We start from the raw sequence: 57,671 nt of genomic DNA on the forward strand, positions 1-57,671 counted from the left end.
GTTCATGTACTGAAGCAGTTGCGTTGTGTCCGACCATGCACCAACCATGTTACCAATTAGGCCGAATGCTGGATCTTTACCAGAGAAGTAACCTGTTGCTGTGATGTGGCCATCTAAGATACCCATTTTGATCGCGCCTAGCGTTTCTGTGTGCTTAACCACAGCGCCTACAGGCAGTAGATCGATATCGATACGTCCGTTAGACATCGTTTCTACGCGCTCGGCCCACTTCTGCTGAACTTTGAAGTTCAAGTCACCAGATGGGTCTGAAGATTGAATTTTAAGTTTAAAGTCTGCAGCCATTGCTGAAGTAGCAAATAGACCAGTGAGGGAGGCAGCAATCAGCGTTTTAGTCAGAGCTTTCATTTGGGTATCCTTATGAGTTTCACAGAGTCCGGCTTGTTATTATATGTTACCGGTAACGTTGGAGTGAATGTTACCGGTAACTTTACAGCCTTGTCTATGAGAAGGATCACATCTTTAACATTAGTAAAACGTTTGCTATCAATAAGAAAAATGTGACTAAAAAGTCACATTATAGGTTGGAGGTAGGATTTAATTTCTTTTTAAGTCAGTGAGATAACTAAACCTGCAATGATAAAAACGACGCCTACACCGCGAGTGGCGTGCCACTTTTCCTTTAAAAAGTAGATCCCCATCACTACGCCGAAGATGATGCTTACTTGCCTTAGAGCGACAACCAAGCTGACATTTTCAGTCATGGTCATCGCAAACAGCACCAAGCCATAAGTCGAAGCCATCATGATGCCAGCAAGTGTTGCTCTTTTACGCAATAACCAAGCATTATGAAATTCGATTTTTTGATTCGACACGAGCAGCCACAGGCTCAGTGGAATCACAATCGCCCAAAACTGAATGCCTAGATAGAAAATCGCGGTGTGCTTGTTAGTTATAACTGGTGTGCTCAAAGGATCGAGTAACAAAAGCGCTTCTTTATCAATGATGGAATAGCCCGTGGTACCAATGGCCGCGATCAACGCCCACAGTACGCCAAGGTTGAGATACGCTTTTAACCTAAGATCTGAAAACTGCTTAAGTGGTACAAACAAGCAGCCTAATGTTATTAAAGTGAACCCAATCCATTGATTCGCCGACAATTCATAGCCTATCAACACCGTGCCTAAACCCACCATCAACACAGGCAGTGCCCGTGCCATTGGGTAAATCACACAGATATCAGCTTGTTTATAGGCCGCGCCTAACCCAATCAAATAGATGATTTGACAGATCCCACTCAAGAAAACCAGTTGCCAGAATGGAAGTAAGATATTTGATAGCCCTACACTGTGAACATACCAAATCAAATATGGCGTCAGTATCGCTGCGGCAGCAACCCCAGAGGCTAAGAAGAAAGACGAGCCCGAGCCTTGATTAGATTTACCTAGAACGTTCCAACCCGCGTGAAGCAAAGCCGAAATGATCACGATTACAATCGCAGAGAATTCCATTTCATTCCTAAATTATTGATGAATTAGCACAACGGCTGACAACAGGTGATAAAAAAGGCCTCCGAATAAGAGACCTTTGAGCGTTTCAATTGGGCAATCCTGCATAATTGCAGGTATGCCAACGTTATAACGTATGACTAGCGCTCTAACTGCGCGATCGACTCAATACTGATCGCGTCGTGACGCCAATATTCAATATCGCAGTCAATCAAATCACCGTTTTGATTGTAGTTAACACGCTCAACAACCATCGCCGGAGAACCCGAAGTCGCACGCAGGGCTTGCGCCGTTTCGCCCAGTAAAGACGTTGTGCTTACTCGGTAACGGATCTTCTGATAAACCACGCCAAAGTGCTCGCGGTAAATGTCCGTCAACGACTTAGACAAGTCGTAGTCAAGCAAGTTAGGAAACAGCTCAGGTCGAATGTAGTTCGTCACATACACAACCGGCCTGTCTTCAAGGTAGCGAACTCTGTCCACTCGATAAACATCTGAGAACGGTTGAAGATTAAGAAGCTTTGTCGCTTCCTTGGTTGCTAACATCCCTTTCGCCGACACCAACTCTGTTTTCGGCTTACGGTTCTGAGACAAAGCCATGTTAGTGAAGTTCAACGTTTGCGTAGGATCGTAACGAAGCGGATCAGGAGAGATAAACCAACCACGGCGGTCTTCTCGATAAATACGCCCTTCCGCTTCAAGTGAAGACAGCGCTTCACGCAACGTTACTCGAGTTGTATCAAACGATTCAGCCAGTTTGCGCTCCGCTGGCAGCTTCTGTCGTGGCGTTAACATGCCCGACTCTATCTGCTCTACGATGACGTCTTTGATTTTTACGTACTGCACTTCATTTCCTTTTATTTTTGTTCTTGTCGTCAGCCACTCCTTGGCCAACTGCAATATAAAATGGTTCGCTAGCGTTTGCGCCAAGCTTGAGTGCGCTTCTCAAATAACTTGTTGATTAGCATATGAATCAACTTCGCACTTGCCGCCGATATCATGATCATAACGGCCATGGCTGCTGCTGCACCGGTTTGTCCCGCATCGTCCATATTCAGTACTGAAACTGACGCAGGTATCGTATCGGTAGAATACAAGAATACTACCGCAGATGTCGTGGTAAGTGCATTAATAAACAGGTATGTCGCAATATCTAAAATCGCAGGCAGACAAACAGGCACCGTCACCTTAAAGAACAGCTTGTATTGCGGTAAGTTCACCGAGGCCGCCGTCGCTTCTATCTCCTCAGGCAGCTGTTTTAATGCGGTTAATGCCGTCATGTGCCCTACCGTGTAGTAGTGAACCACGGTGTTGATTACCAAGAACGCCATCGTGCCATACAAAAAGTTAAGTGGGTTGCTCAAGTCATTAAAGTAGAAAATGTACCCCAAACCCAACACCATGCCCGGAACCGCCATCGGCACAACACTGAGCATTTGCATTGCTTGACGAACAGGACCAAATGCTCTGCCTTTCTCAATGCAATAAGCACCCAAGAAAATCAGCACTGTACCGATAATAGCAGTCCAAGCGCCGAGCGTTAGAGAGTTGAAGAACGGCGTCCAACCATAAGTACTCATTTCTGCGAAGTTGTAGTTATTCAAGGTGAGTGCTTTGTTCCAAGGCCAGAACGTGACCATAGAACCGTATATCGCCATGCCTAGCACGATAACAACTGCAGCAGAGATGATGGTGCAATAGAGCAAACACACGCCATCACGTAGAGTGTTTGGTTCAGGTTGGTACGCGACAGATCGAGTATCAAACAAGCTCTTCTGTTTCTTCTGAACCCAGCGGTCAACGGTAAACGCAAGCAGTGCAGGCAATAGCAACAAAATACTGGTCACTGCACCCATAGAGAAATTCTGTTGCCCTACTACTTGTTTAAAGATGTCAGTCGATAGAACGTTATAACTGCCACCAATCACCTTTGGTACACCAAAGTCACAAACCACCAGCGTAAATACAACGATCAGAGTGCTGATCAAACCATACTTTGCCGCAGGTAGCGTCACCATGAAAAAGGTTTTCAAAGGTGAAGTATTTAAGGCTCGTGCCGCTTCATAAAGACGAGCGTCAGAGGTTCTCAATGAAGTAGTTAAAATCATTAAGGCATGTGGAAACGTCCAGAATATCAAGCCCAATGATATGCCAATCAAACCATAGACCGAATTTCCCCCTAATACTTCTTTGGCAATACCTTGGTTACCAAATAAGAAGATCAAACTGATCGCAGGAAGCAACGACGGAGCTAGAATCGGCGCTGAACCCAACACCTGAAAAAGCCCCTTGAAAGGCATACATGAACGAGTCAACGCATAGGCATAACCAAACGCTAATACACCCACGACAACGGTCACTAACAACCCAAGCGTGAACGTATTGCCTACCGACTGCCACAGGCTTTGAGAAGCAAAATACGTTGCGAAATTCTGTAATCCTACAAATTCTCCGTCTGCATTCTGAACGCTTTTTTTCAACATTGCCCACAGTGGCATCAGGATAAACAACGTCATGACCACAGATAAAAAGGCCAACAGCCCAAATAGAATTACGTTGTCTTTGCTTAACCGAGCCAGAAAAGGCTGTACTCGTCGTTGAACTAGCAGCTTAGATTGCATCATTTGAGTCGATTCCATGATTATTTACGCCGCCTCTTCTTTCATCACTTGTAGGCTTTTCGATGAGTAAGCTCTAAGGCCTTCTTGATCAAATGCTACGTAACGAATATCGCTGCGACGCAGTTTCAATCGATTGAACTCTTTAACTAATACATCAACGATGATCTCTTTCGCCGTTGAGTCATGTTGCAATTGACACTCAACACGATAAAACGCCCCCAAGAATTCGCTTGATACGATTCTCACGGGTAAGGATTCACTAAAACGATCAACAAATTGGATTTGCTCTGGACGAACGGCAATATCAAAAACCTCACCTAGATTTGGCGTGAGATTATCTAAGCGAGGTAACGGTAGCATTGACTCAGCAATACGCATCTTACCTTGCGCTGCGACAGAAGCTTGAATGAAGTTCATGCTGCCAACAAACTCAGCGACAAAACGGCTGACTGGTTTTTGGTAGATCTCTTGTGGGGCACCTACTTGCTCAATGACACCATGGTTCATCACCACAATTCGGTCGGCCATGGTTAAAGCTTCATCTTGGTCGTGCGTCACCATAATTGTGGTAATACCCAGCTTGCGTTGCAGTTGGCAGATCTCGTCACGCAAGTGTGTTCTTACCTTCGCATCTAACGCAGACAGCGGTTCATCAAGTAGCAACAAACCTGGAGACAAGGCCAATGCGCGAGCCAAAGCAACACGCTGCTGTTGTCCGCCAGACAGTTGATTCGGATACTTTTGACCAGAAGTTGGTAAACCGATGGTCTCTAACCAAGACTCAACAGTCTCAAGGGCTTCTTTAGTCGACATGCCTTGGTTTTTTAGACCAATCGCAATGTTTTCTTCCACAGTGAGATTTGGAAACAAAGCGTAAGATTGGAACACGATGCCAAAGTCGCGCTTTTCTGGTGGCAAGAAGGTCGTATCATTACCGTTCTGCTCAATAGAACCTGAAGTTGGCAAGTCTAGACCTGCAATCGCACGTAATAAGGTGGTTTTTCCACAGCCAGATGGGCCAAGGAAGCAGACGAACTCGCCTTTATCTATCGATAGGGAGATGTCTTTTAACGCTGTAAATTGGCCAAATTGCTTTACAACGTTTTCAATATTCAAATAAGTTTGGTTGCTCATACTACAGCACTCTCTATATGGTATATACCAAATTTAAACTGAGAATATTGCAGTTGAGTGACAAATTTATAGAAGCTAAATGACAGTTATATTGCAGATATAATAAGCATTAAAGATTGCTATTTGTTCAGCTTTAAAAGTTAGTTCAACGTTGAAAGCCCTCAATGACGAACCAAAAAGTCACTGAGAGCCTAAATGTAAACTTCTAATTTAAACGCTAGATTAATCTATGATTCAACCTTGTCGGCTTTGCCCGCCGCACCTGCGAGTTTGGATAACTGTTTATCTAGCCACAATGGCGTGCTACCCGAATCTTCCGCGTTCTCTTTTCTTCGTACCGCATCACGCACTATCATCGCACCTACCCAACGGAATGGCTCTGGCGGGAAGTGTCCTAGCGGGCCTTTGGTTAAACCGCTTCGTGTCCAAGCATTGTCGATATCGAGTACCATGGCTGACAAAATCTTCCCGCCCATACGGGTTTGAGCCACACCATTACCTGAGTAACCAAGCCCATAATAGATATTGCTTTGGCCTTTTAGATTACCGAAAAATGGCAGACCGGTGACCGAACGATCTGAGCCTCCTGACCAGTTGTAATCGAATTCACTTTGTTCCAATTTAGGAAACAGTTTTTGAAACGATTGATTGAGAATCGGCAGGTAGTTGGTCGTTTGGTTAAACATGCTTTCAACTTGATTGGCAAACGAGAATTTATTGCCGCCTTTGCCCAACATGAGTCGTCCATCTTGGGTGTCACGGTAGTAGTGGACAAAAATACGCGAATCCACCACCGCCGCCCCTTTCTCTGGGCCAAACAGCTTGAGCTTTTCTGGAATAGGCTTGGTCACCACCATATCAGACGAGACAACCACTATGCTGCGCTTGAACTCTTTAAAGTGATCGAGCATCCATGCATTGAGCGCTAAGATCACTTTGTCTGCAAACACAGCCCCGCCCTTAGTTTGGATACGAGCTGGGGAGCCGTAATCAAGAGAAGCCATCTCTGTATTTTCGTAAATTTCGACACCAAAATCGAGAGCCACTCGACGTAAACCTCTAGCTAGTAACGCTGGCTGCACACTACCAGCAGCTTCTGAGTAATAACCCTCAATGTGGCGATCAGATCCCGCTTTACCAGCCAAAGAATTGTCGCATTTCTTCCAGCTATTAATGCCCTGCTTAACCAGTTCGTTAACGACAGGCTCCATTCCACCCTTTTGAGCTTCATTGGTCGCCGTGTAGTAAGTTCCGCTTCGATATAGATGCGCGTCAATCTTGTATTCGTTACAGAAGGCTTCAATCTCGTATATAACCTTTTCCGATTCCTTAACCAACCATTTTGCTTGTTGTTTGCCGTAGAGCTTCTTCAGCGTTGGATACTTCGTTGACCACGTCAACATACATCCGCCGTTCGCACCAGAAGCACCGCTACCACACAAGCCTTTTTCAATCACCACAACGTGCTTTTGAGGCTGTTGTTGTTTGATTAAAATCGCCGTCCATAAACCGGTGTAACCACCGCCTACAATAGCGATATCACAGTTAACGTCTTTTTGAAGCGGTTTAGCGGATTCTAGCCCCGCGTTGATGCTGCCAAATTCCTGTTCCAATGCTTGCTTGAACCAATATGAGTAGTGCTTTTTCATTTGTTGTACCTTACTAAAAACCTAAAGGCGTAAAACTAAAAAAGGAAGACCGAAGCCTTCCTTTACTGATTCTTAACTTCTAATGAGCTGCATATCTAATGGACTATGTGCTTAATAAACTATGTGTCTAATAAGCTCAGTAGTTAATGAACCAAGTAGCTAATAGACTAAAGATCTCAGTCGATTAAGATTTTGGCTCTGATTTAGCGTCAAACTTCTCAGACCATGTTTTCAGAACATCTGCACGTTCACTGCCCATGCGAGCGAAGTCCATTTTTGCCATGTTCTTTTCTACATTAGGGAAGTTCTCTGCTTTGCCTGTCATATCTTGGTGACCAACAACTGGGTACATTTCGATGTAAAGCTCGTTTGCCGCTTTAGAAATAGACCAATCGATAACACGTTGTGCTGCATCAGAAGGCTTAACAAGGCCTACCGCTTCAGATTCCCAACCGATACCTTCAGGTGTAATCACAGAAAGTGGCGCACCTTGAGTTTTTAGCTTCGCACCGCGGCTCGCCATAGAAATACCGATAGCCACTTCACCCATACCGGCTTGAACACATGGCTTCGAACCTGAGTGTGTATAGTGAGCAATGTTTTGGTCTAGCTTCTGCATGTAGTTCCAACCTTGGTCTTCACCCATGTTTTGTAACCAAGCTGAAACCTGCATGTAGCCCGTACCAGAAGACGCTGGGTTTGGCATCGCAATGTGGCCTTTGTAGATAGGCTTGGTTAGGTCATCCCAAGATTTAGGTGCCGGTAAGTTAAGTTGCTTAGCAACTATTTCGTTAAAGCAAACGGCATTAAAGAATGCATCATTGCCGTACCAAGCTTGAGTAGATTGTGGATCGTTAAGGTTAGCGCGTAACGCTTCTACACCTTGAGGCGTATAAGGTTTCAGAATGTCCTCTTCTTTAAGCAGAGCCATAGAAGAACCCGCAAGTCCCCAAACTACTTCTGCACGAGGATTGTTTTTCTCAGCCAATAATTTTGCCGTCATGATCCCAGTTGAATCACGAACCCATTTGATGTTGATGTCTGGGTTTTCACTTTCAAATGCGTTTTTGTATTTCGCTAAAATGTCAGTTTCAAAAGCGGTGTAAACCGTCACTTCCTGTGCTGCATAAGCATTACCAGCTAATAGAGTAACTAATGCTGCAAGTGATCCTTTCATAAAACGGTTTTTCATCATTTTCTCCAGTCAGGCTCAACTCTAAAGTGAGAAGTTGCCAAAATTAAAAATTGCCAAGGTGAAGGTTGTCAAAGCTAGAAGCCTCATTAGGAGGCACCTATATCCATAAATTCATTTAGGTTGTTAGCACACACCCTTTAATTTGGTATGTACCAGATTTAGAGTATTAAGCTAACTGGCTTTTATGACGATTAAATGAACAAAAAATGGCAGTTTAAAGATCGGAGGATATCTCAAGACAATTGGCCAATTTTAAATATGAAGCTTTTGTGAAAATGACGTTTGGGCTATTTACGACCGTTTAAATTGGTTGTTAAAGTAACTGCAAATATTGGTATAGTCCAAAATAAAAATCACGAGAATTAAACATGAGAAACGAATACTTACTGCTGACACCAGGTCCTCTATCTACTTCTGAAACCGTTCGCCAAGCGATGCTAAAAGACTGGTGTACTTGGGATGATGAATACAACAAAGACGTTGTTGAAGTGATTCGTAGCAAGCTAGTGACTTTAGCCACTAAGCAGCCGGGTTACACGAGCGTATTAATGCAAGGCAGCGGTACCGCTTCAGTTGAAGCAACGATTGGTAGTGTTATCTCTAACAACGGTAAGCTTCTTGTTGTTGATAACGGTGCGTATGGTGCTCGTATTGCTCAAATCGCAGAATATTTAAACATTCCATGCCACGTCGTTTCCCCAGGTGAAACATCACAGCCTGACCTGAACGAAATGGAAGAGGCATTGGCCATGGATTCGGACATTACTCACGTGGCGATTGTCCACTGTGAAACCACCACTGGCATGCTGAATCCAATTGAAGAGATTGCCAAATTGGCAAAACAGCACAACAAAACCGTCATTCTTGATGCTATGTCGAGCTTTGGCGGTATCCCTATGGATATTGCTGACTTAGGCATCGACTACATGATCAGCTCACCAAACAAGTGCATTCAAGGTGTACCTGGATTCGGCTTTGTTATTGCTAAGCAATCAGATCTCGAGAAGTGTAAAGACCAAGCTCGCTCATTAAGCCTTGATTTGTTTGACCAATGGCACTGCATGGAAAGCAACCATGGTAAATGGCGCTTCACCTCCCCGACTCACACGGTGCGTGCGTTCTACCAAGCCCTGCTTGAATTGGAACAAGAAGGCGGCATTGAAGCTCGTCACAATCGCTACCAAACCAACCAAACCACATTGGTTGCTGGCATGCGCTCTCTTGGTTTTGAACCACTGCTTAACGATGACCTTCACTCACCTATCATCACCTCTTTCTACTCTCCAACTCATAGCGATTACCAGTTCAAGGAATTCTATGACCGTTTGAAAGAGCAAGGGTTTGTGATCTACCCGGGCAAGGTTTCAAACGCAGACTGCTTCCGCATCGGTAACATCGGTGAAGTTTACCCGTCAGACATTGAAGCCCTCATTGGCGCAGTGAAAAACGCTATGTACTGGGACATCAAATAATGACGACGACCAATCAAGAGCCAGTTCTGAAGGCGACGCACTTTCGAAGCGAAGGCGATGTGAACACCACGCCAGCGCGTGAGAAATGGAACGAATCGCTAAACGATGATGCGACACAAGTGATGTTGAAACGTGACTCTGACGTATTTCTTCATCAAGCGATGTCAACGCCTTGCCTAGACACACTTGAAGCAGCCGAAGGCATCTACATTCAAGATGCGACTGGCAAGAAGTATATGGACTTTCACGGGAATAATGTTCACCAGCTAGGTTATGGCCACCCACACATCATTAATAAAGTGACTCAACAAATGGCATCATTGCCGTTTTCACCGCGTCGCTTTACCAATGAGACGGCCATTCAGTGTGCTGAGAAACTCACACAGATCTGCGGTGGTGATTTGAATCGCGTGTTGTTTGCTCCCGGTGGCACATCAGTGATCGGCATGGCGCTAAAACTTGCTCGACATGTCACTAATAATTTCAAAGTAGTGTCATTGTGGGACTCATTTCATGGCGCGTCACTGGATGCAATTTCAGTCGGTGGCGAAGCTTGTTTCCGCGAGGGTATGGGGCCGTTAATGGCTGGTGTAGAACGTATTCCACCAGCGGTTTCTTATCGTGGTGCTTTCCCGCTCAATGACTCTTTATCGCTTCGCGGGCAAAACTCCGGCGATGCGAACGAGACCGCACGTGATGTGCACTATGCAGATTACCTTGAGTACGTGATTGAAAAAGAAGGTGGCATTGGCGCTTTCATTGCCGAAGCTGTTCGTAATACCGATGTTCAAGTGCCAAGTAAGGCTTACTGGAAGCGCATCCGTGAGATCTGCGACAAGCACAACGTCATGTTGATCATCGACGACATTCCAAACGGCATGGGTCGTAGCGGGGAATGGTTCACTCACCAAGCGTTTGATATCGAACCTGACATCCTTTGTATCGGTAAAGGTTTTGGCGGCGGTTTAGTACCAATTGCGGCCATGGTCACCAAAGACAAATACAACACGGCAGCGCAGGTATCTCTTGGTCACTATACCCATGAGAAAAGCCCTATTGGCTGCGCAGCAGCACTCGCGACTATGGAAGTGATTGAGCAAGAAAACCTACTTGAAAAAGTGCAAGCAGACAGCGTATTTGTGCGTGAACAACTGCTTCAAATGAAAGAGAAGTACCCTGTCATTGGTGACGTTCGCGGCATCGGCCTGCTCTGGGGGGTGGAATTGGTCACCGACCATATCACCAAAACCCGAGCTTTCGATGAAGCAGAAGCAATGCTCTACCAATGCCTGAACGATGGCCTGAGCTTTAAGGTGTCACAAGGTAACGTGATCCAGTTGAGCCCACCATTGCTCATCAGCCGCAGCGAACTAGAAGTCGCTCTGTCTGTATTCGAAAAAGCGATAGCAAAAGTCTGTAAAGACTTTGAGTACCTTTAAACCACCTTTTAAATCATACATTTAAGAAATAATCTCAATAAATCAATAACTTAAAACAATCATTCATCTCCCAGAACAACCTGATCTGGGAGAGAACAGAAATAGGACACGACTATGAACACAACATCACCTATCCAAGCGGTTATCTTTGACTGGGCTGGCACTATCGTTGATTTTGGATCGTTTGCTCCAACCAGTATTTTTGTAGAAGCATTCAAGCAAGGTTTCGACTTTGACATCGACTTAGCAGAAGCGCGTGAACCTATGGGGATCGGCAAATGGGACCACATCCAAGCAGTAGGTCGAATTCCGGCTGTTGACGCTCGTTGGAAGGCTCAGTTTGGACGTTCGATGACAAGTGAAGACGTTGACGCGATCTACGCGGCATTCATGCCTCTTCAAAAAGCAAAAGTAGCCGATCACGCAGCACCTATTTTGAATGCGATAGAAGTGGTCAATAACCTAAAAGAGAAGAACGTGAAGATCGGATCTTGTTCAGGTTACCCACGTGAAGTGATGGATGTTTTAATTCCTGCTGCTGCAGATTACGGTTACCGACCAAATAACGTGGTAGCGACCGATGACTTACCTCAAGGTGGTCGCCCTGCTCCATTTATGGCACTGAAAAACGTAATCGACCTAGGTGTAACTAGCGTTGCTGCGTGTGTAAAAGTAGACGACGCAGCACCGGGGATCGATGAAGGCCACAACGCAGGCATGTGGACAGTTGGACTTGTATTATCGGGGAACGAAGCAGGCTTAACGTATCAAGAATATTTAGATGCAGACGAGGCAACACTTGCAGCTGCACGTGAAAAAGCAAGCGTTAAGCTAAACAAATCAAACCCACACTATTTGATCGATACTATTGCAGATCTGCCAGGTGTCATTGCCGATATTGAAAAACGTTTAATTGCAGGTGAGCGCCCATAAACCTATAAGCCAGCTCAACAAATCCGCACTCTGTATAAAAAAACAACACCAAAACCTTGTAAAACTACGTCGGTGATACGAGGTTCATCCGATTCCAACATTTAAGACAACATATTATTGACAAATAAAACAGTAAATAGCACCTTAAATATATAATTTTTAACAATTTCATTGACTGCGATACGCAATCAGATTAACAATATAAGTACTAAGTAAAAAATAGATCCAGCTGATCCAACGCCTTGATTTACTTATTGTAAGCAGTGTCATACCCCAATAAGTAATCGTTTTTCTGGCAGGTTCAGATAACAATAAGAGTTAATCCAAGGATAAGATTATGAAAAGACTGTCAAAAATCATGTGTGCTATTGTTGCGGCTTCAGGCCTAGCAGCAGCTCCTTCTATTGCTGCAACCACTTACGTTGGTGCAAAAGTAGGCATGGGCTGGCTAGACAGTGCATGTGTAAGCGGTGCTAAATGTGATGATGATGCAATTGGTGCTGGTATATACTCTGGCTATAACTTCACCGACAGACTTGGCATTGAGTTAAGTTCTGACTTCTTAGGTGACTACAAAACTAGCTTCACTAAGAACGGTGTTACAAGTCAGTTTAGCGACCCTATCATCGCTATCTCACTAACGCCAATGTACCGCCTACCAGTAAAACAAGAGTTTGACGTATTCTTCAAAGCAGGTCCTGCTTACATTTCACACGGTGGTGAAGATGACGTTGTTCTTTCTGCTGGCATCGGTGTTGAGAAGCAACTGTCTTCTAATTGGGCAGTGCGTGCTGAATATCAATACTTTGATGATTTCGACGACAACTTCGTTCAAGATCTAAACTCAAATCTACTGTCTGTTGGTGTTAGCTACAACTTCGGTACAGGTAACACAACAGCATCAGCGGCTGCTGCTACAGCTTCTGCGGTAGCAGTAACACAAGCGCCATCTGAGCCAATCACAGAGCCAGCAGTTGTTGTTGAAGAGAAGACAACCGTTGTTGTGACTAAAGCGCAAACAGAGAGCTACTCTCAAGAAATGTTCGCGACTAACAGCACTGAACTGTCTACAGATGGTAAAATTGCGCTAATGCCATTAGTTGAAGTACTTAAAGCTCACCCTCAATCGTCAGTTGATGTTGTTGGTCACACAGACTCGACAGGCGCAGCTGAATACAACATGATGATCTCTAAGAAGCGTGCAGCAGCTGTAGCAGCATACATCGAAGAGCAAGGCATTGAAGCAGACCGCATTTCAGCGTCTGGTGAAGGTGAAGAGAACCCTATTGCAACAAACGATACTGCAGAAGGCCGTGCTCAAAACCGTCGTGTTGACGCAACTATTCCTGGTTTTGAATACCAGCAAGAAGTACAAGTTGAAGAAGTTATCGTAGAAACTGCTCAATAAAAGCTATCTACAGTAACTAAGATCTCTCGACAATAACTGAAATAATAAGGGCGGAGCACTTTCAAGTACTCCGCCCTTTTCTGGATCTATCTTTGTCCATAAGCCGTAAGCCGTAAGCCGCAAAAATCAGCCTACCGCCAAGCTGTACTATCAGAAGACTAGACGATTTCCCAACTGTGGGTCATCTCTACGCCAGCACCCAGCATTAGACATACAGAACAGTATTTTTCTAATGAATCCGCACACACCTTAGCAATCAGCTCAGGATCAAGGTTGTCACCAGACACTTCAAAGTGAATATTAATCACAGTAAAGATTTTCGGCGCTGTTTCACGACGTGTCGTTTCTAGCTTTGCATTACAACCAGTGATGCTTTGACCCGCAGATTTCAAACCGTCCACTACATCAACAGAGCTACAACCACCAGCGGCCATGAGCACCATCTCCATAGGGCTTGGCGCTGTAGCTCCGCCGCTTCCATCCATAACAATAGAATGGCCTGATTGAGAGTGACCTAGGAATTTAAAGCCTTCGACCCATTTAACTTCTGCTTGCATGTTGTTCCTTAGATGTACGAAAACGTCATCATTATTTGGTATACCAATCGTAGTAAATAACTGGTCATCCTAGCTTGTTAAAAATCTCGATAACTTCGTTAGAATTTTTGATTGTAGAATAACTACTTATCGGAAAATTCCGCATTGTTCTCGAGTTTTTTTCCTGCGCTATTTATGATCACTTACTTACTGTGATTGGTATTATTTTATATCAATGCTTACACCCTACTACTGGCAGCATTTATGAGCAAGATTTTCTCAATGACATATTTTTTTGTAAATAATGCAATTTTTTCCATCTAAAACCTGTCTCTATTCGTACATTCAAAATCGAATGAGAAAAACGTCAAGATGAGGTATCTATGAATAAATTATCTAAAATATTGGTATCACTCGTGGTTGCGCTACCACTGATTTCGCTATTTGTAAGCCAAACTGGCACTGCCAATACAATGGATAAAACGGCTAGTTCAGGTAAAAGTGAAATCGCGACACTGGCTGGTGGTTGTTTTTGGTGTACAGAATCCGATTTAGAGAAGCTGACCGGTGTCACCGACGTTATCTCTGGCTATTCTGGTGGTGAGCTAGAAAATCCAACCTACAAACAAGTTTCATCGGGTAAATCTGGCCACATCGAAGTGATCAACGTGACTTATAACCCTGATGTGGTTAGCTATGAACAGGTGCTTGACCAATTCTTCAGACATATCGACCCAACTGATGACAAGGGTTCATTCGTTGATAGAGGTCCACAATATCGACCTGCTATTTTCTATCATAACCAAGAGCAAAAAGACGTCGCTCAAAACTTCATGATGGAGATCGACAAAGCTCAGATCTTTGGTGAACCACTAAAAACAGAACTGATTGAATTTGAAAAATTCTGGCCAGCGGAAGATTACCATCAAGATTATTACAAGAAGAGCAAGGTTCGTTATAACTACTACCGCTACGCTTCTGGTCGTGATCAGTACCTAGATAAAATCTTCGGTGATGATAGAAAAGAAAACCCGCAAACCATCCGTCAGATCATCGATGGTAAGAATGCAACAGCCAATACTAAGACATACAACAAGCCGTCTGATGCAGAGATCAAAGCGTCTCTAACTTCACTGCAATACGATGTGACACAAGACGACGCAACAGAGCGCCCGTTTGACAACAAATACTGGGATAACAAGCAAGAAGGTATTTACGTTGATATCGTAACGGGTGAGCCTTTATTCTCTTCAAAAGACAAATACAAATCAGGTACCGGTTGGCCGAGCTTTACACAGCCAATCAGCGAGGCTTATGTCGTAACGACTACTGACTACAAACTGCTTTACCCAAGAACAGAGGTTCGCAGTAAATTTGGTGACTCTCACCTAGGTCATGTATTTAAAGATGGTCCAAAACCAACAGGTTTACGCTACTGCATGAACTCAGCTGCTATGCGTTTTGTCCCTGCCGATAAATTAGCAGAACAAGGTTATGAGGAATACGTGGAAATGTTTGAGGGTTAAATAGCTCTGCATAAAAGCCAAGCATAAACAACAAAGCCGGCAGATCGCTGGCTTTTTTATTACTAACAAAACTTTGTTTATTAGCCTGTTAACATTATTAACCCGTTAACACAGTATCTTCTGGGTATTTCAATAAGGACGGTTCTGGACGAGCTAACATATAAGCTAAAGTCAAAGGACCAATCCGCCCTATTACCATCACGACAATCATGATGTATTTCCCAGGCTCAGAAAGATTAGCTGTTAGCCCCGCCGTTAACCCAACCGTTGCAAAAGCAGAAATCACTTCAAACATAACTCGATCAAACGCCGCTTTTTCAGTAAGCATTAACAAAAACATCGCAGTGGTTAATAGCGCCCCACTTACCACAATAATGGCCAATGACTTTGTTACCGCTTGCCACGTTACCGTACGTTTAAACATCACCACATGTTTTTTCTGACGTAGAAAAGTCCAGGTCGCAACAAATGCCACGGCAAAGGTCGATACCTTAATTCCGCCCCCTGTAGAAGTTGAGCCTGCGCCAATCAGCATCAGTACTATCATCACCAACAATGCAGGTTGTGTGTACTGCGATAAATCCACGCTATTGAAACCAGCAGTACGTGCGCTAGCAGACTGGAAAAAAGCCGCAAGCCACTGACCTTGGATAGACAAACCTTCCATCGTTGTTGAGTTATTCCTCTCCAATAACCAAAACATCACTGTGCCTACTAACAATAAAGTCGGTGTCGCCGTTAACATTATCTTAGTGTGTAGATGAAGGTGTTTGAATCCTCTACGCCAATTACTCGAGAGATCGCCAACCACCGTAAAACCTAGTCCACCAAAAATGAATAGGCCCGCTAAGGTAAAGATCACCAATGGATCATCGACAAAACTCATCATACTGTCTGAAAATAGGGCAAAGCCTGCGTTATTGAACGCTGAAATCGCATGAAAAAGCGCATAAAAGCTTCCCGTTGCCCAACCCATTTCAGGAACCCAACGGAAACAGAGCAACACGAAACCAAGACACTCTGCAACCAATGCAAAGATGATAATCTTCTTGACTAATTTTCGGAGGTTAACCTTACGATCTTGTCCAAGCGCTTCCTTCGCCAACGCTTGTTGTTTCAAGCTTAGCCGAACTCCAAACATGTAGAGCAGCACCGCAGACAACGTCATCTGCCCTAAGCCACCAACTTGCATCAAAAACATCAGCAAGATCTTTCCAGACAAAGTGAAATGCTCACCAGTATCGACCACGCCTAATCCTGTCACACTGATCGCTGATGTAGCCGTAAACAATGCATCCGTAAAACTTAATCCTGTAACCGAGAAAACAGGCAGAGTCAGCAATATCGCAGAAGGAATAAGCACCGCAAGAAAGCTCGTCAGGTTCAGAGCCTTTTTTGCGCTTGTTATCTTGCTCTAAAGCGTAAAAAAGCCCTCTTCGATTTAACGAATTCATATACTCACCTTACGATAAGTTTTTGAGTTTATGAGCCAAGAGAGTTTTCGGTCCTGCAATAATAACGACATCACCTATCTCCAAACTGATATCCAACGACGGCGCCTTGGTTAGGTTAGGACCGCGCTTAAAGCCTAAGACTTGTATATCCGCTTCTTTACACAGGTTTAAATCGCAGAGTCGTTTTCCTAAGAATTTATGTCCTATTACGATTTCTGTCATCGCTAGGTCGCTACCGAGATCTATGAATTCCAGGACGCGTTTATCTAGCATTTTTCGAGCGACACGTATTCCCATATCTCGTTCCGGCATGATGATATGATCAGCACCTATTTTCGAAAGGATTTTACCGTGAAATTTATCATTGGCCTTTACCCAAACCGTTTTAGCCCCGGCCTCTTTGACGACCAATGTAGCCAGGATGCTGGCATTAACGTCAGCCCCAATTGACACCATGACCATGTCATAATCGTCTAACCTAAGCTCAACTACCGTTTCTTCACTGGTACAATTGGCAACAATCGCTTGCGACACAAAAGCAGCAGCCTCTTTCACTTTATCTTCGTCGATATCAACAGCAAGAACTTGAGCTCCTGAATCTTGAAGCTCTTTACACACAGAAAGGCCAAATCGCCCTAACCCAATAACGGCAAACTGTTTGTCACTCATTCATTGCTCCACTTGCAAAGCTACGTAACGTCGAAAACAAATAACTAAATTGTCTTCATACAAAAAAACGACTATATATCCATAGATAGATACGATTGTCAGCTAATCGCTTGATTTATAAAGGTAGAGAACAAAAGTGATTTCTGCTAATTTCGAACCCATAATTTCTGCGGCAGTACACACTATGAATGAATTCATAAACCAAGTTCAAACTTACATCACCCAGAGCCACAATAGCTGGGGAAATAGCGTCTTGTTTATCACCATTGCAAGTTTCTTTGCTTGGGTGATTTGGCGAATTGTCCATAATCGCTTAGAAATACTGGTTCAGAAGACCCCGTTCCACTGGGATGACCTAATTCTAGATGCCCTAAAAACACCAGTGAGTACCCTGATCTGGTGCTGGCCTGCTACCGTGTCTGTTGGCTTGATTCTTCAAGACCAGTTTGGTAATGAAATCAACTGGCTAAGAACACTTAAACACATACTGATCATATCTACGTTTGTTTGGTTTACGCTGCGAATGATCAGTAACTCTGAAGAGTATGTCTTAGAGCAAAAAACCAGAGACGAAACCACAGTACAGGCTATCGCAAAGGTGGCTCGACTGTTCTTTATGGTGATGGGTGGCTTAACCATCATGCAGGCGTTTGGGCTGAGCCTATCGGGTTTGCTTACCTTTGGTGGTGTCGGTGGTTTAATCGTCGGTTTAGCCGCTAAAGATCTACTGTCGAACTTCTTCGGTGGCATGATGATTTACTTCGACCGCCCTTTTAAAGTCGGTGATTGGATACGCTCTCCCGATCGTCAAATCGAAGGTACTGTCGAACGCATTGGCTGGCGCATGACGATTATCCGCACTTTTGATAAGCGTCCTTTGTACGTTCCAAATTCGGTGTTCAGTAGTATTGTGGTAGAGAACCCATCGAGAATGTTGAATCGTAGAATCAATGAAACCTTTGGTCTTCGTTATCAAGATGCAGACAAATTGGCGCTCATTGTTGATGATGTAAGAACCATGCTCGAGACCCACCCAGATATTGATGCCAAACAGACGTTGATCGTTAACTTTGACAAATTTGGGCCATCAACACTGAACTTCTTTATCTACACCTTCACAAAAACGGTCAACTGGATCAGGTACCACAAAGTGAAGCAAGACGTTCTGTTACAGGTTCTGGCGATTATTCATAAACACAATGCAGACATCGCGTTCCCAACACAGACACTCAAGATTGACCCTCAAAACTTTTCTAATGTTCAAGGTCATAACAGCGTTCAAAGCCTAGGTGATAATCAGAATGTTAGCGATCCCAAAGACATGTTGAACTCCCCTACGGAAGGTCATCGATAGTCAACATCCTTCTTGGTTATCGATAAGTAATAAGCGTGAGGCGTGGTAATATGGTGGTAGTAACCCTATACAACCGATTACCACCTTATGATTTTACCTGTCATCTTAGCTGGCGGCTCTGGTAGCCGCCTCTGGCCACTGTCTCGAGAGCTCTATCCTAAGCAATTCCTGAATATTGCTGGCGAACAGTCGATGCTTCAGCAAACACTTCAACGCCTGCAAGGTATCGACGCACACCTAACGGATAGCAGCTGCGATGCGCCATTCATCATCTGTAATGAAGAGCATCGTTTTATCGCTGCTGAACAAATTCGCTCAGCTAACGTCCTGCACAGCGGCATTCTGTTAGAACCTGTCGGTAGAAATACTGCGCCAGCCATCGCACTTGCAGCCTTGCAAGCTTTGACCAAGTCTCATGACACTAAAGGAGAAGCGGCTGACCCAATCTTATTAGTGCTTGCTGCCGACCATCACATCGCTAAAACCTCTGAATTCCAACAATCCATTAACCGTGGTGTTGATTACGCAAAACAAGGCAAACTGGTGACATTCGGTATAACCCCGAATGCTCCAGAGACTGGCTATGGCTACATCAAACAAGGGCAACCTCTTATCTCTAGCCTACAACTAGAAACCAACATTACAGACCAACCAAACCATTATGCTTACGACATTGAGTGCTTTGTAGAAAAGCCCGATAAAGCAACCGCAGAAGCATACATCCGCTCAGAACAGTACTTATGGAACAGTGGCATGTTCATGTTTAAGGCATCACGCTATCTTGAAGAACTCGCCGATCACCACCCCGAGATATTAGCGGCTTGTAAACTCGCTCTTGCAAAGCAAAATACCGACCTCGACTTTATCCGTATCGACGCTGAAGCATTCAAAAGCAGCCCAAGCGATTCCATCGATTATGCCGTGATGGAGAAGACCTCGCACGCAGCTGTGATCCCGATGGATGTCGGTTGGAATGATATTGGCTCATGGTCTGCTATCTGGGATGTAAGCGACAAAGATGAGCATAACAACGTCATTGAAGGTGACGTGTTAACCGTCGACTCTCAACACAACTATATTCATGCTGAAAACAAGCTAGTTGCTACTGTAGGTGTCGATAACCTGATTATTGTCGAGACCAAAGACGCCATATTAGTCGCAGATAAAGACAAGGTTCAGGGGGTTAAATCGATTGTTAGTCAACTAAGTCAAGCAGGTCGAACGGAGCATATTCATCATCGTGAGGTATTTAGACCTTGGGGTAAATACGATGTGATTGATTTAGGAAAGCGAGACAAAGTTAAGCGTATCACCGTAAAAGCGGGTCATCAGCTTTCACTACAGATGCATAATCATAGAGCGGAACATTGGGTAGTAGTAGCTGGCACTGCGAAAGTGACCAACGATGAGAAAACCTATCTCGTCGAAGAAGATCAATCGACTTACATCCCTTTAGGTCACATCCACTGCCTAGAGAACCCTGGCGAGACACCTCTTGAAATGATTGAAGTTCAAACCGGCAGCCATTTAAGTGAAGACGATATCATTCGATATCAAGACAGCTATGGGCGAGACGTTCGAAGCGAACAAGCTTCTTCGTCTCGGAACAAAAAATCGAAATAGAAGCGGCGACAATCAAATGAAACCAACATTAGATCTTAGCTGCTTTAAGAACAACGATATTCGCGGCATTATTGGCTCTCAAATTAACGAGCTGTTCGCCTATCTGCTCGGTAAGGCATTTGGCGAGTACGCCCTATCCATGACACCTGAAACTTCATTAGATGGCTTGGCTCAAGTGGTGATTGGTCGAGATAACCGAGAAACGTCCCTTTCATTACAAGAAGCCATGACCAAAGGCTTAATCGAGTCTGGGATAGCCGTAATAGACCTTGGGATGACTGGCACTGAAGAAGTCTACTTTGCGACTCGTCACTTAAAAGCGATTGGCGGAATACAAATCACAGCCAGCCATAACCCAATCAATTACAACGGAATGAAACTGGTCGGTGCTGACGCTAGCCCCATCAGTAAAAACAGTGGTTTAAATAAAATAAAACGACGCATTAAAGTACTGAATCAAAAGCTGAACGCCGATTTGCCGATCGTTCATGTTCAATCAAATAACTCAGGCAGATCGACCAGTATTCTCGCCCCTTATGTAGACCAGCTACTCTCCTACATAACACCTTCTAAACTTTCACCCATGAAGATTGTGGTTAACTCAGGAAACGGCGTTGCAGGACATGTCATTGATGCTTTAGAGAAGAAATTTAACGAACTCAGTGCCCCTATCACCTTCATCAAGGTTCACCATACTCCTGACGGGAAATTCCTTAATGGCATCCCCAACCCATTGATTAAAGAAAACCAAATAGTGACTCGAGATGCAGTCTTAGAGCATTCTGCCGACCTTGGCATTGCGTGGGATGGTGATTTTGACCGTTGTTTTTTCTTTGACGAAAATGGCAATTACATTGAGGGTTACTATATTGTCGGGTTGCTCGCTGAAGCATTTTTGTTAAAAGAGCCTAACGCCACAGTGTTGCACGATATGCGTATGACATGGAACACGATTGAAGTCGCCAATAAGCTTGATGGGAAGGCTGTTGCAGTCAAAGCTGGGCATGCGCTCATCAAAGAGAAGATGCGAGAATTAAACGCTGTGTACGGTGGTGAAATGAGTGCGCACCATTATTTTCGTGATTTTGGATACTGCGATTCAGGAATGATTCCTTGGCTACTGGTTATTGAATTGATGTCGAAAACCCAACAATCTCTTCACCAATTGACCAGCGCAAGTATGGATAGATTCCCTTCTTCCGGAGAGATAAATCGCAGAGTTTCAGACTCAGAACAAGTCATGGCTTATGTGTTGTCGCACTATCAAGTTGATGCCGTTGAGATCGATCACACAGACGGGCTCAGCATGAATATGGGGACATGGCGCTTCAACTTAAGAAAGTCCAATACAGAGCCGTTGATACGCCTCAACGTGGAAACCAAGCAAGATAGAACTTTACTGTCACTTAAAGTCGACGAGCTACTGTCTTTTTTCATTTAAGAATACAAAGCACTTCCAGTTTTTAACTAATTTTCAACTAAGAGCCACAAAAAAGCCCTTACTAGCGATTGCTAATAAGGGCTTTGAATTTTCAGTCGCTTAGTCGCTGACTGTAATTAGTTTACTTGTTGCGACGAGCTTCAACAGCATCTGCCAGTTGGCGAAGTACTGTTTCAGTATCTTCCCAACCAATACAAGCATCGGTAATAGACTGACCGTATGTCGCTGCTTTGCCGTCAACCAAGTCTTGGCGACCTTCAACAAGGTGAGATTCAATCATCACACCAAAAATAGCTTTATCACCACCTGAAATCTGTGCACTTACGTCATCAGATACGTTAATTTGGCGTTTAAACTGCTTAGAGCTATTCGCATGGCTGAAATCAATCATCACCTTCTCTGGAAGACCTGAAGCTTTTAGTTCTTCCTTAATCTTGCTTACATGCTCTGCACTGTAGTTTGGCTCTTTACCACCACGTAGGATGATATGGCAATCAGGGTTACCTGCAGTTTCAATGATAGCGGAGTGACCGTACTTAGTTACAGACAAAAAGTGGTGAGAAGCACTCGCTGAACGAATCGCGTCGGTTGCGATCTTAATGTTGCCATCAGTACCATTCTTAAAGCCTACAGGGCAAGAAATACCTGAAGCAAGTTCACGGTGAACCTGAGATTCAGTCGTACGTGCGCCAATTGCACCCCAGCTAATTAGGTCAGCAACGTATTGAGGCGTGATCATATCTAGGAATTCACTTGCCGTCGGCATTCCCATATCAGTTAGGTCAAGCAGTAGCTTACGTCCTAGACGAAGACCATCGTTTAGCTTGAACGTATCATCCATGTATGGGTCGTTAATCAGACCTTTCCAACCAACAGTTGTACGTGGTTTTTCAAAATAAACACGCATTACGATTTCAAGTTTGTCGCCTAGTTCATCACGTAACACTTTCAAGCGTTTGCCATATTCAAGTGCAGCTTCTGTGTCATGAATAGAACATGGGCCTACGATAACAAGTAAGCGGTCGTCGCTATCTTCTAAAATATTATGAATCGCTTTACGGCTTTCAAAGGTTGTAGAAGAAGCAATTTCTGTCGCTGGAAACTTTTCTAAAACAGCAACAGGTGGTAATAACTCTTTTACTTTGTTAATTCTTACATCATCAGTCTGAAACATCGCTTACTTCTTCCTATTTTCTATCCTTGAGCTGAATGTAGGTTATCTCACGTAACTTTCCATCAGCACTTATCTTCTTGTTCCCTGTAACTTAACTAGTAAAAACTCTAGTTTCAATCACTAATTCAAAAAAAACGCAATTTTTTTTGTGTTTTATATTTAAAACACCCCGTATAATATTGTTTACACGCTATCGATTGCGCAATTTATCTCGGGATAAGGTCCATTGTTTTTCAAATCCCACTATACACGTAATATCTAATGATAATCTAAAATAAAAAAGCTCACGTTATTAGCGTGAGCTTCAATTAAATTACATTCTTTTCAAAGGTTTGACGACACTATCAAGCCCTTCGATTTTCAACGCAAGGCACAGTTTTAATAAGTCGCCTAGCTCACCGCTAGGGAATCCCTTTTTATCAAACCACAGCAAATATTCTTCAGGCAAGTCGATCAATGTGCGACCAGCGTATTTGCCAAATGGCATCTGCATTCTAGCAAGTTTAATCAGGTTCTCTTTCTCTAGCATTACGTGCTCTTTCTATGCATCGCCGATGTTCTGTAGAGTATCACCTAAACGTTCAACCCAATAGTTGATCGCGTCTTTGGCGTCGTCCAACGAATCAATCATCGTCGAAAAATCTTTATTACCCGCTTCACGGTCGATGGCAGCAAATAATGGCGTACCCTCTTGAGCATCGCTTACCAATAGTTCGACACTAGCGCTACCCACATTGGTGTGCTCACCAGTTGCCACCTTAGATATGGTCGATATAGCAAGACCGAATGGTAGAACACTACTGGTTACGGCTAGGATAGGATTTGGTGTTTCAACGTTGCTCAAGGCAATGCTTAAACGTAACGTTTTACCCGTAGGCCCATCAACAATCGTTTTGTGAGGCGATATTTTCTCTTCCAAACGGGTAATCATATGGTCAGTGAGCTCTTGAATCTCTTCTTGATTCAACGTCCCTTCTTCTGCAAGAACAAAGATTTGGTCGATCACCACAGAGTCATAGTCATCCAACTTGGATTTCAAACGTTGTTCGTCACGTAGCCCAACTCTTGCCCACACTAAATCGACACCGCCACCAGGTCCAGGTCGAAAATCTTCATAAGTAGTAAATTTGGTTGCGGTTTTAATCGGGCCGCCGGCACAACCAAACATGAAAATGCAGGTTGCGACAAACAAGAGAAATTTTAAAGGTTTCATAGCGCACTTAGATTAAATTCAATATTTCAACCAAGTATGCCATACCCTAAGTGAAAGGATTGTAGAAAAGGAGTTAAGAATCAAAGCTGGATCTAAAATTAATCATGCTGAACGGTGTGTGCATACTCTACGATTACTTGATTTCCTTCGATGTAAGCATTTTGAATTTCACCATCAACACTCATTCTACTTTTCAAATAAACGACTTTAGGCCCTGACTTGTTACCTTCTTTAAGCGAAGGAAACACATTCCTAGGTTCTAAGTGAAGTAAGCGACAAAAGTGGCTAATGAAAGACATCGTTAATGGCGTCTCGCCTCTTAGCACTCTAGAGAAATCAAGCTGGTTCATTCCAAGATTTTTTGAAAACTCCATTTGCGTAATTCGCATTCGCGACTTTTGTGACATCCACGTTTGATATAACGCGTCTCTATCTAGTTCTGTGAATTCCATACTGCTTCCTTTATATAACTTATACCAATCAATTGTCCGGCTTTTCATACATGGCGTGTCAGGATTTGGTTAGTGGAAACCAAAGGTTTGGTTTTGATATGCGCTCAATCGGTGTAAGGAACAAAGAATAATAACCATTAATCATTCACAGAGACAATTAGAGCAATTACTTTCTTTATTTATTTATATCAATTGTTTATATGTTACCTAGGAACACATATGGCAAGTTAATTTGTATTAAGAATTATAAGTTCGAGATTAGCATTCCACATTTAAATCTATTGTGTCGCATTTATAAAAGCTGTTGGCTACATTTCGTTTGCTCAAACTCACTTCTGGCAAACTATTTGAAAGAATAGGACGCAAAGCCACCGGTCTGTCGACATATATTCTGTCTATGATAGCGGGGCCGCCACTTAATAGAATTTAAGTGTAAATGCATGCCGGAGTGTTCTCTTTTTTGTCGGCCAAATACAGTTAAGGACAAATAATGAAACAACTCCCAAAAAAATCGCTCATCGCGCTATCGCTACTTAGCGTCAGTGGAGCAAGCTTCGGTCACGGTTATGTCTCGGCATACGATAATGGCGTAGCAGAAAGCCGTGTCGCGTTGTGTAAATTCCCAGCGAGTGATACACAACAAAAAAACACAGGCTGTGGTGGTATTCAATATGAACCACAAAGTGTAGAAGGCCCTGAGGGCTTTCCTGAAAGCGGCCCTGCCGATGGAAAAATCGCTAGTGCACAATCTTCTTTAGCGGCAGCGCTAGACGAGCAAACCGCAGACCGCTGGGTTAAGCGCCCTATCAAATCTGGATCTCAGTACTTTGAGTGGACGTTCACAGCGAACCACAAAACCCGTGATTGGAAATATTACATTACTCAACCAGATTGGAACCCAAACCAACCTTTGGCACGCAGTTCTTTTGATTTAACGCCATTCTGCGTTGTTGAAGGCAATATGGAACAACCACCGATGCAAGTCAGCCACTTGTGTAATGTACCAGAGCGTGAAGGTTATCAAGTGATTCTTGCTGTATGGGATGTGGGTGATACTGCAGCGGCTTTCTACAACGTTATCGATGTAAAATTTGACGGCGATGGCCCTGTTATCCCGGATTGGGATCAAGGCGGTCAAATCAATCCAACTCAAGACCTCAACATTGGCGACGCAGTTTACACTCGTGTCTTCGACCAATCTGGTGAGAACGCTTCATACAGTACAGAGTTAGTGATTGAGAACAACGAACAAGGTAAAGCAAACAACTGGTCTTACGCGCTTGCTTCGAAGATCAATCAAGAGCAAACGCAAATCAAAGCAGGTCAGCTGAACGATCAAAACGATTTCGCGCCAGTGTATGGCACGAACCCTGTTTATCTAAAATCAGGTTCAGGCTTTAAGAGCGTAGAGATCGGTTACAAGATTGATACTCCAGAGCCAGATCATGAGTTAGAAGTCACAGGCCTAGAATCTGAGTATGTTATTGATGAAAACCAACCTACACAGCTTGGTCTTACATTAGCAGCAACTGGCGATATTCAAGCAGAACTGACCGTTTACAACCATCACCGTGAAGCACTTGCATCTCAGAAATCTGAGTTATCAGATGGACAAGTTGAAGATGTTCAACTCACTCTATCTAAGTCGGAACCAGGCCACCACATGCTTGTGGTCGTGACGAAAGATGACCAAGGTAACCTAGTAGATCAGAACACGCTTGATTTCCACCTAATGGACGAGCAAACACCGCCACCAGCAGGCGACTACGACTTCGTGTTCCCAGAAAGCATTGAGTCTTACACAGCAGGAACAAAGGTTCTGAGCAGCGATGGTGGCGTTTATCAGTGTAAAGAGTTCCCATACTCTGGCTACTGTGTTCAATGGGCTCCAACAGCAACTCAATACGAACCAGGTGTCGGTTCACACTGGCAAAGTGCTTGGAACAAAGTGGACTAAGTACTCGCTAGATACTTACTTTGTATTAAGTGCGTTTTAGTCATCAACCAAACAAAAACGGATGCCCAAAGCATCCGTTTTCTTGTTCAGTAAAAGTAGAAACGCCAGTTGTTAAAGTAGATAGTGGTCTGCCAACAGAGCAACAAACAAGATCATGAGATGATAGATGGAGAACTTAAAGGTCTTCATCGCCATATTAGGCTCATCACGATACTTAAGTACCCAAGCGTGGTAAACAAACCCACCGTTGAGCACCAATGAAGCGCTCAGATATATCCAGCTGCTCATGCCGACCAACACTGGCAATATACATACGATGCTTAGCAGCAAGGTATAGAGCAAAATCGATGTTTTGGTGTAAGCAATACCATGGGTCACAGGCAGCATGGGGATATTCACTTTGGCATACTCATCACGACGATGAATTGCCAATGCCCAGAAATGCGGAGGCGTCCAGATAAAGATGATCATCACCAACAACCAAGCGTTTGAATGAAGCTCATTAGTAACTGCCGTCCAGCCCAACAGCGGAGGCATTGCACCAGCGATCCCTGCTATCACAATGTTTTGCGGCGTCGCTCGCTTTAAGTACATGGTATAAATCACCGCGTAGCCCAACAAGCTTGCAAAGGTTAACCAAGCGGTCAGTTGATTGACCCACACCACTAACGTGGCAAACCCAAGTAAGCCGATACCAGACGCAAAACTGAACACACGCACACTACTCAGTTCACCCGACGGTAAAGGTCGTCGATTAGTGCGAGTCATTTGCCCATCGATCTTTTTATCGATCAAGTGGTTAAACGCAGCCGCTGAACCTGCCATTAACCCTATCCCAATCATTCCGAACACAGTTTGTTGTAAAGGCAATCCATTCGGCACGGCCAAGCACATCCCAACCAGTGCAGTTAGCAGCATCAAAGCAACCACCTTGGGCTTGGTCAGTGTTAAATAGACCTTCCAAGTGGTTTTGCTTTTCGAGGCCAGCTCATTTTTTAGAGCACTTTCACCGCTGGCAGCTATCTCTTGACTTGAAGCTGCGTCTTGAACCACCACTCTATTTTGTGTCGACGTTCTACTGACCATGATTACCTCCTTGTAATACATTGTTCTTAGCCAAACACTCGCTTGGTTTGTACTGCCACACCACAAAGTTAGTCACAACCATACTCACAAGCAACATTGCCGCCATTAGGTTATGCAAAACCGCAACGGATATCGGCAGGTGGAACAAGACATTGCTAATCCCCAAACTGACTTGAGCAAACAACACCATCGCAACAATGATACTCAGCTTCTGTTGAGGTGCTTTACCCAACTTCCAAAGTTGATACACAATCATCAACACAGTTAATGTGGCAACAATAGCGCCAAAACGATGCATGACATGTATGGTAAGTCTTGCTGGATACTCCAACACACCAAACTCATAATTATCATGTCCGTGTTGAGCAAAATCGAAAGCATTTTTGAAATCGAGATAAGTTACCCAGTTTCCCTCACAGATGGGTAATTGGGTGCACACCAGAGCGGCATAGTTTGACGATGTCCAGCCACCGAGCAGTATCTGCCCGACCACAATGAGTAATCCGAATAGTGCCGAGACTTTAAGTGGTGAAGAATAGGAAGCCTCGCCGAAACGGTTTTGGAATTGAGACAAACGACAGTAGAGCAGACACAACAGTGACAGCAACGTGAAGCCCCCCATCAAATGCGCCATAACCACAACGGGCATCAACTTGAGAGTCACCGTCCACATTCCAAGCAAAGCCTGAAATATCACGGTTGCAGAGATAAGTAACGGAAGACCAGCAGCTGTTATATTCTTTTTAATACACCAAGCAACAACGACAAAGATAAGCAGCCCTAATGTTCCTGCAAAGTAGCGATGGATCATCTCTATCCAAGCTTTGTCTGCTTCGAGAGCTCGTTCTGGAAATTGTAGATTGGCTTGATTAACGGCTTGGGTATTCGAGGGAACGGTGATCTTTCCATAGCACCCAGGCCAGTCAGGACAGCCAAGGCCAGCATCAGACAAACGGGTATAAGCGCCGAGCACAATCACGGTAAGGGTTAACAAGATAGTTAATCTCATCATGTGTATGAGCAAATCAGGGGCTTTATTCTGCATCGTTTATCTCCCTATACTTATTCCCTTTTCACTAACAACACTCAGCATTAACGCAATCTGCTAAAGCTCATCAACTCAAGCTTATCAACTTAAGCTGATTAACTACCCAACTCGTGACAGCTTAAGCAGCTTTCTTAGATCATGAATCATGCCTTTAGATTGGCTGACTAGCTGCGAAGGATCAGAAACACTTTTGTATTCCATAACCAATTGCCCGAGTGGGTCAATTATGACAATAGAAGCGGGTGCAAACTCAGTACTTAATTGATCACCACCAGCTAAAAACGACAAATCAGGCTTGTTGAGCGAACCCAACAACGAGTTACCTTCTGAGACGAAAACAACGGCGGTCACTCGCTCTTTGTTTTTCCCTAACGCTAAGTAGCTTTGATTCAAATAATGGAGTTGTTGTTCACACAAGCTTTCGCACTCCATCGGTGCGATATAACCCACAACCCAACCCTCTCCTGCCATGGGTACCGTTACGCCAAAATCCGCTAGCGTGACTCTTGGTTCTACTAATTCGCCTGAGTTAGTGACACCTGACGTATACCAATTCTGGTCCAACACAGTTTTGGCGATAAGCGCTGGCAAAGCGAAAATTAGAACGAGTCCGATTAATACCAAACGTCCCTTAGTACGACGGCTTCTAAGCTCAGCCATGTTTGCCTCGGTACTTTCCCTGTTCACTTGTGCTTGAGATTTATCCATCGTTGTTCTCCGTGATAGGTGTCGCTTTTAGGTACCGATAGCCAATTAACAACATCAAAAACAAAAGTACCGCTGCCATTACAAACCATTGAAATGAGTAACCGAAGTGCTTTTCAGATTTCATCGCCGTTGGTCGCCACAACAACTCATAAGGCCATGAATCTAAGCTTTGAGGTTGGAAAACAAAGGGCAGCACTTCTTGCCCTGTGTACTCTGATAACGCTGTGATGTTGATGTTTTGAATTCTTTTAGGCGTTGTGTTTTCTAAAGCCAACTCATGACTTAGAGGGTTCACCGAACGTGTGTACAAACGCCCTGACATATTGGTTGGTAATGTGATATTTCCTAGTTGCGGTAGCTCTCTTCTGTCACGGCTTGCCACAACAAACCCAAGGTCTATCAGTAGTTGATGTTTGTGCAAGAACTGCTTTCCTTGGCCTTGAACTTCCCCCAACATATAAATCACATACCCCACCGTTCCTTGGTTAATCTGGTTGTCTAACAAGATCACCAAACCACTTGATGTTTCCAATGTCACGTCAACCTTCAAACCATTTAAAGACTGCTGTTCAGATAAATTTTGCGCTTGTGTACGCGAGTTCTGCAATTCAGAGATAACCCCATCCAATGACCTAGGTGATTGCTGCGCTCTTTCTGATAGCTGCTGTTCATAACGTAGTTTCTCGTTACCTCTGTCTAACTGCCACAAACCCAACTTGATTAAAATGCCGACTGAAACCACAGTTAAAACAACCGCTATCCAAAAACCTTTACTACGGAACTTGTGTTCATCATCAATCAATCGGTTTGGAGTTATCACTATGGCGTCATCTACCTTTGTGTTGTTGTTTAAAATTGTGTTGGTCGCTTTGCTGTTCTTCATCGCTTTCAACTTGATGAAAGGCCTAATCCAAATCGCCTCGGGCAAACACAATGGCAAAAGACTGAGCCACTTCTTGGGTCGTCGTGTGATGTGGTCAGCTGTTGTCGTGTTACTGTTATTACTGGCTTTAGGTTCAGGAGTGATAACTCCCAACCCTCGCCCCTATTAATCCCCTATAGGCTCAACCGTTAAAGCACATAAACAAACACAAACAGCCCTAACCAAACCACATCAACAAAGTGCCAATACCAACTCCCTGCCTGAAACGCAAAATGGTCTTTAGGAGAAAAGTGGTCTTTAGCGACCCTTGCCAATAGCACAATCAAAAATATGGTACCTAAACACACATGTAGACCGTGGAACCCCGTCAGTAAGAAGAAGGTATTGCCATAAATTCCAGACTGGAGTGTTAGCCCCATCTCTTGATAGGCATGAACATACTCCTCCACTTGGAAGAACAGGAAGAACCCAGCCAGCACAATGGTGATTTCTAGCCAGACGATCAATGCCATGCGTTTATTTTGTTCGAGACTTAAATGCGCTAAATGAAGCGTCACTGAAGAGATCAACAGGATGATGGTATTTTTAAGCGGGATGCCTTGCCACGACATCGCCTCTGTTGTGCCGCCATCAGGTGCTGTTGTCAAAGGCCAAATAGATTGGAACATCGGCCACAACACCTCATGAGTCATCTCGTTGTTTCCTGCTCCACCAATCCATGGCACAGAAATCATCCGAGCGTAGAAAAGCGCGCCAAAGAAAGCGCCGAAGAACATGACTTCAGAGAAAATAAACCAACTCATGCCCTGTCTAAAGGATCGAGATATTTGCTCAGAATAGAGCCCACTTAATGATTCTGTGATGACGTTGCTAAACCAACCGGCAAGCATATACAGCAGCACACCAAAGCCAACGAACAGAACTACTTTCCCAAACACACCACCAGCAGAGTCGGTCTCCATGTGTTGCACCGTTAAACCCGCGCCAACCGCGACAAGAAACAGAGCAATAGCCCCGACCAGCGGCCAGTGACTTTGATGTGGAACGAAATAAACTTCCTTTTTAGAACTCATCGCTCAACTCCTTATGTTGATACTGGTTCTGTAAATCCCTAGTTACTTGCGAGTGTCTCAGCTTGAGCCTGACTCTTGTTCAAGCCAACATCACTCGTGATATTAAACAAGGTGTAAGAGAGAGTGAGCGTATGAATCGATTCTGGGATCTCAGGCTCAATGTAGAAGATCAGCCCCATCTCCGCACTCTTGTGTCCGTCCAGAGGCTGCTGGTTAAAGCAGAAGCACTCCATTTTATTAAAATATGTCGCTCCATTTCCGGGAGACACCGATGGCACCGCTTGCCCAACTAACGAAAGACCCGATAAGTTTTTCGCTATGTAGTTCGTTTGAACCACTTCCCCAGGGTGAACCTCTAACACTCGAGTTTCAGGCACAAACTGCCAAGGCATATCTGGCTTGATGTGCGACATGAACTCCACTCGAACTGTGCGAGAATAATCAGGTTGCATTCCTTGAGGCTGAACCGCTGAAACCGTGTTGGTTTTCCCGTTGATCCCCAAGGCTTCACACATCACGTCATACAGAGGAACCAGAGCGAAGCCAAAGCCAAACATGCCAATCACACTCAGCACCAAGTAGCCCGTCAATTTCTTTGTCGAGCGTTTAGATGATGGCTGGTTATCGCTGTCTTGTTGGTGGTTTTTGTTATCGCTCATACTCGTTTCCCTTAATCAATTTTAGGTGGATGAGTAAAGGTGTGATGAGGCGCTGGACTTGGCACTGTCCACTCTAGGCCTTCCGCTCTGTCCCATGGTTTGCTTGGTGCAGGCTCTCCGCCTCTGACACACTTGATAGCCAACCATAAGAAAATTAACTGCGATAAACCAAAGGCGAAGCCACCAATCGATACCACTTGATTAACGTCAGCAAACTGAATCGCGTAGTCCGGGATTCGACGAGGCATACCCGCTAAACCTAAAAAGTGCATAGGGAAGAAAAGTACATTGACCGATATGACTGATGTCCAGAAATGCCACAGGCTAAGTTTGTGGTCGTACATATGCCCCGTCCATTTCGGCAACCAATAATAAGCAGCAGCCATGATAGAGAACACCGCCCCTGTCACCAGCACATAGTGGAAGTGAGCCACCACAAAATAGGTATCGTGATACTGGAAATCAGCAGGCACGATAGCGAGCATCAACCCTGATAAGCCACCAATCGTAAATAGCACAATAAAGGCAATCGCAAACAGCATTGGAGTCTCGAACGTCAAAGCTCCCCGCCACATCGTCGCCACCCAGTTGAAGACTTTCACCCCAGTGGGCACCGCGATCAACATGGTGCAATACATGAAGAACAACTCTGCAAATACGGGCATTCCGGTGGTAAACATGTGGTGCGCCCAAACCAAGAACGACAACAGCGCGATACTGCAAGTGGCATAAACCATGGAATGATAACCAAACAAACGCTTGCCACTGAATGCCGGAATGATCGCAGAGATGATACCGAACGAGGGTAAAATCATGATGTACACTTCGGGATGTCCAAAGAACCAGAATATGTGCTGGAACATCACAGGGTCCCCGCCACCCGCAGCATCAAAGAAACTTGTCCCAAAGTACTTGTCGGTTAATACCATAGTGACCGCGCCCGCCAAAACGGGCATGACGGCGATAAGCAAGAAAGCCGTAATCAACCAAGTCCACACGAACATAGGAAGCTTGAACCAAGTCATTCCCGGCGCGCGCATATTCACAATGGTGACGATCACGTTAATCGCCCCCATGATCGAGCTGATCCCCATAATATGAACTGAGAATACGAATAGCGCGGTGCTGTCTGGGCCATAAGTTGTCGAGAGTGGCGCATAAAATGTCCAACCAAAACTCGGCCCGCCTCCCTCAGTAAACAAAGATCCGATCAAGATTAAAAATGCAAAAGGCAGAATCCAGAAACTGAGATTGTTCATTCTCGGCAGCGCCATGTCTGGAGCGCCGATCATCATTGGGATCATCCAGTTAGCCAAACCTGTGAATGCAGGCATCACGGCGCCGAATACCATGATTAAACCATGGACTGTAGTCATCTGATTGAAGAAATCTGGCTCAACAAGTTGTAACCCCGGTTGGAATAGCTCAGCACGGATCACCATTGCCATGGCACCACCCGTTAAGAACATCGCAAAACTGAACCACAGATAAAGTGTACCGATGTCTTTATGATTGGTTGAGTAAAGCCAACGAGCCCAGCCTTTAGGTGCCGCATGTGAGTCGTTATCGTCAACAGGCAAATCATCATTGCCCAGCGTACCTTCCGCAGAATGGCTCAGAACTTGGTCTTCTGCAGGAGCCGATTTCACCGGCTTATTGATTGGTGAACTCATAACTGCCCCTTAGCATCGTTTTGTGCTTCATCCGTTGAGCCTTGTTCGTCAGCTGCTTGGCCTCCGCCTTCTTGCTTGGCTTTATAAGCGTTTACATCTGAAGCCTGAACAATGTCACCCGTATCATTACCCCAAGCGTTTCGTTGGTAAGTCACTACCGCCGCAATCTCTTTCTCTGTTAACTGGTTATCGAATGCTTGCATCGCCGTGCCTCCACGACCATAAACAATGGTATCGATATGAACACCCACATCACCAAGCGCAACTGGACTTCCTTTGATGGCAGGAAATGCCCCAGGGATACCTTCACCGTTCACTTGGTGACAAACCGCGCATCGAGTTTTATAAACGTCTTCACCTAATACATTCAACTCGTCCAAAGAAAGTGACGCATCTAGTGCATCTTGCGCCGCTTGTTGTGCGGCTATCGCCAATTCTTTCTGCTCCGCTAACCATGCGTCAAAATCGTCTTCTTCCATGGCACGTACCACTATCGGCATGAAGCCATGAGCACGACCACACAATTCAGCACACTGACCTCGGTAAACGCCAGGCTCATCGATCTTTGTCCACGCCTCATTGATGAAACCGGGAATGGTATCTTTCTTAACCGCGAAAGCAGGCACCCACCATGAGTGAATAACATCATCAGAAGTCATCAAAAAGCGGACTTTACGATTGATAGGCAGTACAAGCGGCTTATCAACCTCTAACAGGTAATGCGCGCCTTTCACTTCAATACCTTCAATCTCTTTATCGCTGGTCGCTAAAAGGCTGAAAAACTCAACATCTTCGCCAAAGTAGCTGTAGTGCCACTTCCATTGCGAGCCTGTAATTTTGATTGTGAGTTCTGATTGAGAGGTGTCTTCCATCGCTATCAAGGTTTTAGTGGCGGGTATCGCCATAGCGATAAGGATGATAATAGGAATGATGGTCCAAAGGATTTCGACTTTCGTACTTTCGTGAAAATGAGCAGCAACCGCCCCCTTCGACTTTCGGTGTCTCAAAATTGAATAAAACATCACACCAAAAACAACAAAGGCAATCGCACAGCAGATGTAGAAGATCAGCATATGAAGTTCGTATACCTTACCGCTGATCTCAGTGACACCTTGAGTCATGTTGTATTCAGTGCTGGCATGCACCAAAGGCGATACCAAAACCACAACAAAACTTTTCAAAAGCCACCCTAGCCTAACCAGTAATCTTTTCAAAAGATCTCTCCTTATCCTTCCTAATTGGATACTTGCGACCTAAATGTCGTTGCGAGCTGAACAACATTCATTGTTATCCCGGCTGCACATGAAAGGCTGAATCTCAATCTACAACTCAAATGTAACTAGCCTGTAAACGGGCTGCTGACCTCATATCAACCTAAGATCTAATACGGCTCATAAGCGTTGGAAGTTTCCATAAAAGATTCAAAAACGGCGAATTTGTTAAATTTTGTTATATTTATGTAAAAGGCTAGTTAGTGATATCCAATTATTCAAGGTAAGTTTACTTATTAAACAGTCAATTATTGAGAGTGGCTTAATCCACGCGCCCTCGCCGTTATAAATTATTTTATATTGAGTTTTACGATTGCTTTCATGGAAATGATAATCAATATCACTTAAATTAGTTCAACAGTAAGTCATACCGACATTAAAAGGTTTAGTGATTATGCAAGATGCAATGAACTGGTTAGCGAGAGACCCAGACCCAAGAACTCGTGAAGAGCTTCAACATCTCATCGATAAGAAAATGCACGCCGAGCTCGAAGATCGTTTTACACAACGATTAGAATTCGGTACTGCAGGCCTGCGCAGCAAAGTAGGATGCGGCCCAAATAGAATGAACCGTTTGGTGATACAAGAAACGGCGACTGGGCTTGGCCATTACTTAATTGAACATGTCGCCAATGCCGCTATTCGTGGTGTGGTGGTTGGTTATGACGGACGTCTGGATTCTAAACAATTCGCCATCGATACCGCTTCGGTACTGACGGCCTTAGGTATTAAGGTTTATTTGACCGCAAACGTCGCAGCGACACCCATTGTTGCCTTTGGTATTGAACACTTCAACGCAGCCGCCGCTGTCGTTGTGACAGCCAGCCACAACCCACCTGAATATAATGGGTTTAAGGTCTATTGGGAGAATGGTGCTCAAATCATTCCACCACATGATGCGGGCATCGCTGATGAGATTGACGTTGCTTCAACCAAACCAATCCCACTAATCAGCCTCAGTGACGCTGAAAAGCAAGGAAACTTAGTTTGGTTAACCGAGGGTTACTACCAAACTTATCGCGCTGCAATTAACCAAAGCCCTTATGTGCGCAACGACATCGATTCAGCGCATACCACCGTGACCTACACTGCAATGCATGGTGTCGGTGCACAAATGGCAGAAGATCTTCTGCACGACGGTGGATTCCATAAAGTATTCAGCGTGGCGGAACAAAGAGAGCCCGATGGACACTTCCCGACGGTCAACTTTCCTAACCCAGAAGAAAAAGGGGCAATGGATCTCGTGGTAAATTTAGCGAAAAGTGTCGATGCCGACATCGCTTGCGCCAACGATCCGGATGCAGACCGATTTGCAGTTGCCGTTAGAACCGATGATACAGTTAGAACCGATGATGCTTCCTATAAGATGCTGACCGGTGATCAAGTCGGTGTGTTATTTGCTCATTACTTGTTATCGAAGCCTCATACCAAAAACCAATTGGTTGGTAACAGTATTGTCTCTTCGACCTTGCTCGAAAAGGTCGCTAACTCTCATGGTGCGACCTACTTCCAAACACTGACCGGCTTTAAATGGTTAGCGAATGTCGGGATGCAGCTGGAGGATGAACAGAATGAGTTCTTGTTTGCTTATGAAGAAGCGCTGGGCTACACGATTGGTACTCAAGTTCGCGACAAAGATGGACTTTCTGCATTAGTAGTATTCGCTCAACTGGTTGAAGAGTTGAAGTCTCAAGGTCGAACCGTTTGGGATCTTCTTGCACAAATTTCTTTGGAACACGGTGTGCATACCAATGCTCAACGCAGTATCGCCCTTGATCCGGATTCGCCGTCGATAGGTTCAAAACTTAGATCGGCACAACCTAAAACCATTGGTGGCGTAACTGTCTCGGTAATTGAAGATCTGCAATCTTCTTTGCGATACATCGTTGGTGGCGATACTGAAACCATTAACTTACCAACAAGTGACGTATTGATTTATCACTTGGAGGATGGTTCTCGAATTATCGTTCGACCTTCTGGCACAGAACCAAAAGTAAAAGTTTATTATGAGACGGTGACAAAGTTTGAGGGTTCAGAAACGTACGATGAAGCTCGTCAACGTGGAGAAGAGTATACAGACAACTTGATTGAACAACACCAGCAAGAACTCAGTGCTTAAGCATTAAGCCCAATGTGAGGCTTATATCTACTGAGATAAAGTAGTCGGTTAAACTATAAACCATCAAAACAAAAATGGACGCTCATTCGCGTCCATTTTTCGTCTTATTTACACTGCAACTAACCAATAAAAGAAGATAGCATCCAAATCGCTAAAACGATGAATACAGCGCCCATTACCTTTTGTTGATAAGTACGAAACTTTGCGTTTTCCACAAGAGACTTACCAACCGTACCCACTAACGCAACCAACAAGAAGTTGAATGTCAAACCAAGAACATTCAACAATAAACCGAGCATCAACATCTGCTCACCCGATGTAGCTTCAATATTGGTAGACACAAACTGAGGCAAAAACATAACGAAGAAAATCAGAGCCTTCGGGTTAAGCAAGTTGCTAATCAATGCTCTTTGATAATAGGTTTTCGCAGCGGAATTATCGCTGAGTTCAGACGCATTGCCCTGCTCAGTTCGCAGGCAATCCCAACCCATCTTTAATAGATAGGCGCCACCCAACAAATTCAGGGCTTTTAAGGCAATAGGACTCATGGCGATCAGCGCCGATACACCCATGGCTGCCAATACCGTCAGAATAATCCCTGAGGTTGCATTGCCTAAGCTTGCAAACACACCGACTTTTCGGCCATAACTCATGCTAGAGCTGGCAATAAGCAGCATATCTGGGCCAGGTAAAAGAAGAAGTGCAACAACGGCTGTAAGGTAGACAGGTAATATAGCTAAATCGATCATGGGTTTCAGTATTGATAAAAACGGAGGCGGATTTTATATCAATTACCAACACCCTTCCAGATGCAATTAGTTATCATGAGTGAATTATTTCGAATTAAACACCACCAAAAACCCAAAAATCCAACTTATTAACTATAGAAATTAGGCTAACTAGCTCGCTACCCACTCGATCTCAATCAATGTAGCTTCACCACACTTTAGACGACCAAGGAATATATCACCTCGATGCACTTCACCAACACCTTTGGGGGTACCTGTCATTACAACATCGCCATCAAGCAAAGTCGTGTAAGAAGAGAGCTCTTCTAGGATAGTTTGTGGAGAATACAGCATCTGCTCAACGTGGCCCTTTTGAACGCGGACACAGTTAATAAATAATTCTAGGTTTAAGTCAGAGAGATCAAAATTATCAACGGGAACAAAGCGACTAAAGACAGCCGAACCATCAAAGGCTTTGGCACGCTCCCAAGGTAAACCTTTGGCTTTTAAACTGCTTTGCAACTCACGCTTGGTAAGGTCTAAGCCGAATCCCACTGCAGAATATTCACCGTTTTCAACAATAAAACAGATCTCTGCTTCGTAGTGCAGCGCTTCTTGATGAAAAGAAGACAGAGAGGAAGTAACGCTGGTGCTCGGCTTATTGAAAACCACCATAGAGTCAGGGATCGCATTGTTGAGTTCTTCAATATGGTCCACGTAATTGCGCCCAACACATAATACTTTTGTTGGTACCGCCGTTCGTTTGGAGTTCATCAACTGTTCTTGATATACAACGCTGCTCATAGTTTATCCCTGAACTATTTTTAGGAGTTCAGAGTTTAACGCATCATAAAGACAGAATCTTTGACAAGATGGTGGCGAAGTTCAAATTTCTGATCTTGAGCTCAATTTGTTGATTTGGCTAATTTTAGACGGTTATCGATGCCAATGAGCATCTAACAGTTGAGGGGAGAAATCACTCATTTCGAACAACTCGATAAATTGAGAGTTCTAATCACAGGATTGTATTGATTGTGTTTTACGTAGAACAAAACGAAAAATGCCCTCTCCAATCGAAAGATCAGAGAGGGCTTAGCATGGTGCCTAGGACAGTATCCTAAAAGGTAAGTTTAAGGAGTAAACACTATGCTAAATCAGTCTGCGACTTATAGGTAGTAACGAGCACCAAGTAGCCATTGGTCGTCAGCTTTTTCTTTGTACACGCCAGAACCTTGTAGGTCGAACTGGTAACCAGCAAAGCCTACGAACTGAGACGTGAAGTTGTATTCAGCTTGTAGAGCAGTAGTAGCAAATACTGTTTCACTCATCTTGTCGTCTTCTACTGCTTCGTAGTTAACACTTAGGTTAAGGCTGTTAGCTAGTGCGTAAGATGCTAAGAATTCGTAACCTGTAGACTCTGAAATAACACCAAACTTACCATTATTCATGTAGTTGTTCGCTGCGTATACAGCTGCAACGTAAAGACCTTCAGAACCGTATGAACCGTAAGTCGCACTTACTACATTAGAATCAGCAGTCTTTGAACCAGTACCAACATTAGCACCAGTACCAAAAGAAACGTCACCAGTATTGTAAGCGTAGTTCACAGAGAAGTCAGCGATATCGTAGTTCAGAGCGATTTGAGCGCGGTTACCGTACTTATTCTCTGAAGCAACTTCGTTGTATTCTTCGTCAGAAACCTTACGACCTTGCCATGCAACGCCAATTGCTAGAGAGCCAGCGTTACCGAAATCTACAGCGTTAGCGTAGCTCACCATCTCTTCAGCACGACCTGTACCTAGATTACCGTGATCTTCGTAGATGAAGTCATTTGCGAATGCGATTGGCATATCAGCAACACCAGCAACATTGTAGTAAGGTGCCCATTGAGTACCTACTGCTGCACGACCGTAATCGTCGTGAGAAAGACCAATGTAGCCAAGACGAGTTGTGAGTGACTCATCACCGCCGTCAAGCATGTTTAGCGCCCATTCACCTTTAGCATCAGCAGTAAAGCCGTTACCAAGCTCATGAGTTGCACCGAAGTTGATACGTGGAGAAACAGACTCTACACCGATATCATCGCTGTTTTGACGGTCAGCGCTGTTCACGTCGCCAACTGCAACTGATACGTGACCACCAACAGAGAATGTTGTGCCGTCTTCGTTGTAAAGTTCTACAGCAACTGCCTGTGTACCAAATACTGCACCAGAAATTGCTAGCGCTAAAAGTTTCTTATTCATTGTCATATCCATTATGTAACTGGGTGAGTTATTCACTAACAACCTCGTGCTTACGGAGAAGTTGTTACCTGCATTTAACAAGTAGGCAAACACTAATATACGAATGACAAAAAAGTTGCATTAAAATATATAAAATAAAAAAAATCACAATATAAAAATCAAAAAAAACCTTATAAACAATATCATACAAATAAAATCACAAGCGTAACTTGGTATTTATTGAGATAAATCTATCAGTATTTTTGATTTTCTAGTCATCAAATAACCATTAAAAATCAAAATTAAAATTTACTCGTCAGACCATCACATGACAAAACCTTAACCTTGAAACATTTTGTAACACTAGGGATCTAATTGAAATATTTAATCGTGTGAAACAATTCCCACTTTAGAGAAGATAAAAATACCTTAGCGAAAATTCATTAAAGCCAAACACAAAAAAAGGGCAGCCAATCAGCGACTGGTTGCCCTAACAACTCATCATTGGGCTCTTATTTGAAGCAAACCTCAGCCCAACGAGCTAAACCTGAAGTTACTGAACCGAAGTAATTACCACTCACGATAGGTACGTTCGGCACTGCTTGTTGTACGGCTTCACGAAGTATAGGTGAACGAGCTGAACCACCCGTCATGTAAATTACGTCTGGCTTTTTCTGGCCTTGTTGCATAGCTTCTTTAACCAACTCAATCATCTTAGACTTTGGCGATTCAATAGCTTCAACCATCTGCTCAACGGAAATGTCCACTTCGACCAATTCAGAAGCAACATTAATCGCGGCTCGATATTGAGACGATTCTGCTAATGCAATCTTGGCTTCTTCCGCTCTGCGTACAATGCTATAGCCTAGAGTGTCATGATAAACCCTCATCAAACGCTCTAGCTTTTGAGGGTCTGACGCTTCTTTACGAAGTAACTTCAAGGCCGCTAGGTTTTCGCGAGAATAGAAGTTCTTTTGAGCTTCGACATTATTGATCGCAATTGGATTCCAGAATTGAGTCAGCGGCATATCGATACCCGAAATGCCTTTGCTGCCCATACCGAAAGGTGACATCAGTTGCTTGAAGGCAAGGTAGATATCAAGGTCATTACCCCCTACCCTTTGCCCGCTGTGAGCTAACAAGCTCTGGGTTCGGTCCGCTTTACCCGACCAAGTTGGCCCCATTTCTAGCAATGAACAATCGGTGGTACCACCGCCAATATCCACAACCAATACCGTTTGGTTTTCAGTCAGGGTACTTTCGTAATCAAGGCCTGCGGCTACTGGTTCAAATTGAAAAGCGATGTCAAGGAAGCCTGCACGCTTAGCTGCGCGTGAGAGTATGTCTTCAGCTTGTCGGTTTGCTTCTTCACCACCTCGACCGTGGAAGTTAATTGGTCGACCGATAACAGCTTGTTTGATCTGCTCTTGAGTCGTGAGTTCTGCTTGGTGTTTAATATTTGCCATCATGGCGCACACTAAATCTTCGAAGAAACTCACCTGAACATCATGCAACCCGCTTGCGCCAAGAAAAGACTTAGGGGATTTTACGTAATAAACATCGCGAGGGTCTTCTAAGTAAAGGTCCAACGCCGCCTGACCAAACGCCATATCTTCTGGCACCAAATCAATACTCTCTTCTCGATTCAAAGCAATAGCACGTCGTAACACTTGCTCACCAACCGCATCACTCGGTTTGATATTCAAATGGCGAAATAGATGCTCAGAAACACTTTCACGAGTAGGCGCAAACACGGTTGAGGGAATATAGTGGTTGTTACCTTCTAGCGGTAACAGGCTTGGTTTTCCATCAACCATAGCCGCGACAGAACAGTTCGCTGTTCCATAATCAAATCCAATAAACATAATATCCCCCACTCAACAAAAGGGGCGAGATGCTACATGAAAAGCCTAAAAATTACGAGGTCATTTCTAAATTTAACTGAGTAATTTCTTAGCCTAACGGCTCTTAATAGGCAAACAAATATGCTACATTTCAGCCCAAATGAATCACAGGTTAGATAAATGAAAACACCTTGCCGAGCGGCTTGTAAAAATAATGGCGGAATGTGCAGTGGCTGCTTTCGAACAATGGATGAAATTATAGTCTGGAAAGGCTTATCTGAAGAAAAGCAAACGTCGGTTATGGATAATCTTACTGGTGTTAGTTCGACTCACCAATGTCCGCAGTGTAATGAGCCAGCTCAATGCGATATCAGTGCGGGTAAAGAGACGTGTTGGTGTTTTGAACTAGAAAAGCGTGATACTAGCGATATTCCAAAGGCTGGAGTATGTCTGTGCCGTAAGTGCTTGTCTGAACTGCCTATTCAGTAGGTTACCTGTACAGTAGTTTAGAACCTATTCCGCAGGTTACGTACCGGTTCAACATAGACAAAAAAGCGAGAGGTTGTTTCTCGCTTCAAAATACTGAGCTTTATTTGGTTAGTGTCTACTTCGTTTTTGCAACCAGCGCAGGCTGAGAAAACTGTATACCGTTCCAACCATGAACCATGAAGTTACGAATATTTTGATGGTCGGTGTTCTCTGGAAAATCTAGCACGTCGTTACGATAAAATTGACCAAAACAAGCAAGTGTTTGCTCCGCAGATAAACCTTGCTCTAAACCAAAAGCAAAAATCTTACACGAACCATTATTCTGCCCTGCAGTATTCACCACTTCACCATTGCGAAATTCACTCTCCGCAAAAACATAGTGAGCTTCGATTACTTGCATTGTATCTTCAAATTGCACGCTTTCAGGGGTTTCAGCCAGAGTATTTAATAAGGTTTCCAGTTCCATTTACTATTTCTCCATCAAGTATATATCTGTCAGCAGTTTATCTTGTTTTACGACAAGAGTAAGCCGTTGTTTACTTGGGACAGCGATTCACTTTTTGAACAAACAATGCAAATTACCTCAATGAAACTAATGACATAGTTTTATCAGGACGTTATATTATTTTATCAGACGATTAACATTGTTCAGTAACGAATATGCATAAAGATAAAAACTTAGAACTGTTTAGATACCTCAAACCCGGTACAAAAACAGCAGGTGTATTAGAATTTGGCCCAGACGACTCGATCCAGATCACTACACTCTATATCGGACACAAAGAAGAACAATACCTTATCCTTGAGTTGTCACAAAAAGCGACAGAAGCACTGACGCTAAGAAAACTCATCAACGTGGATATTATTGTTCGTGCCATCACCGACACCGAACTTGGGCACATTGTCGCGTTTAAAACCAACGTACTGGCTCATATCACCTCGCCTGCACATCTTATTTTCCTTCGTCCGCCTTCAAGCTTTGCGACCAAGCCTATCCGTGAACACGAAAGATATAAGGTACGACTCAGCTGTGAAGTTACTTTCGATACTTTGTCATTAGATGCCACCCTGGTCGATTTTTCAGTCTCAGGCTGCGGCGTCTATATTACCCAGCAATCGGATATCGATGTCGGTTGGAAGATACAAGTAAACTCTGTCTTAAGTGAGTACTTAGATAGCGAACTGATCTACAACGTAGTGAGCAAAAAAAGACAAGGCCAAGGTTGGCTATTAGGCATTCAGTTCCCTGAACACCTAGATATGAGTGACGAGTTAAAAACGCTGCTGTTGGAGCAAGCATTTGTTGCCGGCTTTGTATAAATACATGTTCAAGTAAAGTTTATTCACAGCACTTGTTCTACCGCACTTTCAAAGGTTTAGATCAGTCGTTCGTTACATCCCAATGTGAGTTTTTAAAATGAACAAATGCTTGGTGTAGCGACTCTTCTTTAATGGGTTTTACAATCACGTAATTAGCCCCAGCAGCCATAAAGCTGTCTCTTGTCGACGCTTGAGCATCAGCGGTACACGCATAAATCGGGGCTGCAACGCCAATATCATCCCTAAGCTGCTGAGTAGTTTCAACGCCACCAAGATTGGGAAGTTGGTTATCCATCAAAATAAGATCATAGGTTGTCGCCTTAGCCATTTCTAGCGCTTCTAAACCGTCTTTTGCCCATGTCACCACCATGCCATATTTTTTGCAAAAAGCTTGCGCAATAAATGCATTGGTGTGATTGTCTTCCACCAACAATACGCTCAAAGATCGACTAAACAACGCCTCTGGTTCGATATCAGCGTGTTGCTTCATGTCCAATAGCGGCTTAGAGTGCACTTCCACTGGAATTTCTATAATGAACTCCGAACCTTGGTTTATCTCACTGCGGACTTGAATGTCCCCTTCTAGCATATCGACCAGATTTTTTACAATCGTTAGGCCCAACCCTGTCCCACCATATTCACGAGTCGTGGTTTCTTCTGCTTGAACAAAGGGTTCAAATACAGCGTCAATCTTGCTTTCATCAATACCAATACCGGTATCTTTCACTCGAACGATCAAACTCGCATGGTCTGAGTTAAAGATACTTTCGAGTTCAAAACTAACGGAAATACCGCCTTGGTGAGTGAACTTAAGAGCGTTACTCACCAAGTTAAACATGATTTGATTCAGGCGCACTTGGTCGGTGTTTATTTCAATGTCATCAGCCAAGTGATTCACAATAGTAAATGCGATCGATTTATCGCCACAAAGCGGACGATAGATACTGTATAATGTATTAACCAGTTCCCCCAAGCGGAAGTCTTTCTTTTGAATATTGAACTGCCCCTGCTCTATCTTTGAGAAGTCCAAGATATCGTTAAGTACCGCCAGCAAATGTTCCGCACTATTACAAAGTACATCCACCTGTTCACGGTTATCTTCACTGTGTATAGAGCGCTTTAGCAACTGAGAAACACCAAGAATACCGTTAAGCGGTGTACGAATCTCATGGCTCATCTTTGCGAGGAAATCTGCCCGCACATTCGCAAGGTGCTCAGCTTCTTCTCTTGCTCGATCGGCCTGCCTCTCGGCTTCAATGAGCTTAGTAATGTCTTGGCCTTGTACCACGACACCGGTAATGCCATGTTCCACACGAATAGCAGACATGTTCCAGCGAAACACCTTTTCACCAATGGGAACGTTAATGCCCGTCAGCTTTGAACCTTGAACCACCATATGAATATTCGGTAGCATGCGATGCTCAAACTCTTGAGCCACTGCTCCGTAGTTATCATCGGCGTCAAATAGCGCCATACGAGCAGCGGGGTTCATCTGAATTAAGTCACCTTTATCTGACCAAACCAAGATAGGTGAATGAGCAAAGTTAAAGAGATCTTGGAATTTTTGGTTCTGTTCAGATAAACGTTCAAAAGTGTCCTCAAGGGTGCAACCAATATGATGAAACTCGAAAATGTTGGAGCCATCGAACTTGTTGTACTCTTCGCCGTCACTTGCTGATCGAGTAAAGTCCATCAACTTATCGAGTTCAGCCGCCACCTTTCTTTGAATCCAAGTTCGTGCAAAGAAAGACATCAATATGATCACCACAATCACAACAATGATCGCACGCTCATAGTTCTCTTCTAACGCAATGAAGTTCGTGTTCTTTTGGACAGCTCGAATGATGAGAGGCGTTTCAACAGCATTGATCTTAATAGTTGCGATGGTGACGAAATGGCGAGGTAATTGCTCGTACATTTTGTAGTTGAGAATATCCGTTATTGTGTAACTTTCATCGCCACTGAATGTTGACGTAACCGGTGTACCGTGTGCTTCAATAACGATGTTCTCGCAATTGCTTCCCTGTTGAATCGATTCTGCAAGCGAGAAGTTATTATCGAGTACGATCGCGATATAGAGCTGGCCAAGAACCTCCCCTGTTTTGTTATCCACAATAGGAGTTCGGCGAGCCAACAAATGACGCTTACCAATATCGGTTATCACTTTAATGAAATGCCAGTTACTACTAAATGAAACCTCATCAGAGATATGTTTTAAGTTGGACTCGTCCAATCCATAAAACTGGCCATTACCATCGTCCCAAGCCAAACCATCATGAGTAGACACAAAACGCAAATCCGGTGCATGATCAGGTTCACTTTGGTCAACACCAAAAAAGAAGTAACTCAAAGCCTCTTTATTGCCAGTAGCAAAATACGCTCTTAGTGTTTCACTGTGTGAGCTACTGTCTTGATGAATTTGTAGCACCGACAAACGATAATCAAACATATTTTGGATGAGGCTTGAGGTTTGTTTAACCGTTCGATTCGTCTCTTGCTTTACGATGGTACTACTGGTCTCATAAGTATGAATAAGCACGCCAAGTGCCATCACACCTATCACTAAAATAATGATACGCGTAATGAGCCTAGCTAAAGTGTTTCTAGGTGTACTGGCGTAACTTTTCTTCATTATTGGCCTGAGTACCTAAATGCTCGCTGCTTAAGTTCTGAAATACGTTCTGGAGAATCTTCCTTGGTCACTACTTCAAATTCGCCAGAGTAAACGGTAGGAACTTTCAATCCGGCTAGATCCCACTTTATTGCCTCTGCCATAGCGATACCGGTATCATCATTCATGCGCATAACAGTGACATCTAGGTCGCCCCTTGCAATGGCTTCAAGTTCAGCGGATCCGCCTCCCCAGCCATTAACTAAGATATCTCGACCAGATTCACGAATGGCTTCTACTGCGCCCAAAGCGACATCGGTTGAACACGCATAGATAAAGTCTAGATCCTTATCGTTCGCTATGCTGATTTTAGCCGCTTGATAACCACTTTCCTTATCAGATCTTGTGTAGAACGAAGACTTAAGATCAAAATGAGTACCGGTATTCACTTCATGGATAAAGGTATCTCCACGCGCATCACTGATGTAACCTTGCGAATAGTATAAAACAGAATACTTACTTGCTGGTTGGCTAACTTCTTTAAAATAATTTGCCAGTTTCAAACTACCGGTCGCATGATCAAAACCCACATACATGAATGGCTGTCTATCGGCCCACGCTCGGACTGGGGTCGTAATATTTTGAAGAATCAGTTTGGTGTCAGTTGAATTCAACACGTGCTCAATAAACTTGCGATGACGCGTCGTATCTAACGTAAAAATCAGATAGTCCGTCTTGTTTTCAATCGCCTCTTGCAAAGAAATGCTCTGTTGAGAGACATCTGCATTTACACGTGTAAACACTTGGTTAATTTGATATCGAATTCTCAGCTTATCGAGACGTTTCTCAAAAGCTTGGATATTACGAACCCAATAATCAGAGATCTGTTGACCCGGATACACCACTGAGATCGTAATAGGCTCATTTTGAGCTCGTCTCAATGGCACAGGGTGATTTTGCACAGCTTCGACCATTTTATCGGTCAGTGCTTTTTGCTCTGGAAACTTGGAAAGAAAATCTTGGTATTCCCAGTAACCATTGAGGACATGAGTTCCGTGGGAGAGAGCGGACGCAGAAAATACGGCAAGTCCAAACAACATCAATAAACGTTTCATATTTTTCTCGTTCTATATGAGCTACTTTGGCTCATTTTTTAACCTAGCATGACACCATCTCTTTGTATGGCTAAAAGATATTATGTAGGACAACGGTGATAAATGATAGCGCCTCATAATAATTGGAACGACATTCTAAATGAGCGATATGTTAATTTGGAATGGAGATTAGTAACAACAAGCTAGATGATGAAATAAGGCTCTCAAGACGAAAGTGAATTAATACATACAATCAATAACTTAGAGTAATCCAGCGTAATATTTACATTATTAAGATTTAATCAATAACAAACATTTTGGCTATGAATTATGAGACTTCGATATATTGAATTCTGCCTTGTTGCCACTCAATAATCAGTTTAAGTGATACCAGTTTTTCTTTGCGAGATTTTGGTAGTTGCTTGATCGCGTATTCGGTTTTCAACGCCTCACTTTTTGACCCAACACCAAAACTCCAAACTAGCTTAAGCGGGCCTTTACCTTTTAAAGCTTTGGCGCCTTTACCGGTTTGATGTTGTTCAAATCGACGCTCTAAATTATTCGTCACGCCACAATAAAGGGCATTGTGACGATTGCGGATTAAGTACACGACCCAATCCGCATTTTTATCAGACTCAGACATCTAAAGCAGTGATTCAACCAGAGCCTTAAGCTCTGCCACTTCTTCACGTAGGCTTGCGACTTCTGATTCAAGCTCTTCAAACTTTTCGCTTGTCGCAGAGGGTGCAGCCGTACTTACCGATGCCGTCGCAAACGCTTCAACATCCACTTCACCACTCAATAAGTGCTGGTAGCGTGATTCACGTTTACCCGCTTCACGTGGTAGCTTCACGACTAAAGCACCCGCTTCTCTTACGGCTAATTTATCGAGTGTCGCTTCAACCTCTTTTACATCACCAAAATTAGCAAGACGACCAGTACGAGTGCGCAGTTCGCCAGGAGTTTGCGCCCCACGAAGCAGCATACAGCAGATGATTGCGCGCTCTTGCTCTGTAAATTGCAAATCACCAAATTCAGTATTACAGAAACGATGCTGATACTTATTAACACGGCTATTGAAGCTGCTCTCATCACTCACCATGCGGCGAGCTATCAAACCATCAACCGCATCTAAAACGTCCGACTCAGACAGAGAGAGAACGGGCTCACGGTTACTCTTTTGGTTACATGCAGTCGTTAAGCTGTTTAACGTTAACGGGTAATGATCCGGAGTAGTGACTTCTTTCTCGATCAAGCAACCGATAATTCTCACTTCAATTGGGGAAAGTACTGTGTTCATCGTTTTTCCTTTTTATTATTTTGATAATTCCATCTCAACATTTAACAATGCAGCCAGTAATGGCTAATGCTCAGACAAAATCGGTACTCGTTTCTTTCTGCCTTGTTCATCAATCATTATGATCTTAGAACGATTTAGCTCTATTTCCACGACTTCCAAATAAGTACGTTCTTGTACATACGCATCACGAAGCTTGTTTTGCTCTGCCGAAGGTTCAGTGACATCGTCGCCCAAATCTTCTGTTTCCAGTTGTTGTTGATTCATTTCACATTTCGTATCAATGCCGTGTCTATCTGGATACTAACTTGAACAGTTAGATAAAAACAATCGCACTTTAGCGAGAGTGCCGAATAATTATACAACCTTACTTTTGCTTTGATCTAAAGACTGTTACAACACTAACTGATGTGCTTTAATCAGAACCAGACAACGTATTTGACGATTAGGAAAAGGAATCTATGAGCAGCGTATTTGAAATTGTTAACCAAGCACGACGTAAGAACAAACTTAAGCGTGAACTTTTAGACAACGAAAAGAAAGTTCGCGACAACCGCAAGCGTGTCGACCTTCTTGATAACCTACTTGATTACATCAAGCCAGAGATGACTCACGACGAGATCTTAGGCATTATCAAAAACATGAAAGCTGACTACGAAGACCGCGTTGATGATCACATCATCAAGAGTGCAGAGATCTCTAAAGCTCGTCGCGACATCAGCCGCCGCATTCGTGAACTAACAGAAGAAGACAAGCAAACTCAAGGTAAGAAGTAATCTAACCTAGCGAATTTACTTGCAACAATGTTAGTAACCCACTCTTAGTAGTGGGTTTTTTTATGCCCAAATTCTAACGTCTATACTTAAGCGAAAGTAAAACTGAGCAACTGTAAAACTAACTAGGTGAACGTAAGCAACGGAGTGACCTATGTACGCAAGTATTCTGATTACCTTAGCGCTATCAACAACTCAACCCTATCCTGAAGAATTTGAAAGGCTTTATACTGAAGAAACTGAAATTACCTACGACGACCTCGTGGTGGATGTTCATGGCTACAAGGTTCCTACTCGTTCGGCATTTCGAGGCTGGATGCTGCTGAATCACGCAGAAGACAAAGTAAAAGAGATTGGGCAACAGCTTAAAGAAGCGGGCATTACGCAAAGCATGCCTCTGCATTTAGTCTTGTTGCAAGGCACGGATTGGGCAATGAGTAATACGACCCTGTTCACCCTTCCCAATAAGAAACATGTGCCAAACATGATCAATACCCTTAAGTACATACAACAATATATTGAGCCTGAAATTGGCGTTGTTATCCCTGTATCCGGAGAGCGAACCAATATCTACAATCAACAAGCTGGCGGCGCACTGCGAAGTAAACACTTGGAATTCTGCGCCTTAGACTTAGTTCCTGCGAATGATATTACTCGCGAAGATCTACACGTGAAACTTAAAAAGATTCATGCTGAATTTGGGCAAAAAAATAACGTTGGGCTGGGTTTGTATTCTGGTGTTCGATTCCACATCGATACTTGCGGATTTAGACAGTGGTAACCACTCAATGGAGTCATAATGACTTAATTATTATCAGATTCATTATGACTCAAATAATTAGCAGAACACTTTAACCAATTGATTTAATGATTAAAATAAAACTGGAACGCTAATTGCTATTGATAACAAGTATCATAATTATTAATAGCAATTAGGAATTCAATATGAAGACGATGACTCAACGCTTTCAAACGCTACTTTCTGTTTCAAACTTCAGTCTAGCAACCACCGCCTTGCTTATGCTACTCAGTATTATTGTTGCTTATCCGATGGCCGATCACTTCTCACTGCCAATTCAAATTGTCGCACACATCAGCACGATCTTAGTGGCTGCATTACTAAAGATTAGTTATGTCGGTCGCTGCCTTGCGCAATACAACCTTGGGTTAGAAGTTCGCTAAATCGTACAGTGCTAGCCTTGATAATGAGCCAGCTAGACAATATCAAGGCTACTGAAAAGGTCATACAGTTGGTGGGATTTATAAGGTTTCGGCAAGTAGGCATTCATGCCCGCTTCAAAGCAATCTTTGATGTCTTCTTCCAGCACACTAGCGGTTAAAGCAATGATGGGTAATGGCGCAGCTTGCTGATCAATCTCCCACTGTCGAATCGCACGAGTCGCAGTTATACCATCCATAACAGGCATCATGCAGTCCATTAAGATGGCATCAAACTGAGCGCCTTGAGTGATGACATCCACCGCTTCTTGGCCATTACTGGCAATCAAATATTCATAGCCCGCTTGCTCAAGGAAGAAGCTCGCTATCTTCTGATTCATTAGGTTGTCTTCAACAATCAGAATACGTCGGTTCAGAGAACGAACCTCTTCATCTTTTACTTCCACCGTCGGCGCTTGTTCTTCACCGATATCGAGCGATTGTAAGCTGTTTAAGAATCGTCGACCCAAGAATGGCAATGTATGAGTTGAGTGAACCGTTTCTGTGATTAGATTGGTTTTAAAGAGATGATGCTGACACACGATAACGCGAGCCAAAGGGTATAACGCCTTCAGCGTCGTAAGATCTTTATCCATGGAGTGATGCAGCGTATGACAATAAAGTATGAAGTCACTTTCTTTCAGGTTTTCATCAAGATCCGAAATGGATGACACGACATTAGGTCGAACATTTAAGCGTTCACACTCTTTGACCAGTTGATCGAGGTAATTGAAAGAATTCGAGATAATAGTCGCACGGTTTAGGTTGTCGAAGGTTTGAAGATGAGTTTCGACAGTGTCGACATACAAACAAAAAGTGAACGTTGAGCCCTCTCCTTTCACTGAACGCGCGGTAATGTAACCACCCATCAAATCAACAAGCTGTCGACAAATCGCAAGCCCTAACCCTGTCCCACCGAATTGGCGAGTAATGCTGCCATCTTCTTGAGTGAAAGGTTCAAATATGGACTCTAACTTCTCTGGCTCAATCCCAATCCCGGTATCAGACACACTGCATTCAAGCTTGCCTCTACCCAAAGACATAGGTGTGTATGCGATATCCGTCGTAATCGTGCCCTTTGACGTAAATTTGATAGCGTTAGACAGCAAATTGGTCAGCACCTGCCTTACACGGTACTCATCGAAAAACAGCTGCGGTGGCGTTTGGGAATCGATATTGATGTCGAGTTCGATATCCTTACTTATCGCTTTGGATAAAATCACACTTACTGAGTCGTAAACCGCCTCTCTCAGATCAGCATTGTGTGGCGATAGCATTAAGTTGCCCGACTCGATTTTGGACAGGTCAAGAATGTCATTAAGCAGAACCAGTAATGAGTGAGAAGACGATTCGATATCTCCTAACACTTCTTGTTGATTCGCGCTCAGTTGGCTTTGAGATAAAATTTCAGCCATCCCAATAATCCCGTTGAGTGGTGTACGTATCTCATGGGACATATTGGCTAAAAATGCGCTCTTCGCCTTATTAGCCGAAATTGCATCTTCTTTTGCTTCTACTAACTCTTTGTTATGTTGATAGTTACGCTCCATCACTCGATTCAAAGTTTCAGTGAACTCGGCAAGTTCATCGTTACCTTGAATATGAATGACCTTGGGCTTGCCGTAGCTATCCGCGCATTCAGACACCCCTTTCAAAATAATCGATAGGTTTCGATTTAAGCGAAGAGATGTCGCTACACCAAGCCACAACAACACACCTGAAACGACAAGAATAAGCAATGTCATAACCAAGGTTTGCCTTTTTTTCAGCGCTATATTTTTGGTCAGATCAAACTGTAATTGCTTCGTGTAAGCACCCACTGCCTTTGAAATCGCTAACTTCTTTCGTTCTAAACCTTCCACATGTTCATATATTTCAGGCGACGAGAAGTCACCTTTGAGGATTCGAGCTGTAAAACGGTTTTGAAATTCATCTTTAGAAAACGTACTTAATAGCTTTCTAATTTCAGGCGAACGGCTTCCTGATCGGAAAAACGTATCTAATAACTGCTGCTGCCTTTCTAAAGCACCAACATAACTCAATAAATATTGATCTATCAGCTCTGGAGAACGATACAAGCGGTAGCTCAACCACGCTTCTCGCTGAGTCCAGAACACGTAGTGAGTAAGATTGATAAACATCGCGTCAGCTTGACTGATCTTTTCGTCCACGATGATAATGCGATATTCAGATAGCTCCATTAACACACCTTTTAGCAAGTCAAAGGCATGCTCTGTCAGTTGCGTGTTGTTGTCCGTAATTTGTGATGCGTCGTTGTTCATACTGGAGGTTACGCGAGCGAGTTTCGCTAACACACTCTTAAGCTCAACCAACTGCGGTTCAACAGTCCAATTGCTATCGAACTGTCGAAGCTGTTTTTCGTACTGAGCCAGTCTAGCTAAATCAGCTTGCAGCTTTAAAAGCAGCAGCTCTTTCTCTGGAGAGTCATTAGACAGAACCAACCATCGATAAGCATCGCTTGAAACGGTATTAAAAGATTGAAGCGCTTCAACCTTAATACGAGTTGTTTCAAGGTGATTCATCTTCTTATCGTTCTTGAGCACTTCATTGACTGTAAAACCAAACATGATGAATACAGAAACCGTGGAAAGAAATATAAGACGCCATCTAATTGACATGTTTATCATTTTTATAACGACTCCCTTCCCGAAAGTAATTTTACCTAGCCCAAGTTAAGAATAGGACATTAACAGGACTTATTGATCAAATTGGATATGAACAAACGATACTCTGAGCCCAGAACGGTAAATTATGATCAACTTACCTCCATGTTTAGGCTTTAAAGGGGGGGCTTTAACTAAACAGATAGACTCAAAACAAATATGCTTTAAGCAGTTGTGCTGTAAACAAGTGTGCTTTAAACACGCGAGGTCTAAACACAAAATGTTTAAACAGGAGGAGTATAGATGAGAGAGCTGTATACAAACGAGGTATGAACAAGTGAAATTTAACGAAGCAAGCTTTATCCAGTTATTATCACTCGCATAATAAGCAAACGGCCACGCTTCTCGGCTCCACAAGGTTGGGAGTAATGACTCTATAAACCAACAAACACCGAAGTTAAGTGAAATTTGTGAGATCCAATCGTTTGCGTCATGCACTTTTCGCACTCGAATTCGGCGTATTCAAAGGTCGAAGAAGAAAACGCATTGATCACCTTATTTGTCGTTTACTGTTTACGTGTAACTTGAGCTCACGATCACACCTTTAATGATCACTATGACTTTTATTACATATAATATTTTGATTTGAGTATTTTTTGGCGAAAAATAAGTGCTACAGATTGTTAAAGTCAATAGCCTTTATCGACACTTAAAACTTGATTTATGGCTAATATAAAGCCAACTTACAGATAATTTGTCTGCATTTATTTTTCCTAGCAGAATAACCCGTCGTACCTTACAATCCTGCCACATAAAAATTACAAGTTGCACACAAGGCATATCAAGCACATTTAAGTGGCAATAAAGACCACAGCCTGATGCCTCAAATCCCCTATGCTGATTGGCTTCCCTACAACCGCCATGAATGCAGAAACTTAACGTGAAAGGTCCCGAGTAAAGATGAGTCCCGAAAAGCACCTCCTAGACTGGCAAACTAGTCAAACTATTGCTGAATCCATCGCTCCAACTTTAGGTCAGTTATACCGTCAAAAAGGCGTAGAAGTTATCCTCTTCGGTAAGACCCTGGTTAACGCGACAACTATCGACATCATCAAAGCTCACCGCATCGCAAAACGTTACACAGGTTCTCCGCTTACCGCAGAACAGACTCAACCAATCATTCAACACCTTCTCTCTATGGACTTATCTCCATGTCGTATCGATGTTGGCCGCCTTGCTCATACATTCTGGCAAGATCGCGAAGACACACACGGGTTGGATGATTTCCTACAAACTGCACTTTTAGAATCGCTTGAAGGCGATGCAATGACAGAACCTCGCGATGTTGTCTTGTACGGTTTTGGTCGTATTGGCCGCTTGCTCACTCGTCTATTGATCGAGAAAAGTGGCCCAGGTTACCCACTACGTTTACGTGCAATTGTTGTTCGTGGCGGCAAAGATGGTGACTTAGAAAAACGTGCAAGCTTGCTACGTCGTGACTCCGTTCATGGCCAATTCAACGGCAGCATCGTTGTAGACCAAGAACGTAAAGCGATCATCGTTAACGGTAACTTCATCCAAGTTATCTACGCAAACAAGCCAGCAGAAGTGGATTACACATCTTACGGCATCGAGAATGCACTTGTGGTTGATAACACAGGTGTGTGGCGTGACGCTGAAGGCCTAAGCCAACACGTTGAGTGTAATGGTGCGAAGAAGGTTCTACTGACTGCGCCAGGCAAAGGTGAAATCAAGAACGTTGTATTTGGTGTAAACCAAAATGACATTCAACCAGAAGATACGATCATCTCTGCTGCAAGCTGCACAACCAACGCGATTACGCCAGTATTAAAAGCGGTTCACGACAAGTTTGGTGTCCTATCAGGTCACATCGAAACGGTTCACTCATTTACCAATGACCAAAACCTAATCGATAACTTCCACTCAGGTGATCGTCGTGGTCGTGCTGCTTCATTGAATATGGTACTGACATCGACTGGCGCTGCTAAAGCGGTATCAAAAGCGATGCCAGAAATGGAAGGTAAGCTAACAGGTAATGCGATTCGCGTACCTACGCCAAACGTTTCAATGGCAGTAGCAAACCTAAACCTTGAGAAAGGCACAAACAAAGAAGAGTTGAACGAATACCTGCGTGAAATGGCGCTATCTTCAACTTTATCTGCACAGATTGATTACACCGACTCAACCGAGATTGTATCTACCGATTTGGTTGGTTCTCGCCACCCAGGTGTGGTTGACGGTGTTGCAACTATCGCGCAAGACAACCGCGCTGTTCTTTACATTTGGTACGACAACGAGTTTGGCTACAGCTGCCAAGTTGTTCACTGTATGGAACAGATGATGGGTGTTCGTTACAAGACATACCCTGAAGTATAAACTGCTTAGAGCCTGTAAATTGCTTAGATTCTATAAACAGTTTTAGGTAACCAGCTCCACAACATAATAATTATATCTGCGAGGTCTGTAATGGGCTTTGCAACCCTTCTTGTTTTACTCCCCCGTATAAACAGGAAGGTTGCCACTTAGATCTGCTCTCTCTATCTGATCTAAGTGGCCTTTTTACATCTGGCAAGCTAACTTTTATCGCTATGACAAGAACTTTATCCTCGTCACTCTTGGAAAGCTTCACTTCACATCTGTTACAACTCAATCTCAACATCTGACTGAATCGAACTCGAACACGCGAGTACATAACCTTGTTCAATCTGTTCTGGCGTCAATGTTTCTTGGCTGCTTGATTCCACTGAACCTTTGGTTACTTTGCACTTGCAAGAACCACAAATCCCACTACGACAAGCGATGATAATTGGAACGCCTGCTTTCTCTAATGAATCAGCGAGTGGTGTACCCGCCTCCGCTTCTACTTCTGCGCCAAATGCAGGAACAAACACCTTAACGGCGCCATTTGAATCTGCTGACGCTTCTGCTTGTGGTTCTTCTGAAGCAGTATTGCTATTGGCTAGTGAATTATTACTTTGAGTCGCTGGAGTAAAACTTTCTTGGTAGAAGTTATCCATGTTGAACTCAAGTTCTTTCAGGTAGTTTTCTATGTCTTGCATAAAGCTAACCGGCCCACACAAGTAAACGGTTCTGTCTAAAATGTCTGGGCTGAGTGTTACCAACCAGCTCTTGTCTAGACGACCTTGGGGAGCAGTTGTTCCTTCACTGTCTTTCAGAAGTAACTTAAGGTTAAAGTTAGCGTGTGTCTCATCAAGTTGGTTAAGCTCTTCAAAGTAGATAGTCTCGCGTCGATTACGTGCCATGTGAACAAAATCGATTTCAACATCACTGCCTTGAGCCAACCAATACTTTGCCATCGCCATCACCGGAGTGATACCGCAACCCGCGCTCACTAACGTTACTTTCTTGGTAGCTGTTGGCATGCAATCAATACAGTTAAACGCACCAGCAGGCTTCAATACAGAAACTTCATCACCTTCATCAAGTTCATCAACAATAAAGTTCGAAACCAAACCACCTTCCACACGCTTTACCGTCAGCTTCAGGCGGTTATCTTCAGGACAAGACGCTACAGAATAAGCACGGTAATCCGTTTTCGCCGGCATATCCAAACCCAGAGTAATAAATTGTCCTGGCTTAAAGTTGAAATGTAAGTCTTGTGGAACGCTGCCAAGCTCAAAGCTGACCGTATCTGGCGTCTCATGCCATTTCTTTAAACACACTAAATTGATTGAATCGCTATCCGACCATGCATACATAGTTCGTGTACCTTGCTAATGACTAGATGATTAAATGACTAAAGATTTAAATCGAAAAAGCCCCGCCGTTGTCTGTTTTAGAAAAACGTCACAACAACGGGGCTTAGAGTTGGCTTAAATTAAGCCGCTAAGATTGTTTTAAGATCTTGCTCTGGCGTTGAGATAGAACGCATATCGAACTCGTCTTGCATAATCTTTAATAGGTTTTCTGTTAGGAAGGCAGGTGCTGTTGGGCCAGTGTAAATACCTTTCACACCAAGAGCAAACAGGGTAAGCAGGATAACGATCGCTTTTTGCTCGAACCAAGATAGAACCAGCGTTAACGGAAGTTCGTTGATACCACAATCAAACTCTTGAGACAGTGCGATAGCAAGCTGAATCGCTGAGTAAGCATCGTTACATTGGCCAACATCTAACAGACGTGGGATACCGTTAATGTCACCAAATTGGTTCTTGTTGAAACGGAATTTACCACA

Annotated in this window: 51 protein-coding genes, 1 pseudogene and 1 riboswitch (2 of these 53 cut by a window edge); of the genes and pseudogenes, 17 read left to right on the forward strand and 35 right to left on the reverse strand. The window is 43.7% G+C overall.

Annotated features, from left to right (window positions below):
• From AC3CHU_RS16575 to AC3CHU_RS16605, 7 genes are all read right to left on the reverse strand, one after another.
• Nucleotides 1–366 carry the start of a TRAP transporter substrate-binding protein gene (locus AC3CHU_RS16575; RefSeq protein WP_009845626.1) on the reverse strand. The gene continues 651 nt to the left of window position 1, outside the view, so 366 of the gene's 1,017 nt are visible here — the first part of the coding sequence; its start codon is at nucleotides 364–366; its stop codon lies beyond the left edge, outside the window.
• Between the two features lie 200 nt (nucleotides 367–566).
• Nucleotides 567–1,469, reverse strand: a complete 903-nt coding sequence (locus AC3CHU_RS16580; protein WP_488525952.1) for an EamA family transporter — start codon at nucleotides 1,467–1,469, stop codon at nucleotides 567–569.
• A gap of 137 nt (nucleotides 1,470–1,606) precedes the next feature.
• Nucleotides 1,607–2,311 (reverse strand): phosphonate utilization transcriptional regulator PhnR, encoded by a 705-nt coding sequence (phnR, locus tag AC3CHU_RS16585; RefSeq protein WP_488525953.1) that lies wholly within the window; start codon nucleotides 2,309–2,311, stop codon nucleotides 1,607–1,609.
• Between the two features lie 68 nt (nucleotides 2,312–2,379).
• The gene (locus tag AC3CHU_RS16590) at nucleotides 2,380–4,089 is read right to left on the reverse strand and encodes a putative 2-aminoethylphosphonate ABC transporter permease subunit (protein ID WP_488525954.1); all 1,710 of its coding nucleotides are present in this window, start codon (nucleotides 4,087–4,089) and stop codon (nucleotides 2,380–2,382) included.
• A gap of 21 nt (nucleotides 4,090–4,110) precedes the next feature.
• A complete protein-coding gene (locus AC3CHU_RS16595; RefSeq protein ID WP_488525955.1) occupies nucleotides 4,111–5,220 on the reverse strand; it encodes a putative 2-aminoethylphosphonate ABC transporter ATP-binding protein in 1,110 nt (369 codons plus the stop codon).
• A 227-nt stretch (nucleotides 5,221–5,447) separates the two neighbouring features.
• Complete coding sequence (locus AC3CHU_RS16600; RefSeq protein WP_488525956.1) at nucleotides 5,448–6,869, reverse strand: FAD-dependent oxidoreductase; 1,422 nt, start codon at nucleotides 6,867–6,869, stop codon at nucleotides 5,448–5,450.
• 184 nt (nucleotides 6,870–7,053) lie between these two features.
• Nucleotides 7,054–8,064: a putative 2-aminoethylphosphonate ABC transporter substrate-binding protein gene (locus tag AC3CHU_RS16605; protein ID WP_488525957.1), complete on the reverse strand. Its 1,011-nt coding sequence runs from the start codon at nucleotides 8,062–8,064 to the stop codon at nucleotides 7,054–7,056.
• Between the two features lie 368 nt (nucleotides 8,065–8,432).
• On the opposite strand from AC3CHU_RS16605, the gene phnW reads away from it, so the two are divergent.
• The 4 genes from phnW (at nucleotide 8,433) to AC3CHU_RS16625 (ending at nucleotide 13,316) form a co-directional block, all read left to right on the forward strand.
• Complete coding sequence (gene phnW, locus AC3CHU_RS16610) at nucleotides 8,433–9,536, forward strand: 2-aminoethylphosphonate--pyruvate transaminase (protein WP_488525958.1); 1,104 nt, start codon at nucleotides 8,433–8,435, stop codon at nucleotides 9,534–9,536.
• The gene (locus AC3CHU_RS16615; protein ID WP_488525959.1) at nucleotides 9,536–10,975 is read left to right on the forward strand and encodes an aspartate aminotransferase family protein; all 1,440 of its coding nucleotides are present in this window, start codon (nucleotides 9,536–9,538) and stop codon (nucleotides 10,973–10,975) included. The genes phnW and AC3CHU_RS16615 overlap by 1 nt, the downstream gene beginning before the upstream one ends.
• Before the next feature lie 114 nt (nucleotides 10,976–11,089).
• Complete coding sequence (gene phnX / locus AC3CHU_RS16620) at nucleotides 11,090–11,908, forward strand: phosphonoacetaldehyde hydrolase (RefSeq protein ID WP_488525960.1); 819 nt, start codon at nucleotides 11,090–11,092, stop codon at nucleotides 11,906–11,908.
• 337 nt (nucleotides 11,909–12,245) lie between these two features.
• On the forward strand, nucleotides 12,246–13,316 hold the full coding sequence (locus AC3CHU_RS16625) for an OmpA family protein (protein ID WP_488525961.1): 1,071 nt from the start codon (nucleotides 12,246–12,248) through the stop codon (nucleotides 13,314–13,316).
• 158 nt (nucleotides 13,317–13,474) lie between these two features.
• On the opposite strand, the gene AC3CHU_RS16630 is transcribed toward AC3CHU_RS16625, so the two are convergent.
• A complete protein-coding gene (locus tag AC3CHU_RS16630) occupies nucleotides 13,475–13,873 on the reverse strand; it encodes an OsmC family protein (protein WP_488525962.1) in 399 nt (132 codons plus the stop codon).
• A gap of 362 nt (nucleotides 13,874–14,235) precedes the next feature.
• Between AC3CHU_RS16630 and msrB the strand changes: the two genes are divergently transcribed.
• The gene (gene msrB / locus AC3CHU_RS16635; protein WP_017075818.1) at nucleotides 14,236–15,378 is read left to right on the forward strand and encodes a peptide-methionine (R)-S-oxide reductase MsrB; all 1,143 of its coding nucleotides are present in this window, start codon (nucleotides 14,236–14,238) and stop codon (nucleotides 15,376–15,378) included.
• 97 nt (nucleotides 15,379–15,475) lie between these two features.
• On the opposite strand, the pseudogene AC3CHU_RS16640 reads toward msrB, so the two are convergent.
• Together AC3CHU_RS16640 and AC3CHU_RS16645 are read right to left on the reverse strand one after the other, a co-directional pair.
• Nucleotides 15,476–16,832: pseudogene (locus AC3CHU_RS16640) on the reverse strand (TrkH family potassium uptake protein).
• Nucleotides 16,833–16,841: 9 nt separating this feature from the next.
• Nucleotides 16,842–17,501, reverse strand: coding sequence for a potassium channel family protein (locus AC3CHU_RS16645; RefSeq protein WP_488525963.1), 660 nt, complete (start codon nucleotides 17,499–17,501; stop codon nucleotides 16,842–16,844).
• Between the two features lie 184 nt (nucleotides 17,502–17,685).
• Between AC3CHU_RS16645 and AC3CHU_RS16650 the strand changes: the two genes are divergently transcribed.
• The 3 genes from AC3CHU_RS16650 (at nucleotide 17,686) to AC3CHU_RS16660 (ending at nucleotide 21,919) form a co-directional block, all read left to right on the forward strand.
• Nucleotides 17,686–18,855: a mechanosensitive ion channel family protein gene (locus tag AC3CHU_RS16650; protein ID WP_488525964.1), complete on the forward strand. Its 1,170-nt coding sequence runs from the start codon at nucleotides 17,686–17,688 to the stop codon at nucleotides 18,853–18,855.
• A gap of 87 nt (nucleotides 18,856–18,942) precedes the next feature.
• Entirely contained in the window at nucleotides 18,943–20,478 is a 1,536-nt protein-coding gene (locus AC3CHU_RS16655) for a mannose-1-phosphate guanylyltransferase/mannose-6-phosphate isomerase (RefSeq protein ID WP_488525965.1), read from the forward strand.
• Nucleotides 20,479–20,494: 16 nt separating this feature from the next.
• Nucleotides 20,495–21,919 carry a phosphohexomutase domain-containing protein gene (locus AC3CHU_RS16660; protein ID WP_488525966.1) on the forward strand — a complete coding sequence of 475 codons (1,425 nt, stop codon included), beginning with the start codon at nucleotides 20,495–20,497 and terminating at the stop codon, nucleotides 21,917–21,919.
• Between the two features lie 121 nt (nucleotides 21,920–22,040).
• Here AC3CHU_RS16660 and aroG read toward each other — a convergent pair whose 3' ends face one another.
• The 4 genes from aroG to AC3CHU_RS16680 form a co-directional block, all read right to left on the reverse strand.
• The gene (gene aroG / locus AC3CHU_RS16665) at nucleotides 22,041–23,093 is read right to left on the reverse strand and encodes a 3-deoxy-7-phosphoheptulonate synthase AroG (protein WP_017075824.1); all 1,053 of its coding nucleotides are present in this window, start codon (nucleotides 23,091–23,093) and stop codon (nucleotides 22,041–22,043) included.
• Nucleotides 23,094–23,406: 313 nt separating this feature from the next.
• Nucleotides 23,407–23,622: a DUF3820 family protein gene (locus AC3CHU_RS16670; RefSeq protein WP_004730103.1), complete on the reverse strand. Its 216-nt coding sequence runs from the start codon at nucleotides 23,620–23,622 to the stop codon at nucleotides 23,407–23,409.
• 12 nt (nucleotides 23,623–23,634) lie between these two features.
• Nucleotides 23,635–24,306, reverse strand: coding sequence for a DUF3313 domain-containing protein (locus tag AC3CHU_RS16675; RefSeq protein ID WP_488525967.1), 672 nt, complete (start codon nucleotides 24,304–24,306; stop codon nucleotides 23,635–23,637).
• 98 nt (nucleotides 24,307–24,404) lie between these two features.
• A complete protein-coding gene (locus AC3CHU_RS16680; protein WP_488525968.1) occupies nucleotides 24,405–24,758 on the reverse strand; it encodes an XRE family transcriptional regulator in 354 nt (117 codons plus the stop codon).
• A gap of 327 nt (nucleotides 24,759–25,085) precedes the next feature.
• Nucleotides 25,086–25,175, forward strand: a riboswitch (cyclic di-GMP riboswitch).
• Between the two features lie 73 nt (nucleotides 25,176–25,248).
• Here AC3CHU_RS16680 and gbpA point away from each other — a divergent pair.
• The gene (gene gbpA, locus AC3CHU_RS16685; protein WP_372243501.1) at nucleotides 25,249–26,715 is read left to right on the forward strand and encodes an N-acetylglucosamine-binding protein GbpA; all 1,467 of its coding nucleotides are present in this window, start codon (nucleotides 25,249–25,251) and stop codon (nucleotides 26,713–26,715) included.
• Between the two features lie 111 nt (nucleotides 26,716–26,826).
• Here the strand turns inward: gbpA and cyoE are convergent, their stop codons facing one another.
• From cyoE to AC3CHU_RS16705, 4 genes are all read right to left on the reverse strand, one after another.
• Nucleotides 26,827–27,801, reverse strand: a complete 975-nt coding sequence (cyoE, locus tag AC3CHU_RS16690) for a heme o synthase (RefSeq protein ID WP_488525969.1) — start codon at nucleotides 27,799–27,801, stop codon at nucleotides 26,827–26,829.
• Complete coding sequence (locus AC3CHU_RS16695) at nucleotides 27,791–28,846, reverse strand: COX15/CtaA family protein (RefSeq protein ID WP_108118094.1); 1,056 nt, start codon at nucleotides 28,844–28,846, stop codon at nucleotides 27,791–27,793. The genes cyoE and AC3CHU_RS16695 overlap by 11 nt, the downstream gene beginning before the upstream one ends.
• A 102-nt stretch (nucleotides 28,847–28,948) precedes the next feature.
• Nucleotides 28,949–29,557: a hypothetical protein gene (locus AC3CHU_RS16700; RefSeq protein ID WP_488525970.1), complete on the reverse strand. Its 609-nt coding sequence runs from the start codon at nucleotides 29,555–29,557 to the stop codon at nucleotides 28,949–28,951.
• Entirely contained in the window at nucleotides 29,550–30,440 is an 891-nt protein-coding gene (locus AC3CHU_RS16705) for an SURF1 family protein (RefSeq protein ID WP_488525971.1), read from the reverse strand. Before AC3CHU_RS16705 ends, AC3CHU_RS16700 begins: the two co-directional genes overlap by 8 nt.
• Between AC3CHU_RS16705 and AC3CHU_RS16710 the strand changes: the two genes are divergently transcribed.
• Nucleotides 30,379–30,609, forward strand: coding sequence for a DUF2909 family protein (locus AC3CHU_RS16710; RefSeq protein WP_029203703.1), 231 nt, complete (start codon nucleotides 30,379–30,381; stop codon nucleotides 30,607–30,609). The genes AC3CHU_RS16705 and AC3CHU_RS16710 overlap by 62 nt on opposite strands.
• A gap of 19 nt (nucleotides 30,610–30,628) precedes the next feature.
• Here the strand turns inward: AC3CHU_RS16710 and AC3CHU_RS16715 are convergent, their stop codons facing one another.
• Genes AC3CHU_RS16715 through coxB form a run of 4 tightly spaced genes read right to left on the reverse strand, consistent with a single transcriptional unit; the run spans nucleotide 30,629 to nucleotide 35,059 of the window.
• Nucleotides 30,629–31,513, reverse strand: a complete 885-nt coding sequence (locus tag AC3CHU_RS16715) for a cytochrome c oxidase subunit 3 (RefSeq protein ID WP_488525972.1) — start codon at nucleotides 31,511–31,513, stop codon at nucleotides 30,629–30,631.
• Nucleotides 31,514–31,551: 38 nt separating this feature from the next.
• Nucleotides 31,552–32,172, reverse strand: coding sequence for a cytochrome c oxidase assembly protein (locus AC3CHU_RS16720; RefSeq protein WP_488525973.1), 621 nt, complete (start codon nucleotides 32,170–32,172; stop codon nucleotides 31,552–31,554).
• Between the two features lie 11 nt (nucleotides 32,173–32,183).
• Nucleotides 32,184–33,845 carry a cytochrome c oxidase subunit I gene (ctaD, locus tag AC3CHU_RS16725; RefSeq protein ID WP_488525974.1) on the reverse strand — a complete coding sequence of 554 codons (1,662 nt, stop codon included), beginning with the start codon at nucleotides 33,843–33,845 and terminating at the stop codon, nucleotides 32,184–32,186.
• The gene (gene coxB / locus AC3CHU_RS16730; RefSeq protein WP_488525975.1) at nucleotides 33,842–35,059 is read right to left on the reverse strand and encodes a cytochrome c oxidase subunit II; all 1,218 of its coding nucleotides are present in this window, start codon (nucleotides 35,057–35,059) and stop codon (nucleotides 33,842–33,844) included. Before coxB ends, ctaD begins: the two co-directional genes overlap by 4 nt.
• Nucleotides 35,060–35,510: 451 nt before the next feature.
• On the opposite strand from coxB, the gene AC3CHU_RS16735 reads away from it, so the two are divergent.
• The gene (locus tag AC3CHU_RS16735) at nucleotides 35,511–37,235 is read left to right on the forward strand and encodes a phospho-sugar mutase (RefSeq protein ID WP_488525976.1); all 1,725 of its coding nucleotides are present in this window, start codon (nucleotides 35,511–35,513) and stop codon (nucleotides 37,233–37,235) included.
• A gap of 119 nt (nucleotides 37,236–37,354) precedes the next feature.
• On the opposite strand, the gene AC3CHU_RS16740 is transcribed toward AC3CHU_RS16735, so the two are convergent.
• From AC3CHU_RS16740 to yegD, 4 genes are all read right to left on the reverse strand, one after another.
• On the reverse strand, nucleotides 37,355–37,984 hold the full coding sequence (locus AC3CHU_RS16740) for a LysE family translocator (RefSeq protein ID WP_488525977.1): 630 nt from the start codon (nucleotides 37,982–37,984) through the stop codon (nucleotides 37,355–37,357).
• A 150-nt stretch (nucleotides 37,985–38,134) separates the two neighbouring features.
• Nucleotides 38,135–38,767, reverse strand: a complete 633-nt coding sequence (locus tag AC3CHU_RS16745; protein ID WP_488525978.1) for a fumarylacetoacetate hydrolase family protein — start codon at nucleotides 38,765–38,767, stop codon at nucleotides 38,135–38,137.
• 362 nt (nucleotides 38,768–39,129) lie between these two features.
• Nucleotides 39,130–40,206, reverse strand: coding sequence for a porin (locus AC3CHU_RS16750; RefSeq protein ID WP_488525979.1), 1,077 nt, complete (start codon nucleotides 40,204–40,206; stop codon nucleotides 39,130–39,132).
• A gap of 491 nt (nucleotides 40,207–40,697) precedes the next feature.
• Nucleotides 40,698–42,050 (reverse strand): molecular chaperone, encoded by a 1,353-nt coding sequence (gene yegD / locus AC3CHU_RS16755; RefSeq protein WP_029405163.1) that lies wholly within the window; start codon nucleotides 42,048–42,050, stop codon nucleotides 40,698–40,700.
• Nucleotides 42,051–42,209: 159 nt separating this feature from the next.
• On the opposite strand from yegD, the gene AC3CHU_RS16760 reads away from it, so the two are divergent.
• On the forward strand, nucleotides 42,210–42,518 hold the full coding sequence (locus AC3CHU_RS16760) for a DUF1289 domain-containing protein (RefSeq protein ID WP_488525980.1): 309 nt from the start codon (nucleotides 42,210–42,212) through the stop codon (nucleotides 42,516–42,518).
• A gap of 115 nt (nucleotides 42,519–42,633) precedes the next feature.
• On the opposite strand, the gene AC3CHU_RS16765 is transcribed toward AC3CHU_RS16760, so the two are convergent.
• Nucleotides 42,634–42,984: a HopJ type III effector protein gene (locus tag AC3CHU_RS16765; protein ID WP_488525981.1), complete on the reverse strand. Its 351-nt coding sequence runs from the start codon at nucleotides 42,982–42,984 to the stop codon at nucleotides 42,634–42,636.
• A gap of 194 nt (nucleotides 42,985–43,178) precedes the next feature.
• On the opposite strand from AC3CHU_RS16765, the gene AC3CHU_RS16770 reads away from it, so the two are divergent.
• On the forward strand, nucleotides 43,179–43,838 hold the full coding sequence (locus tag AC3CHU_RS16770) for a PilZ domain-containing protein (protein ID WP_054547115.1): 660 nt from the start codon (nucleotides 43,179–43,181) through the stop codon (nucleotides 43,836–43,838).
• Between the two features lie 61 nt (nucleotides 43,839–43,899).
• Here the strand turns inward: AC3CHU_RS16770 and luxQ are convergent, their stop codons facing one another.
• The 5 genes from luxQ to AC3CHU_RS16795 form a co-directional block, all read right to left on the reverse strand.
• A complete protein-coding gene (gene luxQ, locus AC3CHU_RS16775; protein WP_488525982.1) occupies nucleotides 43,900–46,470 on the reverse strand; it encodes a quorum-sensing autoinducer 2 sensor kinase/phosphatase LuxQ in 2,571 nt (856 codons plus the stop codon).
• Complete coding sequence (locus AC3CHU_RS16780) at nucleotides 46,470–47,564, reverse strand: autoinducer 2-binding periplasmic protein LuxP (RefSeq protein ID WP_488525983.1); 1,095 nt, start codon at nucleotides 47,562–47,564, stop codon at nucleotides 46,470–46,472. Before AC3CHU_RS16780 ends, luxQ begins: the two co-directional genes overlap by 1 nt.
• Before the next feature lie 307 nt (nucleotides 47,565–47,871).
• Nucleotides 47,872–48,186, reverse strand: coding sequence for a GIY-YIG nuclease family protein (locus AC3CHU_RS16785; RefSeq protein WP_065205876.1), 315 nt, complete (start codon nucleotides 48,184–48,186; stop codon nucleotides 47,872–47,874).
• Entirely contained in the window at nucleotides 48,187–48,843 is a 657-nt protein-coding gene (locus AC3CHU_RS16790) for a YceH family protein (protein ID WP_488525984.1), read from the reverse strand.
• A 63-nt stretch (nucleotides 48,844–48,906) separates the two neighbouring features.
• A complete protein-coding gene (locus AC3CHU_RS16795) occupies nucleotides 48,907–49,107 on the reverse strand; it encodes a hypothetical protein (protein ID WP_004730052.1) in 201 nt (66 codons plus the stop codon).
• A 194-nt stretch (nucleotides 49,108–49,301) separates the two neighbouring features.
• Here AC3CHU_RS16795 and AC3CHU_RS16800 point away from each other — a divergent pair, with 194 nt between their 5' ends.
• The 3 genes from AC3CHU_RS16800 (at nucleotide 49,302) to AC3CHU_RS16810 (ending at nucleotide 50,795) form a co-directional block, all read left to right on the forward strand.
• Nucleotides 49,302–49,616: a DUF496 family protein gene (locus tag AC3CHU_RS16800; protein WP_004730049.1), complete on the forward strand. Its 315-nt coding sequence runs from the start codon at nucleotides 49,302–49,304 to the stop codon at nucleotides 49,614–49,616.
• 151 nt (nucleotides 49,617–49,767) lie between these two features.
• The gene (locus tag AC3CHU_RS16805; RefSeq protein WP_017079633.1) at nucleotides 49,768–50,394 is read left to right on the forward strand and encodes a D-Ala-D-Ala carboxypeptidase family metallohydrolase; all 627 of its coding nucleotides are present in this window, start codon (nucleotides 49,768–49,770) and stop codon (nucleotides 50,392–50,394) included.
• Between the two features lie 164 nt (nucleotides 50,395–50,558).
• Entirely contained in the window at nucleotides 50,559–50,795 is a 237-nt protein-coding gene (locus AC3CHU_RS16810; protein ID WP_004730045.1) for a hypothetical protein, read from the forward strand.
• Between the two features lie 32 nt (nucleotides 50,796–50,827).
• Here the strand turns inward: AC3CHU_RS16810 and AC3CHU_RS16815 are convergent, their stop codons facing one another.
• Complete coding sequence (locus AC3CHU_RS16815) at nucleotides 50,828–53,419, reverse strand: ATP-binding protein (RefSeq protein WP_488526341.1); 2,592 nt, start codon at nucleotides 53,417–53,419, stop codon at nucleotides 50,828–50,830.
• Nucleotides 53,420–54,415: 996 nt separating this feature from the next.
• Between AC3CHU_RS16815 and AC3CHU_RS16820 the strand changes: the two genes are divergently transcribed.
• Nucleotides 54,416–55,852 (forward strand): glyceraldehyde-3-phosphate dehydrogenase, encoded by a 1,437-nt coding sequence (locus tag AC3CHU_RS16820; protein ID WP_488525985.1) that lies wholly within the window; start codon nucleotides 54,416–54,418, stop codon nucleotides 55,850–55,852.
• A gap of 263 nt (nucleotides 55,853–56,115) precedes the next feature.
• Here the strand turns inward: AC3CHU_RS16820 and AC3CHU_RS16825 are convergent, their stop codons facing one another.
• On the reverse strand, nucleotides 56,116–57,195 hold the full coding sequence (locus tag AC3CHU_RS16825; RefSeq protein ID WP_488525986.1) for an FAD-binding oxidoreductase: 1,080 nt from the start codon (nucleotides 57,193–57,195) through the stop codon (nucleotides 56,116–56,118).
• A gap of 119 nt (nucleotides 57,196–57,314) precedes the next feature.
• Nucleotides 57,315–57,671, reverse strand: partial view of a hydroxylamine reductase gene (gene hcp / locus AC3CHU_RS16830; RefSeq protein ID WP_488525987.1) — the final stretch only. It continues 1,302 nt past the right edge of the window; only the last 357 of its 1,659 coding nucleotides appear in the window; its start codon lies off the right edge, out of view; it ends in the stop codon at nucleotides 57,315–57,317.

Source organism: Vibrio sp. QJM3NY_39 (genome assembly GCF_057785895.1).

Coding starts and splice junctions, on each gene's coding strand:
- AC3CHU_RS16800 (WP_004730049.1), top strand. CDS start 49,302: ATGAGCAGCGTATTTGAAATTGTTAACCAAGCACGACGTAAGAACAAA.
- AC3CHU_RS16590 (WP_488525954.1), bottom strand. CDS start 4,089: ATGATGCAATCTAAGCTGCTAGTTCAACGACGAGTACAGCCTTTTCTG.
- AC3CHU_RS16605 (WP_488525957.1), bottom strand. CDS start 8,064: ATGATGAAAAACCGTTTTATGAAAGGATCACTTGCAGCATTAGTTACT.
- AC3CHU_RS16710 (WP_029203703.1), top strand. CDS start 30,379: ATGGCGTCATCTACCTTTGTGTTGTTGTTTAAAATTGTGTTGGTCGCT.
- phnX (WP_488525960.1), top strand. CDS start 11,090: ATGAACACAACATCACCTATCCAAGCGGTTATCTTTGACTGGGCTGGC.
- AC3CHU_RS16750 (WP_488525979.1), bottom strand. CDS start 40,206: ATGAATAAGAAACTTTTAGCGCTAGCAATTTCTGGTGCAGTATTTGGT.
- AC3CHU_RS16795 (WP_004730052.1), bottom strand. CDS start 49,107: ATGAATCAACAACAACTGGAAACAGAAGATTTGGGCGACGATGTCACT.
- AC3CHU_RS16735 (WP_488525976.1), top strand. CDS start 35,511: ATGCAAGATGCAATGAACTGGTTAGCGAGAGACCCAGACCCAAGAACT.
- AC3CHU_RS16580 (WP_488525952.1), bottom strand. CDS start 1,469: ATGGAATTCTCTGCGATTGTAATCGTGATCATTTCGGCTTTGCTTCAC.
- yegD (WP_029405163.1), bottom strand. CDS start 42,050: ATGTTTATTGGATTTGATTATGGAACAGCGAACTGTTCTGTCGCGGCT.
- AC3CHU_RS16785 (WP_065205876.1), bottom strand. CDS start 48,186: ATGTCTGAGTCTGATAAAAATGCGGATTGGGTCGTGTACTTAATCCGC.
- AC3CHU_RS16630 (WP_488525962.1), bottom strand. CDS start 13,873: ATGCAAGCAGAAGTTAAATGGGTCGAAGGCTTTAAATTCCTAGGTCAC.
- AC3CHU_RS16770 (WP_054547115.1), top strand. CDS start 43,179: ATGCATAAAGATAAAAACTTAGAACTGTTTAGATACCTCAAACCCGGT.
- AC3CHU_RS16765 (WP_488525981.1), bottom strand. CDS start 42,984: ATGGAACTGGAAACCTTATTAAATACTCTGGCTGAAACCCCTGAAAGC.
- phnW (WP_488525958.1), top strand. CDS start 8,433: ATGAGAAACGAATACTTACTGCTGACACCAGGTCCTCTATCTACTTCT.
- AC3CHU_RS16705 (WP_488525971.1), bottom strand. CDS start 30,440: ATGAAGAACAGCAAAGCGACCAACACAATTTTAAACAACAACACAAAG.
- AC3CHU_RS16745 (WP_488525978.1), bottom strand. CDS start 38,767: ATGAGCAGCGTTGTATATCAAGAACAGTTGATGAACTCCAAACGAACG.
- AC3CHU_RS16720 (WP_488525973.1), bottom strand. CDS start 32,172: ATGAGCGATAACAAAAACCACCAACAAGACAGCGATAACCAGCCATCA.
- AC3CHU_RS16695 (WP_108118094.1), bottom strand. CDS start 28,846: ATGCAGAATAAAGCCCCTGATTTGCTCATACACATGATGAGATTAACT.
- AC3CHU_RS16790 (WP_488525984.1), bottom strand. CDS start 48,843: ATGAACACAGTACTTTCCCCAATTGAAGTGAGAATTATCGGTTGCTTG.
- cyoE (WP_488525969.1), bottom strand. CDS start 27,801: ATGGTCAGTAGAACGTCGACACAAAATAGAGTGGTGGTTCAAGACGCA.
- AC3CHU_RS16650 (WP_488525964.1), top strand. CDS start 17,686: ATGAATGAATTCATAAACCAAGTTCAAACTTACATCACCCAGAGCCAC.
- msrB (WP_017075818.1), top strand. CDS start 14,236: ATGAATAAATTATCTAAAATATTGGTATCACTCGTGGTTGCGCTACCA.
- AC3CHU_RS16675 (WP_488525967.1), bottom strand. CDS start 24,306: ATGAAACCTTTAAAATTTCTCTTGTTTGTCGCAACCTGCATTTTCATG.
- ctaD (WP_488525974.1), bottom strand. CDS start 33,845: ATGAGTTCACCAATCAATAAGCCGGTGAAATCGGCTCCTGCAGAAGAC.
- AC3CHU_RS16815 (WP_488526341.1), bottom strand. CDS start 53,419: ATGTTTGGTTTTACAGTCAATGAAGTGCTCAAGAACGATAAGAAGATG.
- AC3CHU_RS16810 (WP_004730045.1), top strand. CDS start 50,559: ATGAAGACGATGACTCAACGCTTTCAAACGCTACTTTCTGTTTCAAAC.
- AC3CHU_RS16715 (WP_488525972.1), bottom strand. CDS start 31,513: ATGAGTTCTAAAAAGGAAGTTTATTTCGTTCCACATCAAAGTCACTGG.
- AC3CHU_RS16825 (WP_488525986.1), bottom strand. CDS start 57,195: ATGTATGCATGGTCGGATAGCGATTCAATCAATTTAGTGTGTTTAAAG.
- aroG (WP_017075824.1), bottom strand. CDS start 23,093: ATGTTTCAGACTGATGATGTAAGAATTAACAAAGTAAAAGAGTTATTA.
- AC3CHU_RS16780 (WP_488525983.1), bottom strand. CDS start 47,564: ATGAAACGTTTATTGATGTTGTTTGGACTTGCCGTATTTTCTGCGTCC.
- gbpA (WP_372243501.1), top strand. CDS start 25,249: ATGAAACAACTCCCAAAAAAATCGCTCATCGCGCTATCGCTACTTAGC.
- AC3CHU_RS16820 (WP_488525985.1), top strand. CDS start 54,416: ATGAGTCCCGAAAAGCACCTCCTAGACTGGCAAACTAGTCAAACTATT.
- AC3CHU_RS16655 (WP_488525965.1), top strand. CDS start 18,943: ATGATTTTACCTGTCATCTTAGCTGGCGGCTCTGGTAGCCGCCTCTGG.
- AC3CHU_RS16615 (WP_488525959.1), top strand. CDS start 9,536: ATGACGACGACCAATCAAGAGCCAGTTCTGAAGGCGACGCACTTTCGA.
- AC3CHU_RS16805 (WP_017079633.1), top strand. CDS start 49,768: ATGTACGCAAGTATTCTGATTACCTTAGCGCTATCAACAACTCAACCC.
- AC3CHU_RS16680 (WP_488525968.1), bottom strand. CDS start 24,758: ATGGAATTCACAGAACTAGATAGAGACGCGTTATATCAAACGTGGATG.
- AC3CHU_RS16670 (WP_004730103.1), bottom strand. CDS start 23,622: ATGCTAGAGAAAGAGAACCTGATTAAACTTGCTAGAATGCAGATGCCA.
- AC3CHU_RS16660 (WP_488525966.1), top strand. CDS start 20,495: ATGAAACCAACATTAGATCTTAGCTGCTTTAAGAACAACGATATTCGC.
- AC3CHU_RS16760 (WP_488525980.1), top strand. CDS start 42,210: ATGAAAACACCTTGCCGAGCGGCTTGTAAAAATAATGGCGGAATGTGC.
- AC3CHU_RS16645 (WP_488525963.1), bottom strand. CDS start 17,501: ATGAGTGACAAACAGTTTGCCGTTATTGGGTTAGGGCGATTTGGCCTT.
- luxQ (WP_488525982.1), bottom strand. CDS start 46,470: ATGAAGAAAAGTTACGCCAGTACACCTAGAAACACTTTAGCTAGGCTC.
- AC3CHU_RS16600 (WP_488525956.1), bottom strand. CDS start 6,869: ATGAAAAAGCACTACTCATATTGGTTCAAGCAAGCATTGGAACAGGAA.
- AC3CHU_RS16700 (WP_488525970.1), bottom strand. CDS start 29,557: ATGGATAAATCTCAAGCACAAGTGAACAGGGAAAGTACCGAGGCAAAC.
- AC3CHU_RS16740 (WP_488525977.1), bottom strand. CDS start 37,984: ATGATCGATTTAGCTATATTACCTGTCTACCTTACAGCCGTTGTTGCA.
- AC3CHU_RS16625 (WP_488525961.1), top strand. CDS start 12,246: ATGAAAAGACTGTCAAAAATCATGTGTGCTATTGTTGCGGCTTCAGGC.
- AC3CHU_RS16595 (WP_488525955.1), bottom strand. CDS start 5,220: ATGAGCAACCAAACTTATTTGAATATTGAAAACGTTGTAAAGCAATTT.